General features: G+C 55.2%; 56 protein-coding genes (2 of these 56 only partly in view). 7 read left to right on the forward strand and 49 right to left on the reverse strand.

Going from position 1 to position 57,671, the window contains the following annotated elements:
- The 5 genes in view from CKW30_RS22365 to CKW30_RS22385 are tightly spaced (at most 24 nt apart) and all read right to left on the reverse strand, a layout consistent with a single transcriptional unit that may run on beyond the window.
- A protein-coding gene (locus CKW30_RS22365; RefSeq protein ID WP_095181952.1) for a hypothetical protein crosses the window boundary here: on the reverse strand, nt 1-18 show its start. It extends 612 nt beyond the left edge of the window; the window shows 18 of its 630 coding nt (coding positions 1-18); the start codon lies at nt 16-18; its stop codon lies beyond the left edge, outside the window.
- A gap of 24 nt (nt 19-42) precedes the next feature.
- The gene (locus CKW30_RS22370) at nt 43-1,779 is read right to left on the reverse strand and encodes a DUF262 domain-containing protein (protein WP_095181953.1); all 1,737 of its coding nucleotides are present in this window, start codon (nt 1,777-1,779) and stop codon (nt 43-45) included.
- Between the two features lie 9 nt (nt 1,780-1,788).
- Nucleotides 1,789-5,457, reverse strand: coding sequence for a BREX system P-loop protein BrxC (gene brxC, locus CKW30_RS22375; RefSeq protein ID WP_095181954.1), 3,669 nt, complete (start codon nt 5,455-5,457; stop codon nt 1,789-1,791).
- 14 nt (nt 5,458-5,471) lie between these two features.
- Nucleotides 5,472-6,050 (reverse strand): DUF1788 domain-containing protein, encoded by a 579-nt coding sequence (locus CKW30_RS22380; RefSeq protein ID WP_095181955.1) that lies wholly within the window; start codon nt 6,048-6,050, stop codon nt 5,472-5,474.
- Nucleotides 6,041-6,637, reverse strand: a complete 597-nt coding sequence (locus CKW30_RS22385; protein ID WP_095181956.1) for a DUF1819 family protein — start codon at nt 6,635-6,637, stop codon at nt 6,041-6,043. The genes CKW30_RS22380 and CKW30_RS22385 overlap by 10 nt, the downstream gene beginning before the upstream one ends.
- 1,210 nt (nt 6,638-7,847) lie before the next feature.
- Between CKW30_RS22385 and CKW30_RS22395 the strand changes: the two genes are divergently transcribed.
- The 5 genes from CKW30_RS22395 (at nt 7,848) to CKW30_RS22415 (ending at nt 16,564) form a co-directional block, all read left to right on the forward strand.
- The gene (locus CKW30_RS22395) at nt 7,848-8,363 is read left to right on the forward strand and encodes an Hcp family type VI secretion system effector (RefSeq protein ID WP_034154636.1); all 516 of its coding nucleotides are present in this window, start codon (nt 7,848-7,850) and stop codon (nt 8,361-8,363) included.
- Nucleotides 8,364-8,497: 134 nt separating this feature from the next.
- Nucleotides 8,498-10,540 (forward strand): type VI secretion system tip protein TssI/VgrG, encoded by a 2,043-nt coding sequence (gene tssI / locus CKW30_RS22400; RefSeq protein WP_095181958.1) that lies wholly within the window; start codon nt 8,498-8,500, stop codon nt 10,538-10,540.
- A complete protein-coding gene (locus CKW30_RS22405; RefSeq protein WP_095181959.1) occupies nt 10,530-11,270 on the forward strand; it encodes a DUF4123 domain-containing protein in 741 nt (246 codons plus the stop codon). Before tssI ends, CKW30_RS22405 begins: the two co-directional genes overlap by 11 nt.
- Complete coding sequence (locus CKW30_RS22410; RefSeq protein WP_371857567.1) at nt 11,267-16,120, forward strand: RHS repeat-associated core domain-containing protein; 4,854 nt, start codon at nt 11,267-11,269, stop codon at nt 16,118-16,120. The genes CKW30_RS22405 and CKW30_RS22410 overlap by 4 nt, the downstream gene beginning before the upstream one ends.
- A gap of 15 nt (nt 16,121-16,135) precedes the next feature.
- Nucleotides 16,136-16,564 carry an SMI1/KNR4 family protein gene (locus CKW30_RS22415; protein WP_095181960.1) on the forward strand — a complete coding sequence of 143 codons (429 nt, stop codon included), beginning with the start codon at nt 16,136-16,138 and terminating at the stop codon, nt 16,562-16,564.
- A 162-nt stretch (nt 16,565-16,726) separates the two neighbouring features.
- Here CKW30_RS22415 and CKW30_RS22420 read toward each other — a convergent pair whose 3' ends face one another.
- Both CKW30_RS22420 and CKW30_RS27090 read right to left on the reverse strand, forming a co-directional pair.
- On the reverse strand, nt 16,727-17,638 hold the full coding sequence (locus tag CKW30_RS22420) for a DUF5677 domain-containing protein (RefSeq protein ID WP_095181961.1): 912 nt from the start codon (nt 17,636-17,638) through the stop codon (nt 16,727-16,729).
- A gap of 797 nt (nt 17,639-18,435) precedes the next feature.
- Nucleotides 18,436-18,876, reverse strand: a complete 441-nt coding sequence (locus CKW30_RS27090) for a hypothetical protein (RefSeq protein ID WP_143498012.1) — start codon at nt 18,874-18,876, stop codon at nt 18,436-18,438.
- An 84-nt stretch (nt 18,877-18,960) separates the two neighbouring features.
- Between CKW30_RS27090 and CKW30_RS22425 the strand changes: the two genes are divergently transcribed.
- Nucleotides 18,961-19,227 carry a helix-turn-helix domain-containing protein gene (locus CKW30_RS22425; RefSeq protein ID WP_094989985.1) on the forward strand — a complete coding sequence of 89 codons (267 nt, stop codon included), beginning with the start codon at nt 18,961-18,963 and terminating at the stop codon, nt 19,225-19,227.
- 42 nt (nt 19,228-19,269) lie between these two features.
- On the opposite strand, the gene CKW30_RS22430 is transcribed toward CKW30_RS22425, so the two are convergent.
- The 6 genes from CKW30_RS22430 to CKW30_RS22455 form a co-directional block, all read right to left on the reverse strand.
- Nucleotides 19,270-19,662: a hypothetical protein gene (locus tag CKW30_RS22430; RefSeq protein WP_095181962.1), complete on the reverse strand. Its 393-nt coding sequence runs from the start codon at nt 19,660-19,662 to the stop codon at nt 19,270-19,272.
- A complete protein-coding gene (locus tag CKW30_RS22435; protein WP_095181963.1) occupies nt 19,655-21,664 on the reverse strand; it encodes an integrase in 2,010 nt (669 codons plus the stop codon). The genes CKW30_RS22430 and CKW30_RS22435 overlap by 8 nt, the downstream gene beginning before the upstream one ends.
- Nucleotides 21,657-23,183 carry a site-specific integrase gene (locus tag CKW30_RS22440; protein WP_095181964.1) on the reverse strand — a complete coding sequence of 509 codons (1,527 nt, stop codon included), beginning with the start codon at nt 23,181-23,183 and terminating at the stop codon, nt 21,657-21,659. The genes CKW30_RS22435 and CKW30_RS22440 overlap by 8 nt, the downstream gene beginning before the upstream one ends.
- On the reverse strand, nt 23,180-24,397 hold the full coding sequence (locus CKW30_RS22445; RefSeq protein WP_095181965.1) for a site-specific integrase: 1,218 nt from the start codon (nt 24,395-24,397) through the stop codon (nt 23,180-23,182). The genes CKW30_RS22440 and CKW30_RS22445 overlap by 4 nt, the downstream gene beginning before the upstream one ends.
- Before the next feature lie 143 nt (nt 24,398-24,540).
- Nucleotides 24,541-25,062, reverse strand: a complete 522-nt coding sequence (locus CKW30_RS22450; RefSeq protein ID WP_041477666.1) for a single-stranded DNA-binding protein — start codon at nt 25,060-25,062, stop codon at nt 24,541-24,543.
- Nucleotides 25,063-25,071: 9 nt separating this feature from the next.
- Nucleotides 25,072-26,469 (reverse strand): MFS transporter, encoded by a 1,398-nt coding sequence (locus tag CKW30_RS22455; RefSeq protein WP_041477665.1) that lies wholly within the window; start codon nt 26,467-26,469, stop codon nt 25,072-25,074.
- Between the two features lie 191 nt (nt 26,470-26,660).
- On the opposite strand from CKW30_RS22455, the gene uvrA reads away from it, so the two are divergent.
- Nucleotides 26,661-29,495 (forward strand): excinuclease ABC subunit UvrA, encoded by a 2,835-nt coding sequence (gene uvrA, locus CKW30_RS22460; protein ID WP_095181966.1) that lies wholly within the window; start codon nt 26,661-26,663, stop codon nt 29,493-29,495.
- 65 nt (nt 29,496-29,560) lie between these two features.
- Here the strand turns inward: uvrA and bfr are convergent, their stop codons facing one another.
- The 36 genes from bfr to rpoB form a co-directional block, all read right to left on the reverse strand.
- Nucleotides 29,561-30,028, reverse strand: coding sequence for a bacterioferritin (bfr, locus tag CKW30_RS22465; protein ID WP_016772947.1), 468 nt, complete (start codon nt 30,026-30,028; stop codon nt 29,561-29,563).
- 149 nt (nt 30,029-30,177) lie between these two features.
- The gene (locus CKW30_RS22470) at nt 30,178-31,632 is read right to left on the reverse strand and encodes a catalase (RefSeq protein WP_095181967.1); all 1,455 of its coding nucleotides are present in this window, start codon (nt 31,630-31,632) and stop codon (nt 30,178-30,180) included.
- Between the two features lie 239 nt (nt 31,633-31,871).
- The gene (rplQ, locus tag CKW30_RS22475) at nt 31,872-32,258 is read right to left on the reverse strand and encodes a 50S ribosomal protein L17 (protein ID WP_003176402.1); all 387 of its coding nucleotides are present in this window, start codon (nt 32,256-32,258) and stop codon (nt 31,872-31,874) included.
- Nucleotides 32,259-32,300: 42 nt separating this feature from the next.
- Complete coding sequence (gene rpoA / locus CKW30_RS22480) at nt 32,301-33,302, reverse strand: DNA-directed RNA polymerase subunit alpha (RefSeq protein WP_016772946.1); 1,002 nt, start codon at nt 33,300-33,302, stop codon at nt 32,301-32,303.
- 22 nt (nt 33,303-33,324) lie between these two features.
- Entirely contained in the window at nt 33,325-33,945 is a 621-nt protein-coding gene (gene rpsD, locus CKW30_RS22485) for a 30S ribosomal protein S4 (RefSeq protein ID WP_003176404.1), read from the reverse strand.
- Nucleotides 33,946-33,963: 18 nt separating this feature from the next.
- A complete protein-coding gene (gene rpsK, locus CKW30_RS22490; protein WP_002555466.1) occupies nt 33,964-34,353 on the reverse strand; it encodes a 30S ribosomal protein S11 in 390 nt (129 codons plus the stop codon).
- A 30-nt stretch (nt 34,354-34,383) separates the two neighbouring features.
- On the reverse strand, nt 34,384-34,740 hold the full coding sequence (gene rpsM / locus CKW30_RS22495) for a 30S ribosomal protein S13 (protein ID WP_003186020.1): 357 nt from the start codon (nt 34,738-34,740) through the stop codon (nt 34,384-34,386).
- A 130-nt stretch (nt 34,741-34,870) separates the two neighbouring features.
- Nucleotides 34,871-34,987: a 50S ribosomal protein L36 gene (gene rpmJ / locus CKW30_RS22500; protein ID WP_002555468.1), complete on the reverse strand. Its 117-nt coding sequence runs from the start codon at nt 34,985-34,987 to the stop codon at nt 34,871-34,873.
- 27 nt (nt 34,988-35,014) lie between these two features.
- A complete protein-coding gene (gene secY, locus CKW30_RS22505) occupies nt 35,015-36,343 on the reverse strand; it encodes a preprotein translocase subunit SecY (RefSeq protein WP_016772945.1) in 1,329 nt (442 codons plus the stop codon).
- The gene (rplO, locus tag CKW30_RS22510; RefSeq protein ID WP_003228720.1) at nt 36,344-36,781 is read right to left on the reverse strand and encodes a 50S ribosomal protein L15; all 438 of its coding nucleotides are present in this window, start codon (nt 36,779-36,781) and stop codon (nt 36,344-36,346) included.
- 3 nt (nt 36,782-36,784) lie between these two features.
- Nucleotides 36,785-36,961: a 50S ribosomal protein L30 gene (gene rpmD, locus CKW30_RS22515; RefSeq protein WP_003176408.1), complete on the reverse strand. Its 177-nt coding sequence runs from the start codon at nt 36,959-36,961 to the stop codon at nt 36,785-36,787.
- 2 nt (nt 36,962-36,963) lie between these two features.
- Nucleotides 36,964-37,464 (reverse strand): 30S ribosomal protein S5, encoded by a 501-nt coding sequence (rpsE, locus tag CKW30_RS22520; protein ID WP_007955637.1) that lies wholly within the window; start codon nt 37,462-37,464, stop codon nt 36,964-36,966.
- Nucleotides 37,465-37,467: 3 nt separating this feature from the next.
- Nucleotides 37,468-37,818, reverse strand: coding sequence for a 50S ribosomal protein L18 (gene rplR / locus CKW30_RS22525; RefSeq protein WP_003186037.1), 351 nt, complete (start codon nt 37,816-37,818; stop codon nt 37,468-37,470).
- A gap of 10 nt (nt 37,819-37,828) precedes the next feature.
- A complete protein-coding gene (gene rplF, locus CKW30_RS22530; protein WP_003228722.1) occupies nt 37,829-38,362 on the reverse strand; it encodes a 50S ribosomal protein L6 in 534 nt (177 codons plus the stop codon).
- Between the two features lie 12 nt (nt 38,363-38,374).
- On the reverse strand, nt 38,375-38,767 hold the full coding sequence (gene rpsH / locus CKW30_RS22535) for a 30S ribosomal protein S8 (protein WP_016772944.1): 393 nt from the start codon (nt 38,765-38,767) through the stop codon (nt 38,375-38,377).
- A gap of 208 nt (nt 38,768-38,975) precedes the next feature.
- On the reverse strand, nt 38,976-39,281 hold the full coding sequence (gene rpsN, locus CKW30_RS22540; RefSeq protein ID WP_003186042.1) for a 30S ribosomal protein S14: 306 nt from the start codon (nt 39,279-39,281) through the stop codon (nt 38,976-38,978).
- A gap of 13 nt (nt 39,282-39,294) precedes the next feature.
- Nucleotides 39,295-39,834, reverse strand: a complete 540-nt coding sequence (gene rplE / locus CKW30_RS22545) for a 50S ribosomal protein L5 (RefSeq protein ID WP_003210069.1) — start codon at nt 39,832-39,834, stop codon at nt 39,295-39,297.
- Nucleotides 39,835-39,854: 20 nt separating this feature from the next.
- Nucleotides 39,855-40,169, reverse strand: coding sequence for a 50S ribosomal protein L24 (gene rplX / locus CKW30_RS22550; RefSeq protein ID WP_003186046.1), 315 nt, complete (start codon nt 40,167-40,169; stop codon nt 39,855-39,857).
- A gap of 11 nt (nt 40,170-40,180) precedes the next feature.
- Nucleotides 40,181-40,549 (reverse strand): 50S ribosomal protein L14, encoded by a 369-nt coding sequence (gene rplN / locus CKW30_RS22555; RefSeq protein WP_002555479.1) that lies wholly within the window; start codon nt 40,547-40,549, stop codon nt 40,181-40,183.
- Nucleotides 40,550-40,572: 23 nt separating this feature from the next.
- Nucleotides 40,573-40,839 (reverse strand): 30S ribosomal protein S17, encoded by a 267-nt coding sequence (gene rpsQ / locus CKW30_RS22560; protein ID WP_003194644.1) that lies wholly within the window; start codon nt 40,837-40,839, stop codon nt 40,573-40,575.
- 2 nt (nt 40,840-40,841) lie between these two features.
- Nucleotides 40,842-41,033: a 50S ribosomal protein L29 gene (rpmC, locus tag CKW30_RS22565; RefSeq protein WP_002555481.1), complete on the reverse strand. Its 192-nt coding sequence runs from the start codon at nt 41,031-41,033 to the stop codon at nt 40,842-40,844.
- Nucleotides 41,033-41,446, reverse strand: a complete 414-nt coding sequence (gene rplP / locus CKW30_RS22570; protein ID WP_003228729.1) for a 50S ribosomal protein L16 — start codon at nt 41,444-41,446, stop codon at nt 41,033-41,035. The genes rpmC and rplP overlap by 1 nt, the downstream gene beginning before the upstream one ends.
- 12 nt (nt 41,447-41,458) lie before the next feature.
- Nucleotides 41,459-42,145: a 30S ribosomal protein S3 gene (gene rpsC, locus CKW30_RS22575; RefSeq protein ID WP_003176422.1), complete on the reverse strand. Its 687-nt coding sequence runs from the start codon at nt 42,143-42,145 to the stop codon at nt 41,459-41,461.
- Between the two features lie 13 nt (nt 42,146-42,158).
- The gene (gene rplV, locus CKW30_RS22580; RefSeq protein ID WP_003103908.1) at nt 42,159-42,491 is read right to left on the reverse strand and encodes a 50S ribosomal protein L22; all 333 of its coding nucleotides are present in this window, start codon (nt 42,489-42,491) and stop codon (nt 42,159-42,161) included.
- A gap of 11 nt (nt 42,492-42,502) precedes the next feature.
- Nucleotides 42,503-42,778 carry a 30S ribosomal protein S19 gene (gene rpsS, locus CKW30_RS22585; RefSeq protein ID WP_011336172.1) on the reverse strand — a complete coding sequence of 92 codons (276 nt, stop codon included), beginning with the start codon at nt 42,776-42,778 and terminating at the stop codon, nt 42,503-42,505.
- Nucleotides 42,779-42,794: 16 nt separating this feature from the next.
- Nucleotides 42,795-43,619, reverse strand: coding sequence for a 50S ribosomal protein L2 (rplB, locus tag CKW30_RS22590; protein WP_016772943.1), 825 nt, complete (start codon nt 43,617-43,619; stop codon nt 42,795-42,797).
- Between the two features lie 14 nt (nt 43,620-43,633).
- A complete protein-coding gene (rplW, locus tag CKW30_RS22595; protein WP_002555488.1) occupies nt 43,634-43,933 on the reverse strand; it encodes a 50S ribosomal protein L23 in 300 nt (99 codons plus the stop codon).
- Entirely contained in the window at nt 43,930-44,532 is a 603-nt protein-coding gene (rplD, locus tag CKW30_RS22600; protein WP_003228735.1) for a 50S ribosomal protein L4, read from the reverse strand. Before rplD ends, rplW begins: the two co-directional genes overlap by 4 nt.
- Before the next feature lie 12 nt (nt 44,533-44,544).
- Entirely contained in the window at nt 44,545-45,180 is a 636-nt protein-coding gene (gene rplC / locus CKW30_RS22605) for a 50S ribosomal protein L3 (RefSeq protein WP_003228738.1), read from the reverse strand.
- An 80-nt stretch (nt 45,181-45,260) separates the two neighbouring features.
- On the reverse strand, nt 45,261-45,572 hold the full coding sequence (gene rpsJ / locus CKW30_RS22610; protein WP_003186070.1) for a 30S ribosomal protein S10: 312 nt from the start codon (nt 45,570-45,572) through the stop codon (nt 45,261-45,263).
- A gap of 154 nt (nt 45,573-45,726) precedes the next feature.
- Complete coding sequence (gene tuf / locus CKW30_RS22615) at nt 45,727-46,920, reverse strand: elongation factor Tu (protein WP_064361246.1); 1,194 nt, start codon at nt 46,918-46,920, stop codon at nt 45,727-45,729.
- Between the two features lie 31 nt (nt 46,921-46,951).
- Nucleotides 46,952-49,057 (reverse strand): elongation factor G, encoded by a 2,106-nt coding sequence (gene fusA, locus CKW30_RS22620; RefSeq protein WP_016772942.1) that lies wholly within the window; start codon nt 49,055-49,057, stop codon nt 46,952-46,954.
- 30 nt (nt 49,058-49,087) lie between these two features.
- The gene (gene rpsG / locus CKW30_RS22625) at nt 49,088-49,561 is read right to left on the reverse strand and encodes a 30S ribosomal protein S7 (RefSeq protein WP_016772941.1); all 474 of its coding nucleotides are present in this window, start codon (nt 49,559-49,561) and stop codon (nt 49,088-49,090) included.
- Between the two features lie 107 nt (nt 49,562-49,668).
- Complete coding sequence (gene rpsL / locus CKW30_RS22630) at nt 49,669-50,040, reverse strand: 30S ribosomal protein S12 (RefSeq protein WP_003186084.1); 372 nt, start codon at nt 50,038-50,040, stop codon at nt 49,669-49,671.
- A 216-nt stretch (nt 50,041-50,256) separates the two neighbouring features.
- Complete coding sequence (gene rpoC / locus CKW30_RS22635; RefSeq protein WP_016772940.1) at nt 50,257-54,456, reverse strand: DNA-directed RNA polymerase subunit beta'; 4,200 nt, start codon at nt 54,454-54,456, stop codon at nt 50,257-50,259.
- A gap of 64 nt (nt 54,457-54,520) precedes the next feature.
- Nucleotides 54,521-57,671 carry the 3' portion of a DNA-directed RNA polymerase subunit beta gene (rpoB, locus tag CKW30_RS22640; protein WP_016772939.1) on the reverse strand. The gene runs 923 nt beyond the window's last position, so only the last 3,151 of its 4,074 coding nucleotides appear in the window; its start codon lies beyond the right edge, outside the window; the stop codon is at nt 54,521-54,523.

Raw genomic sequence — 57,671 nt, forward strand, 5'->3', positions numbered from 1 at the left:
CGGCTCTTCCATGCCCATGGCATTTCTCCTCGGCAAATATGGCTACTGAAGGGCTGAAACGATTCGGGCCCTGAGCGCTTTGCGGCGCTGTTCATAAAACGCCGGGAACTCCGTCAGCGTTTCTGGGAGATCGGTGATTTCCAGACCAGCCAGATACTGCTGGCGCGCGAGCGCATCTGGCTTGAACTGGGCGTACCAGTCATGTGGCATCTTCTGGCGTTTTTGGTTGTTGATGCTGCCTTCGAGCAACTGGAGGTTTGCCAGACGGTTAGCCATATCCGTCACCTCTGCGACCAACTCCTCCGGGATACCTGCTTTTCGCAGTTGAGGCTTGCTGAAGCGAGCCTGCGGGTAGATATGGTCTACATGGAAGTGCCTGGACAGGTCGAAGCCTGGGAAGATCAGCGAGAGCAAGGCAAAAGTTCGCTTGTCGCCATAGGGAAGCTCGACCAACTCGTCCAGCTCCTCCTCCGTGAAGGAAAGTGTCTTACCGCGCGCGGACATCACGCTTTCGATCTGAGATACAGGGAAACCCGTCTGCGCATGGGGACGAATTTGCTCACGCAAAGCAGTTAGCAGGGTGTCCAGACCACTGCCCCAGATCCCCGAAGCCTTGAGCAGACTGCGAATCAGCCACTTACGCACATTTTCACGATCTGGAGCGTACTCCACGCGGGACAAATAGCCCTCCCCAGGTTGGCGGGCGAACAGGTAGTAAGCGATTGGCAGCAGGGCACTGTCGGCACGTAGGTTCTGGCTGTTGAAACCAAAGCAGGCCAGCAACCGAACCGACAGCAGCAATGCCTCGCGTATGCGCGACCAGTTTTCCTCCAGCAGTGCCATGTTCGCCTTGTTGAAGTTTTCCACCTTGAAGCCGACGCTGCCAATGTCCGACAACATCAAACCGGCTTTGAGCACTAGGTCTTTACTGAAGTTGAACTGGTCGCCCTCTTTGTTCATCTGGTCGACGAGCTGATGAATCTCCTGCCGCGCATCAAGCTTCGACCACTGCGCCACGGCAATGGACAGCAATAGATCCGAGTAGGAAAGCGGTGTGCCGCCACTGTTCATACGAATGAAGATATTCAGGACACGGCCAAGATCCTGCTCGGCTTCTTCGTAGTAGCTAATCAGCTCTTTGTGGTGAACGGTGCGGTAGAGATGGCGGAGGACTTTCTTCGCTTGCCGGCGCTGTTCACCACTGAGATCAAGCTCGTCCAAGCTGTCGATCAGATCATCCTCGCTCTCAAGCAGAACGCGACTAACGCGAAGCCACAGTTGGCCTTCTACCGTTAGCTCCGTAGCGGTCTCAGTGAGAAACTCAAAACGGTACTTGGAGCCGGTTTCCACATCAGGCTCGCCCAGCAGATCCAGGTAAAGATGACGGGTCGGGAAGGCATCATTGCTCGACCACCATTTGCCTGGCAGCTTCCAGGCGTAGGAGCCACGCAGGCCAATGTTAAGCGCCGTCATACGCTGCTGGCCGTCGAGCACGGCGACGAGATCCCGCTCGGGGAGGGCTTTCAGCAGAGCGCAGTGATAGTTGTCGCGCTCATGGTAGTCACGGACAAAATCATAAAACTGGTACTCCTGGCGCTTCTCCGGTGCGATACGCCAGAACAGGAAAGTGCCGAAGGGGTAGCCCTGCATGAGGCTGTCGAACAACCGGCAGATCTGCTCTGGCCACCAAACGAATTCACGCTGAATCGCCGGCAGGATGTACTCCTGCGAAGCGACCTTGTCCAACAGCTGCTTGATCGTACCGCCCGGTTTGTACATGGCTGTTCCTTAGCGAATTTCAACGCGTTGATTGTCAGCGATTGCCTGCTCAAGCTCATTACGCAGTTTGGCCAGGAAGCTGTCGATATCGGCCTGGGTCTCGATATAACCGGAGCCAGCAAGCAGCTGAGCATCCACTACCCTGCGTTTTTTGACCGGTGCTGCCGGAGCTACAACTGCCGCAGGCGTATTAACAATCGGAGTATTGGACTCTGCTACTGGCAGACCAGGGTTACCGCTACCAGATGCCACGGGCGTTGGTGCCGGTGCGCTGACTGCTGCTTTAGCTTTGGCGGCGGCCTGTTCGGCCAACAGGTGCAGATGATCGATAGCGGCATCGGCCAGGTCGCGGGCCTCATCCAACATGTCATTGATATGAGCCAGACTGCGCTGTTTGGTAATACGCTGCCGGAGGTTTTGCAGGGCGAGCAGGCTCTTGTTGCGCTGATCCGTGCTTGCTTGCAGGTCATCCAGTTCGGCGCTGACCTTGGCCAATTGCTTGTCCAACCAAACATCTGCGCGCTCATGGGCCTCCCTGAGGAAGCCGTCGTTGATCAGGGTGATCGTTTGGATCAGCCCTTCACCTTCGCGAATGAGATTGAACGGTGCTTTGGCACTGAGGATTTCGTCGATGCGAGCCAGCGCACGAGCGGCGTTTTCATCCTTCTCCAGCTTGGGTCGGTTGGGCTGGAAGTCCCGCTGAGCCGCACTTAGTTTGTCCCAGGCGGATTTCTGGCTGCTGTAGAAGTTATCCAGATCGCCGTGACTGTCAGAGAGGTCGAGCAGTGCACTCCGTTCCTTGAGGAACAGCTGAATGGCATCAAAGCTATCCGGGGCTGCCTTGAGTTTGCCAATCAACTTAAGGCCCTGGTCGATGTCATCCAAACCCGGGTACTGACCGGTCTGTGCCAATGCGCGCCACTGTTTGAACTCACTCTCCCAGGTAGCCAGACTGATTTGCAGAAGGCTGTAGAGACTGTCCTCGCCATCCGGGGCGATCTTTTGAAACATCTCTTTGAATTGCTGACGGGCTTTTTGCAGCTCGCCAGAGCCCACTTGTTGGCGCTTCTGAATTTCAGTGGTGCGCCAACGGGCCGGGGTGGATATTTCATTCCAGACTTGATGCGGAGTCAGCGGGCCACCGTTGCCGATCAGGCTGACTTCGCCTTTGAGCAGCAACCGTACGATCAACAATACGGTTTCCCATTCCGGCCAACCATAGGGGCGACGACCGTAGTGGGTCTCCGCGAGGTCATGCAGGACGATGCGACGCGACTGCGAAGCGAGCAATTCAATGTGCTGGCTAACCTCTTTCAGTGCTCGAGGATTGGCTTCACCGGTGCTCTCCAGACCAAGGCCCGGCGTTTGCGGCGTGGCTAGCATGACCTGAATTTCTTTCTGTGGGTCGCTACTCAGGTGCTGGATGTAGCCCAGCTTGCTGAAGGTGTTACGCACCAGGTAGTCGAGCGCTTCCTCCGCCAGCATCGGTGCACTGGAAGCCTTGGCCTCCAGTTTGTTGCCTGCCACATAGACCTCGGCCTCACGCAGCAGACGATCCGCGGTGGTACTCAAACGCTGACGGCGCTGGCGGTTTTCCTCGGCACGATCCTGAAGGATGCGTTTGGTGTTGTGCGGCAGCGTACCGTCGTTTTTGCGCGTGATGTATTTGTCGGTTTGCAGGTACAGACGAAGCTCTCGGGCCAGGTCGCGCTCGTCTTCCAGGCGCAGGAGCACACTGCCCTCCCCCTGACTGGATTCAAGAATGCAGCGTTGCTCACTCCAAGTGCCACGATCATCCACCAGCGGGCTGATGACCGAGATCAGCAGGTCGCCATCAATGCGGTTGCCTAGGGGATGCAGGTCGCACTGGCGGTTGAGGCCAAAGTCTTTCCCGTTGTCGGAGAAGCGGAACTTGCGCTGGCCACGCAGCGCTTCATCAAACAGCAGCTGACCCAGCTCGCGGGCCTCATCGGCACTAGTGAGGTCGACGTCCTTGATCTCGCGACTGATGTCACGTTCTTCGTTGGTCAGAAAGAAAAAGTCATCGCCGTTACGACTGACCAGGGTTTCCTTTTCCAGACGCTGAAGACTGTCTTCAATCTGCTTGCGCAGACCTTGGCGGTCAGCGTCGATCTCATCGATAAACAGGGTGATCAGGTTATCGACATTACCCTTGATCTCATCGACGTATCGGATGAGGAACAGAGTCTTCAACACAAAGGGATCGAATTCTTGCAGGCTTGGGTTACTGGCGGCATTGTCAATGGTCGATTTGACCACGCCCTCAAGGAAGCCCTCAATAGACGGATAGAAGCGGTAAAGCGGTACCAGGACGCCGACGTTTTTATCACTGACGGCCTTGGCGGCTGATTGGAACGCATCCAGCAGCGAGCGCTCGCCTCGGGCCAAGTGGGTGCCGGTGGCACCGGCCTTGCGAATGCTTTCAAAAATACGCTGCACCAGCTGGAACTGATACGGCACAAAGGGGTAAACGGCGGCGAAATTGTCTTCGTCGGTGAACGCTTTGTATGTGCGCCCAGTGTTCGTGAAGCTGAGCTGGTTGCGCAATATGTCAGCCTTCTCGCGGTAGATCTTGCGCAGGGTATCCTTGGGCTCTGGTTCTTTATCGAGCAGGCGACGCTGGATGACTTCATCGACGTTGCCGCTGGACAGCGACAAGCGGGTTTTGAAGCGTCCCTGAATCTTGGAGAAGTCGTTAGCCTTGGAGGCGCGGACTTCACCCAACACAGCGTCGATGTCTTCCTGCGAAGTAACCAGAACCCATGCGCGACCACCGCAGATCGTCCCCAGGTTTTCGGTGATAGTTTGCAGGCTGAGCATTAGGTGGGTGTCCTGGCCAATGAACTGGCCGACTTCGTCTACCAGAAACACTATACGCTGATCCCTGCCGCGCTTATCCAGGTACTCCTTCACCCATTTGGCGAAGCTTTCGACATTGAGGCTGAAATCTTTTTCGAAACGCTCTACCCAAGCGTCGGCATCCTTGATTTCCTGACCAAGGGTTTTCGACAGAGCCGTAGCCAACGCAGCAACCTCGAAATGATAGGCGTCGCGCTCATCTTCCCAAGTGGAGCCTGAAGCATCAGCGAATGCCTGCTTGAACTCGGCAAACTTGCCCAGGTCGTCCAGGTGACGCTCCATGTGAGCGATATGCGGGTGATCGCCGCAGAAGCCCAGGCGCTCGTTGAAGATCTTCAGGAAAACACGAAGGATGGCGTCACGGCCGTCACCGCTGTCAGCCTTGCTGTCAATGTTGAACAGCAGCACATCCGTTTCGGCGGCGATGGCGCGCTTGATATCGGCGGCAAGCATCGGGTCGGCGATTTTGCGCTCAAAAAAATCGATGGCCTGGCGCGTAACACCGTCCTTGTTGACCTGTTTGTTTTCCAGCAGGTAGGAAAGGATCTTCAAGAAGTGCGATTTACCCGAACCGAAGAAACCAGAGATCCACACCCCTGTTCGCCCCGACGCATCCTGGGGTTTGTCCAGGGCCGCCAGGTAGCGTTCAAAAAAACTTCGTAGATGCTGATCCAACTCGCGGGTAATGACGTACTCATCCAGCTCTTGCCAGACAGACTCAGCGTCATCCTGGTCAGCCTTGATCACGCCGTTGATCGAGCGGTGAATAGAGCGGGTAAACAGACTCTTGATTTGCACGGTGGACATCCTGTTCAGCTCACCAGTCGGAAAGCGCGGTAATAGGGTTTCTCGCCTAGCTGACCGAACAGCTTTAGCGATTGGCCGTCATAGAGGCCAGGATAGAAAACCACCAACGGGGTCTGCCCCATAAACGGCTGGAGGTTATTAAGAAGGTTGTGGGTGCGAATCAGCGGGTATGCACTGCCGACACCGTTGATGACCAGCAGGCCATATTCACTTGGCGGATAGCGATCAACCAGTTCTTTGGCGACCTTGCCTGCATCAAGTGGTGCCTTGAGGGCCTTGAGCATGTAGTCGTCACCTTTCTTAGCTTGCATCTCGATGGATTGATCCAATTTGTTGCGGTCTTTCAACATGTCGAGCATCAGCTCGAACAGATTGATAAAGGCAGCCTTGAGTTCAGGGCGGCGCTTGATAATCGCCCCTTGGAGAAACCGGACGTGCTCGCGCACCTTCACTTCATCCTGAGGCAGATAATCGAAGGCATAGAACGGCACCTCGTTGCCCAAGCCTTGGCCACCGAGAAAGTCATCAGAGGTAACCTTATCCAGGATTTTATTGAGGCGTTCGTCGAGGTCGTTCACGGGCATACCTGAAGGCAATCGAGCACGTACTGCTCATTGTGTTGACGTAAATAATGAAGAACTGCGGGCTCAATGTGCTGACTACGTAGGCGAAGATTGCGGGTGTTTTCGATGAAACCGGCCTCCGCCAGCATACGCATGGCATTTTGCCTTAACTTAACCCGAGTGGAGTCGCTGAGGGTAGGCATATTCGGTTGCGCACGCAGGCTGTCTTCGATGTAGGCGTCCCAGTGGCGCGCTTCTAAGTGGGTGGCGAAACGGCGGAACTGATCGCGTACGACCGTACGCAGGAAGTCCCCGAATAACGGCGAGAACTTGACCGTGACGGCGAGAGAGGCGTGGGTGGCGACGGGGACGCTACCATCCCGTACAAGCGACCACAAATCAGAGTTCATGGTTTGCAGACGTAAACGGGCCAGATTGGCATAGGTGTCGGCAGTCCTGGCCGTACGCTTTTGCAGCACATTCAATTCGTGTATCTGCCTACCCCACTCCTGAACGTCTACACCCTGCAGCAACAGCGCGGCAACGATTCGGGTCTCAGGCACGATCAGAGAGCACTGCGTGAAGTTGGCTTGGTATGGACTACTCATGGATGACTCTGGTTTTCAAACGTGTAAATCGACCTATTTTGAGAGTCTGACCCGGCTAGCGCCAGCGCTGAGTAACCAAAGGTCTATTTAATTTTCGTCAACCACAGAGAACAGATTTATTGTTACTTCCCAGCATCGTGCTTATAACCCTCATGACCTTTTTGAATTGCACCTGATTTCGAAGACACCGTCATGCATCGCTGCTCGACCGGCTGATATTGGCTGCTAGAGTTGACGCTAGCGATAAGCTGTTTTTTGGCCGATAGCTGCTGTCTAGGTACGACTAATACGGGTCTACCTCAGCGGGTCCCGGACGGTTAGGTTGAAATTGAACGAACAGTTGCTGCTGCCAGCTGCGATATACGTCCGCGTACTTCCCTGCTTCAACGGCCATTACGAGTATCAGGTGAAGGATGAGGAGTAGCCTTGCCTACACAATTGTCACATGCCACCAGCGAAGCGCTGGAGCAGTGTAGATCTGCAGGTGCCATCACCGCGAGCCGAAACGGTGGGAACCAGCAAGAAGCGGACATCGACCGTCTACGAATTCAGCGGCAAGTCATAACTCGGTTGCTAATGAGTTTTTCTGATCATCCGTACACGCATAAAAGGTCATTGATCAGTTGTAGTTCCTGTTGAGTGTACGGCGTCTCTCGACATCTGCGAATCGCCTCAAGGACCCCTCTAATGGGTAGTTGCCGCGCAGGATCTTGAATGCATGCAATCAGCAGATCAGAATCAGGATCTCTTCCCTTTAAGTATTTTTCGACTAGCTCAGTGAGTGAAAGGCGAGCTTGTAGATCGCTTAGCATTGATACTTCTCCGCTCCTGTGCTCCCTACAACCACTTGGATGAAAATTGGGAGTCCATGGAATTGTATTTACTCACTCGGCAAATGCTATCAATGAGCCATACTGCGCAAGAAGTTGCGCAGTTGGTCGTAATATTCCAGGGCCAAGATCCCCCGTAGCCCAAGCGGGTCAAGGCCTGCAGCCAAGTGCGCAAGAAGTTGCGCAGTACTGCGCAACTTCTTGCGCACTTTCTCCCGACTTTCCCGCTGAAAATCGCCCCGAATGATCACCAACTACCGTGGCGCCCCCGCCATCCGGGGACTTCGCAAAACCTGGCACGCTCCTTGATAACAGTCAGGCACCCACCGGGCGATTTCGCCTCCCGGGCACCTTAAATTTATCCGCAAGGAGAGCACCCCATGGCAACACCAGCGTACATGTCGGTTACCGGCGAAAAACAAGGCCTGATCACTGCAGGCGCATTCACCGCTGACTCCGTTGGCAATACCTACCAGGAAGGCCACGAAGACCAGGTCATGGTTCAGGCTTTCAGCCACGACGTGATCATCCCGCGTGACCCGCAATCCGGTCAGCCAACCGGTCAGCGCGTACACAAGCCAGTTGTGATCACCAAGGTCTACGACAAGGCTTCGCCACTGCTGCAAGCCGCTCTGACTTCCGGCGAGCGCATGAGCGAAATCGTTATCCAGTGGTACCGCACTTCGGCTCAAGGCACCCAAGAGCACTACTACACCACCAAACTGGAAGACGCGATCATCGTCGCCATCAACAACAAAATGCACAACTGCCAGGATCCAGGCAACGCGCACTTCACCCACCTGGAAGAAGTGCAGTTCACCTACCGCAAAATCACTTGGACCCACGAAGTATCCGGTACTTCGGGTTCCGATGACTGGCGTGCTCCAGTCGTTTAATTACGGCTGACCGTTACACGCATCGGCCAGCTCTGCTGGTCGATGTTGTTTACGCCCCTCCAGAATTTCGCGTACGTTGAGCCGCTTTTTTGCGGTCGTCGACGAGCGCCGCTGTACAGCACGAGGAACAAGGGATGTTCGCGCCGGCCAATGAAACCCACTTTGCCCTGACCATCGAAGGGCTTTCCGCCGACTTTCAGGTGTTTACCCTCACCGGCCGGGAAGCCATCAGCCAGCCTTTTGTTTTCGAGGTGGAGCTGGTCAGTGAGCAGCCGTCGCTGGACCTCGAAACCCTGCTGCACAAACCGGCCTTTCTGCAGCTGTCGCCTGACGGCAGCGGCATTCATGGCCAGATCTATCGCGCCGCGCAAGGCGATTCCGGCAAGCGCTTGACCCGTTATTCGGTGACCTTGCGTCCGCAACTGGCGTATCTCGCGCACCGCATCAACCAGCGTATCTTCCAGAACCTCAGCGTGCTGAAAATCATCGGCATGGTGCTGGAAGAGCACGGCATTCAAGGCAACGCCTACGAATTCAAGACTGGTTCGATCTATCCCGAACGCATCTACTGCGTGCAATACGACGAGTCGGATCTGCACTTCATCCAGCGCCTGTGCGAAGAGGAAGGTATTCACTTCCACTTCCAGCACAGCGCCAACGCGCACAAGCTCGTTTTCGGCGATGACCAGACGGTGTTTCCAAAAATCGCCCCCGTGCCCTATCAGCAAGACTCCGGCATGGTCGCCAGCAACCCGGTGATCAAGCGTTTCGACCTGCGCCTGGAAACCCGCACCAGCCGCACCACCCGCCGCGACTACGACTTCGAAAAACCGCGAATCACCCTCGAAAGCGAAAAGCGCGGCGACGCCGTGCCCGACCTCGAAGACTACGACTACCCGGGTCGCTTCATCGATCGCGAACGCGGCAAACACCTGGCCAACCGTGCCCTCGAACGCCACCGCAGCGACTTCCAGTTGGCCGAAGGCAAGAGCGATCAGCCGTTGCTGGTCAGTGGTCATTTCCTCGCACTGACGCAACACCCGAAAGCCAAGTGGAACGACCTCTGGTTGCTCACCGAAGTCCTCCACGAAGGCAAACAGCCGCAGGTGCTCGAAGAGTCGGTGACCAGCGACACCACGGCGCTGAAAGACGATTTCCACCAGGGCTACCGCAACCGCTTCCAGGCCACGCCATGGGACGTACCCAACCGCCCGCCGCTGCGCCACCCGAAACCGCGCATCCTCGGCAGCCAGAGCGCCGTGGTCACCGGCCCGAAAGGCGAAGAGATCCATTGCGACCAGTACGGCCGGGTCAAAGTGCAATTCCACTGGGACCGCGAAGGCCAGGCCGACGACAAGACCAGCTGCTGGCTGCGCGTCTCCAGCGCCTGGGCCGGCGCCCAGTACGGCGGCATCGCCATCCCGCGCATCGGCATGGAAGTGCTGGTCACCTTCCTTGAAGGCGACCCCGATCAACCGCTGATCAGCGGCTGCCTGTACCACAAGGAAAACACCGTCCCCTATCCACTGCCGGCGAACAAGACCCGCAGCACCTTCAAGACCCTGAGTTCGATGGGTGGTGGCGGCTACAACGAACTGCGCATCGAAGACAAAAAAGGCCAGGAACAAATCTACCTGCACGCCCAGCGCGACTGGGACGAAAACATCGAGCACGACCAGAAAATCCGCGTCGGCAACGAACGCCACGACACCGTCGAAAAGAACAGCTACACCGAGTTCAAGGCCGAAGAACACCACACCGTCTACGCCGACCGCAAAGTCGAAACCCGCGCCAACGACCACCTCACCGTCGGCGTGAACCAGCACATCAAGATCGGCACCGGTCAGTTCATCGACGCCGGCCAGGAAATCCACCTGAGCAGCGGCATGAAAGTGGTGATGGAAGCCGGCGCCGAACTCACGCTGGTCGGCGGCGGCAGCTTCATCAAGATCGACGCCGGCGGCGTGACCATGAGCGGCCCGGTGATCAACATGAACTCCGGCGGCAGTCCCGGCAGCGGCACCGGCGCCGCCCCGCTGGTGCCCGGCATTCTCAAACAGGCCGACGCCGACAAGGCCGGCCAGGTCCTGACCCCGGCCCAGATCAACACCCTCAAACGCAACGCACCATTCTGCGAAGAATGCGAAAAATGCAAGGCAGGTGCCTGTGCCATCTGATCGACTGACACCCAAGGATTGGCTGGCACAACAGCCGCTGCAGACTGGCGAACGTTTGTACCTGATCATCAGCGCGGCAAGCGACAGCGACGCCCTGAAAAACCTGTACCTGACCGAACCCACCGCCCAGCTCCTGCCGATCTGGGGCGGCACGCCCTACTCCACCTGGCAACCGGTGATGCCCTACGTTACCGAGCTCAAGCCCAACTCGGCGTTCCTGCCATGGATCACCGAAACCGACGCCCTCGACTGGGGCTGGCTGGCGGTGTCACGCGCAGAACCAAACGATGTGTTCGAGCATTTGCGCAGCCTGACGCAGGTGAAGATGCCGGATGGCACCGAGGTGTTTTTCAGGTTTTGGGATGGGCGGCATATCTACCCGATTCTGCATGGACTGGGGGACAAGGCTGGGGAAGTGATGCCGATGTTTGAGCGGTATCTGATTAATGGGCAGAGCTTGGAGGTTGGGCCGAGGGCGATGCCGAAGGTAAAGGATTGGCCGTGGTGGGAGGTGCCGAAGGACCTGCTCAAACAGCTCGCAGAGGATGACCTAAGCACCGTCGTCGACAACCTGATGCAGTGGTTGCGTGAAGACTGCCCTGATCTGTATTTCGCCTTTCCTGAAAACAACCTGCGCCGCAAAGTCGAACGCTTCGTCCGACATCAACCGAATACAGAAGATATGGCAGAGCGCCTCGCCGCCCAGCTGACAAAGGAAGTCAACGCATGATTAGCAGCCCACTGGGAACCTTGGTTCTTCAGGTACTGGACGCCAAAGCACCCGACGTCAACCTGATCCTCAAAGACTTCAATAATTGCCTGAGTGACTACAAAAATTGGGCAGATGGTTTCTGGACAGGCTGGGCTATGGACGTCGACCAGAAATTCAAGGTTGGCAATGAGGTCAGCGTTACGCAGCGTAGAACCAGGACAGGGGCAGTTGAGACCTTTGCCGTGTGTCCAAAGGACGGCAAGTTTACGCTAATCCATGCATTCGAGACCGCACGCTACGTGCCCATCGGCAATACCCCGGTGCGCATCGAACAGGTCGAAAAAGCAATGATTGGCTACTCCGTGGTGGGAGCCCCGATCAATAAAAAAATTGGCCCCAGTGGTATCGAGACCATCGATAACTGCATCCCAGGAAAACAATATCGCATCACCTTTTTTCCAGATGTCTCCGAAAGTGACGTCAAAGCCCTATATGGTTCTTACAAGGGCGTGATCAGCGATCTAAACGGCTGGTTGAAAAGCGAATGGACGAGCAAATTTCAAGCGCAATGGAGCACCTACTCCGCGGCAGATCGTTCGGGTCGGGCGATGATTCTGCTGAAAGAAGCGCTTGATAGCTTCGAGCAGGCGCTACTCGGTTTATGGGATGACTTGAAAAACCTAGTAGGTCTTCTGGCCGATCCGATAGGGAATGCCAAAAAGCTTCGCGACTACTTATCAGATCTTGAACTCGAAAAGCTCTACGCGACCTCCAAAGACGCAATTGCCTCTGCCTTGTTGATACTCAACGACGAACCGCTGATGTTCATCTACATCTCGGCAATTGTGGCCTGGGTCGGCATGCTGCCGCCGCAGGTCATCGTCAACGTGATCGCAAGCATAGGCGTCGAGTTCCTGATCAACGTAGTGATAGGTATCTGTCTTACGGGCGGAGCCGGCCTTGCCGTGCGGTTGGGGACCAAGGCCCTGAGCAAAATGAAGCCTGGGGGAGCACTCAAATACCTTGAGGGTTTGGCCGAACAGTTGATGTCGGCTAGCAGCAAACATAGCCTTCCGGCCCATACAGAGCTTTCCAAGCCTGTAATGCTCAAGGCCAAGGATGTTCCACTGGACGCAGGCAAGAAGGCACCTCTTTCCATCGGTGTTACTGACACTGGTGGTGGCCCTGTGCCTCTGCCCAAGACCGCTGATACCCCCACGCTTAAGGAGCCGAACGCGTCGGTATTTGCTCGGAAGAAAACAGAACCGCAAAGCCTGCTGGTCAAAAACGAACCGGTTAATGACGCACCTAAGCAGTCCACAAACCCGGCTAATCAAGCGGCACAGTGCAAATCCAAAACCCGTTGCGAGGGCGACCCCATTTCGATGGTCACCGGCGAGGAACTACTAACCCTCACTGATGGAAAATTGGACGGCCTGCTACCGCTGGAATGGATACGTCTTTACCGCACCAGCGCGGTAGAGATCGACAACCGTCTAGGCTTCGGCTGGAGCCATCCGCTGTCACATAGTTTACAAATCAGCGATGACGTCGTGCTATGGACTGACAACGAAAACCGTCGGACCGAGTTCCCGCTACCTAACGAACAGCGTCCGTCCATCACCAATAGTCTTTCCGAGGCGGCGATTTTCATTGGGGATGCGCCGGGCGAATTGATCTTGGCTCAGGCCGGACAGGACACACGTTTTTATCATTTCCGCGCCGGGCGCCTGACCACTATTAGCGATGCTTACGACAACCAATTGCACATCAGCTATGACCTGGTTGATCGCATCCAGCGCATCGATAACGGAGCGGGACGTTCTTTGCTCCTGCGCTATGAAGATCGCCATATTGTCGCCGTGGACTACCAACAATTAGGTCAGGAATACAACGAGCGAGGCGAACGCCAAGACCCGTGGCAGACGGTCAAGACACTAGTTAGGTATAAGTACAACGAGCGTAATCAACTGATAAGCGCCACCAATGCCGTTGGGGAAGTCGAGCATTATCACTATGACGAGCAGCATGTAATCCAACAGCGCCAACTGGCCGGCGGTGCAAGCTTTCACTGGGAGTGGGAGCGCGAAGGCAAGTGGGCCCGTTGTACTCGTCAGTGGTCCAATATTGCGCAGCTCGATGCGCGTTATGTTTGGGACGATGAAGGCACAGTTACTGTCGCTAACGCAGACGGCAGCGAGCAGATTTACGTCCACGATAAAAACGCTCGACTGGTCAGCCAGACCGGTCCGGATGGTGCAGAAACACAAAGAGCCTATGATGAAAAAGGTCAGCTAATCGCTGAAAAGGACCCTCTTGGCGCCATCACAGAATATCGATACAACGAAGCCGGACGCCTGTTCGCAATCATTCCCCCTGAAGACCAACCGACCACTTACGAGTATCACAACGGTTTCATACGAGTAGTCCGTCGGGGCAAGGCCACTTGGAAATACCAGCGGAACCTCCAGGGCGACATCACCCAGCAGACCGACCCCGACGGCAATGAGACGTGCTACCGCTACGACCGCCGAGGCCGCTTGCTGGAAATTACCCACCCCGATGGTAGCCGCCATCAGCTCGACTGGAACGGCCTTGGGCAATTGCTTGAAGAACGTCTGCCCGATGGAGGCCAGCGCAAATACCGCTATGACTCATCCGGCCGATTGATCACCCGCCAAGACGAGAGCGGCGCCATCACCCAGTATCAATGGGACGCAGCTCAGCGCTTGGCGCAGATCACTTTACCAGGTGGCACGACACGCACTTTCAGTTACAACGCCTACGGCAAAGTCACCGCCGAACGCGACGAGCTGGGGCGTATCACTCGCTACGAATACGCCGACAACCTGCACTTGGTCAGCCGCCGCATCAATCCGGACGGCAGCCAACTTCGCTACCGCTACGACAACTCGCAACTCAACCTCACCGAGATTGAGAACGAGCGCGGCGAACGCTATCAGCTCGACTACTACTCAAATGGCCTGATCCAGCAAGAAATCGGCTTCGACGGTCGCCGCACTGCCTACGAGTACGACCTCAAAGGCCAGTTGCTGAAGAAAACTGAGTTCGGCGACGACGGCAGCGAACTGGTCACCGAATACCAACGCGACGCTTCCGGTCGCCTCCTGGTCAAAACCCTGCCCGACAGCGAAGAGATTCACTACAGTTACGACGCACTGGGTCGCTTGGTAAATATTGATGATGGTCATTGGCCGCTGGCATACGAATACGATGTACAGGACCGCCTGATCACTGAACATCAAGGCTGGGGCACCACACGTTACGAATATGACAGCGTCGGCCAATTGAGCCACTGTCGCATGCCCGATGGCAGCACGCTCGACTACCGTCATTTGTCCGGTGGGCGCCTGAGCAGCATCGACCTCAACGGTTCTCGCCTGACCAGCCACCAATTCAGCGCCGGTCGCGAACAACAACGCCAACAAGGACTGTTGCTCAGCCAATACCAGTACGACGAACAAGGTCGTTTGCAAGCACACAGCGTCAGTCAGCGTGATAAGAACCTGTTCCAGCGTCGCTATAAATACGACGCCATTGGCAACCTTTCCGCCGTCGACGACAGCCGCAAAGGCAATCGCAGCTATCACTACGACCCGCTTGATCGTCTGATCAGCGTGCGCGGCGCCACACCGGAAAGTTTTGCCCACGACCCGGCGGGTAACTTGCTTGGCCAAACCAACGAAGGCACCGCCAACCTCGCCAACGTCAAAGGCAACCGCCTGTTGATGCAGGGTGACCGCCATTACGACTACGACGCCTACGGCAATCTAATTCGCGAACGCCGCGGCGCCGCTCAGAAAATCGTCACCGAGTACCGCTATGACTGCCAGCATCGCCTGATCGGCGTCACCTTGCCAGGCGGAAGCAAAGCTAGCTACAAGTACGACGCCTTTGGCCGCCGTGTCGAAAAAACGGTCGATGGCCATACAACCGAGTTCTTGTGGCAAGGCGAACGTCTGATCGCAGAAAGCGCAGAAAGCCGGTATCGCAGCTATATCTATGAGCCTGGCAGTTTCCGCCCTCTGGCAATGCTCGATGGCGAAGGCCCCCTCAAGGCAACGCCGTTCTATTACCAACTAGACCACCTCGGTACCCCTCAAGAACTCACCGACTACAGCGGCGATATAATGTGGTCGGCGAAGTACCGCGCCTATGGCAACCTCGCGGCATTGGATGTCAGTGAAATCGACAACCCGCTGCGGTTCCAAGGTCAGTACTTCGATGCGGAGACGGGCCTCCATTACAACCGCCATCGTTACTACAACCCGGGAACTGGGCGGTTTCTGACGCCGGATCCGATCAAACTCGCAGGAGGGTTGAACAACTACCAGTACGTGCCTAACCCCACCGTGTGGGTGGATCCGTTGGGACTGGAGTGCCTAGAGGCGGATGGAGGCAAGGCAGAAACTGGCGGAGCAGTGGATCCGGTTGCAGCAAACCGTAATGAAGCACTAAGCGGTATGGCGACGCCATTGGATCCCCACGCATACAGCGTTTTATACGAGACCAAAATTGGCCCGGATGTGCTAGCCGTTCCGAACCGCGCAGAACATTTTAAGGTTGCGAACGAAAGCCTCTTAAAGTCAGCCGATACTGATGCAGATTTTAATAAAATAATGGAAACCATGGTGCCAGGATTCAGACGTGTAAAGGGCACCAAAATACCTACCAAAGGCATTAGCCCTGGCAAGGAAGTAACATGGCACCACGTACCGGGAACGGATACACTCCAGCTGGTATGGCGCTATCAACATGAACAGTCGAAAGGCCCTCAATGGAATGCTCTTTGGCAGAAAATGTTCCACCCCGGAAATAAAGGGGGCTTTGCAGATGGAAAGAAATAATTACGGAGGGTTGATATGAAGTTTGATTGGAGTGCTTTTGGGATTGAACAGGGATCCCCAGTGGATACCAATACTATTTCCCAAGTAGAAAAACTACTAAGCGTAAGTTTTCCAAAGTCATACTTGGACTTGGTCACATATTCCGATGAGGCCTCTCCGGAGATATCTTCTTTTCCATATGGTAACGAAGGAACTTGCATAAGCGAATTCTTTTCTTTCTCGCCTGATGTGGCCCCGTACACCATCTCATGGTACTCAGGGGCGGGAAAACCCCCAGGGCTTCCCAAACAAATGATCCCTATAGCAAGGGATGCGGGTGGTTATCTGATTTGCCTAAATTTCAACACACCCTCGGTTGCTGTTGAAATATTTGATCCGAACTCAAGTAAAACCAACTTCGTTGCTAACAATTTTGATGATTTTGTGAATTTGTGGAGTGAGTAAAACAACTAGTGTTGCCGCTGAAGCGATTTTGACCCAGGCTGCCTGAATTCATTGATCTATCCAAACATTCAGCGAACGATGTGTTTACGCGGGGTTTCACAGGCCGAATATAGGTCAGTCAAAATCAGCAACCTGGGTCAAAATCGTATCAGCGCCAACAACCTAGCTTCCTTTGGCTGTCTGCTGCTTATCTCGCAATTGGCTCATCCCCGGCGCCAGTCGATCAATACAGTTCTTGGTAACCGCCTCGTGCTCAGCGAGCATGACTTGAATTTCTTCACCGATAGCGACGAATCGATCAGACGCGGTCTTATCCTCAGCTCGTTCAGCGATATGCGATGCGGCGACGCAATAAAACATGACTGAGTGAGTGGCTAAGTAAAAAGCGAAGGAGATCTTCTCTGCCTTCTGCTCCTCAAAGCATTCTGCCTTTTCTGCATCACTTAGCGGGGATTTCTCCACAAGAAAGCGATTGAAGATATCATTGCTAAAGCTGTGGATGGAGTCTGATGCCGGCGTGAACAGCACGTGGTAAAAATGCTCATAGCCTGCATCCCGGAATCGCGCGGCAGCGTCCGGCCATCCCTTAACCCCTTTTGTGTCCAAGTCGCCGAACAACGCCCTGAACACATCGAGCGATTCATCGAACTCCCTTGATCGTTCTATAGATTCGGCGTCACTGGTTTGCAAAGCGTGCCGGAGCCAATTCCGAGCGCCCTTTTTAGCTCGCTCGAAGTAGTTGAGTAGGATCGATTTCGGACGATTCGAGGTACGGTCATTTTTGTAGAAAATCAGGTTTATGGCGTTTTCCAGCGACGTCCTTGACAACGACTCCGCAGCTGAGTAGCTACCAATTTTCAGACACTGCAGGATCGCATGGTTAACGTCCTCAATGATTTCAGCGGTGGTGTAGCAGCAAATCTTCGTGGCGAAAACAAAATCGCCTGGCCCATTCAGACTGACGCTGTGTAAAACGCTTTCGATTTCACGCTGTAGTTGCTCAAGTCTATGGAGGTGACGCATGTGTGCTAGGTGTGGCTTCAGCAGATGTTCTCTACGATCAAATTGCTCCACAGCTTTCAACTCCTAGTTTTCGTCAAATGACCGGAGCTTACGCCTCTCTTATCAGAGATGGCTATTCTGAAGAATCGATGCGCCCGGTAATTACATTGGATACCTAAGATCTAGTTAAAACCCAGGACAGTCATAAATACTCGCAATACGAAATCCGTTTGAGCAAGCAAAACTGCTCCAACAAATGCCGGGGCATTGGTTCACCGCCGAATTTGAGTAATCGTTCGCAGGTCGACTCCTCCAACGAGCCTAATCAACAACCCCGCCAGAGCGTTGTCTGCAGTCCGTCATGAATCACTTGCTTTACCATTCACCTGCCAATTTCTTCAGAAATCACCTACAAGCACATACCCTCGATCAGCAAAAAGGGGGCAGTGTCTTCAAGGTCACGATGGGCAAGCGAAGGGCTCAAGAGTCAATACCCCGTCGAAGCACGGAATAGGCGGAATTCGCAAAAGTGAAGAGCCAGAAACGGCGAATCCCGCTCTAGGCGGGATTCTCAGCCGTCGATTGCATGCGTTCGACGGGGCAGGACGCTGTTACCTGGCACTGGGCCATCTGACTTTCATCAGAAGCGGGGTGCGATCCGAAGATCCCTGTAATCACCCTATGATTCACGCGTAGGCGCATAACAACAATAGTCAATGCGTAATCACTATGTCAATCATGCTTTCACATCTAGGGTCACCTAGACCCACCGCAGACCATCCGCCAGCGATACAAACGCAACTGCAACTACAAAGCCCCCGAAGCAAAAATCAACTCACTAGCCCTCACAATACCACCAAACTTAACAGTTAATCATCAGTTGCACCTTCAAATACTAAAACCTCACTTAACTCTACACGATCTGAAATGCAGCCAACTCCGCTAGAAATGTAGCACCCTCCCCCTAAAACCCTATATACATAGTAGCAATCACCAGACACAAATTTACCCTTGGAGATGCTTAACAATGGTTCCATCAACCAAGACCCGCTTTTATTAAAGTATCCCGGACTGACTAATTGTACCTCTTCAACTTTTACAAACTCAGCCCGAGACAAAACCAAGCCTTCAAGACTAAAAACGTCAGACAGCATCAGCATATCTCGATATTTGCCGTCTTCAGTTATTTTAGCCAACGTCACATAGAACCAGGGCTGATGAAGTCCATGTTCAATAAATCGCCACAGGTGACAATGTGATCCGAAAGCCTCGCCAATCTGAATTTCAGCATCTGCGTAGGTACGAAACATAACATCACTCCATTTTATACTCTATCGAGTATAGCACTTTCATTCCTGTGAAGGCCTTATCGTTCCTTTTGCGAGTAATGCACATTGGAACTGAAATACGCATTTGGGCAGGCTCTGCGAGAGCTCAGAATGAGCAAGGATCTGTCGCAGGAAAGCATAGGTGCAAGTCAGAGCTACGTGAGCGACGTTGAGCGCGGCCTGAAAACCCCCTCTATCGAGAAGCTGGATGAATTCGCCTCGACCATTGGCATTCATCCCGTGACGATTCTTGCAAAAAGCTACCTTGTTAAAGATAGATCCCTGTCTGCGGAAGACCTGATGGCACTGGTGCGCAAAGAGCTCGGCATGTGATAGGTGCCCCGCACAAAGATAGAAAACGCAGCGCTCACGCCGTCATCTCTCAATATAGGGTAATGGCGCATCAAGCTTGTCTTTCGACAAACCATGCTTATACGCATTGTATTGCCATCGGATAAACTGCTCGAGCAATCTTGAGCTCTCAGCGCGAAGTCGATCATTTTCATTTTCGAGACGCTTGATTCGTTGCTCGGCAATACTCAAGCTTGCTGGCCTTTTCCCAGCAACAAAGCCTGTTTTTTGCTTCTCTTTTTTATGCGAGAACGCCGTTTTAACCTGGCCATGCGAGCTGAGTGTCTGTCGAGTCGGTCGCCCACCAATGAGAGGTGCGACGGCATCGCACAGCGCGTCCCAACTCAACTTCCCTTCCCACACATCGATGATATTGACCAGGATTTCGATGTCCCTGCGGGTCAAATGCCTAGCCATCATTCCTCCTAAGCAGCGCTCGCATATCATCAAGCGAAGGCAGTCCTGACGTGACTGTCGGAACGTTACCTGAGGTCTTAGATCGGGCATCCAGTTCACGCTTAAGCGGGCTGAACTCCTGATCATCGCTCAAGCAAATCACTGATCCTATCGGCGTTTCCAGCGATTCGAGTATCTCGATGAGCTGAGTGACCCGCTCCAAGGTTTTATGTTGATGTTGACTCCATCGATCTGCGCCGTACAAGCCGTCCTCACTTGCCCCTCGCGCCTTTTCTAGCTGCTGGAAAATTCCATCGCGTTGCTGCTTCAAGCGCTCTAATCTTTCATCGTCTCCCTTGATACAAACCTGTTCGGTGCAGTTCAAGCAATCGCGGTGCTTCTGGCATGGCAACATGGAGAAGTCATGGACGCAGAACCCATACTCGGTTACGTGAGCAATCCCGTCACCTATGGCATTCAGGTCAGTAAGCGTCACCGGCGTGTTCGCTTTAATTTTAGCGAGAACGCCCCCTACTCCAGCCTGCCTAGCCAGATCAACATACTCATCGTCACTCATGTGATTGTAGGTAGCGTTTTGATGGATATTCGCGCGACCAGACCACTTGGCGAGATCTAGCTGACCGAGGTCTCCCCTCTGAGCAATCGTGTTCAAAAAGTGTCGCAACTGATGCGAAGTCATGGAAATTTCGTTGCCATCCGGATTGGCGTAGCCATGGCGACGCCAGATATTGCTCTCTTGTCCTGGAATGTAATTCAGGTCGGTCGTGAATGTGCTTTTACCCGGCGACCAAAGCAGTAAAGGACTGGTCACACGATCGAGGTGAAACTGGTGACGGCGGAAGCAGCAAAGTGCTTGCGAATACCTGATATGCCGCTCCTTGTTCTTCCAAGGCCAGTCTTCCGGTAGCTTGCTATGAGCAAATGTGTTCAGGAATGCCAAGGTCAACCGTTCTCCCTTCGCCTTGAGCTCCTGATAAGGCTTGTAACCTTTGAAATAAGGATCGACATTCAGATGCTGTAGGGATAAACCGAGCGCCATGGCAGCCTGTTCATCCGATAGCGGCTCCAGCTCGCCAACATTTGGGCAACCAACATGCCGATAAAACTTATCGGGATGTGTTTCATACCAGGCAGCTAACCTTCGGCCGTCTTCAGACATCTCAGCCAGACGACGCACAGCTTCGACTGCTATATCCTTTGTGACGGTCGAAACCCACTTGATATCAGCGCCATAACCTTTACCAGCGTAGAAGCGCAGACCAAGGCGCTCGACACCTTTGCTGTCGACCTCTATGTGCAAGCAGTTAAGCGGTAAATCTTGAACTTCGCTAATACGTGATGGAGCGCACATCAATAAGGCGAATATCGAAGTCGTGAAGCGATCTCGAGGAGCCTGAAGGTCGTTTGCGAACATCTCACCCATATACTCGAGCAAGTGCTGCTCGGGCATTTTTTCAGCTCGTTTCTTTTTCCCCTCAACATCTGTTCTGTCTATTTCCTTTGGCTTAGAGATCGGATTTTTCCATTTAATTGGCCACGAAATAATTTTACTTTCGTTTAGAAAATTTACGAGGTGAACTAAGCTACTGCCCGCTTGATATGCCGTCGACTTGTATTCTCGGGCAACCTCGGCGGCCACATCCATAACTTGAATGTCTGTTAACGTGATATCCGCTCGCCCTTTGACTTGCAAAAGCGCCTTCTCGATACAACGAATAGCTTTAAACTCATATTTAAGTTTGTTAGGTTTATGCCCCTGCTGGTACCGCACATAAGCCTTGGCAAAAGGAACAATTTCGGAATTTAGTAGCTGGCTTTCAGTAAATCCTCGGGCCGGTGCCCCTATAACGGTGAAATTACCCACCCCTGGCCAGCTGTCGCGCTCCCACTCGAGATCAGCGCCGAATACTGTAAGCCTGTCACGACACATCTCAATAAAATCACTGAGATTATTTTTGGCATCGATTACATGCTTCGGTTTGAACAGGAGAATTTCAGCCACGAGTGACCTCCTTTTTCATCGAAATACAGCGGCTAACCACATCGCTTACAGCAAGAATCAATCGGTCGTTTACGGAAGCGATTTTCCTGTTTTCCGTCCGCTCCATGACCTTGTCGCGCTCATTGATCAAGCCCTCCAGGACAGCTTCATGTGGACCGTCCAACCACGGCTGGAAGTGACTGCAGGTGTAACAAGCAATGGGGGCAAGGGCGCCGCAAAAACCATAGCTACCGCAGGTGCCAAGGTTTACAGCACCATTGGAAATTCTGCTGTTTGGGTCATCTCCGCGCTTCGCGTCTCTCTCAGACACGACAAGCACGCCTTGAAACGCTTGGGCGATGGGCGCCAGTTGTAACGCAACCGCTTTATCAATTCGTTCGACAATCTCAGGAATGTTCCGGACGTACACACCAGCATTCTGAATATCGGAATGATCGAGTGCTTCAGCAATGACAAACTCACCCTTCCCTTCACGAGCGAGGTTAGTCCCGAGGGTGTAACGGAAACGAATCGGATTCAGGTGAACGGGAAAACCTGTTCGCTCGCTAATAACCGCTATCGTTTTCTCAACCCGGTCCATGGCGGTCTTTACAAAATGGGATGGTGCATGCAAACGATCTCCTTTGAGCTGATCCCTTAGCTCAGCGAGAGTGCCAACATTCTTCATAACCGGAAATAGCGGAAGCTCAGGGATCAACTCAAAAGGAAAGCCCTCCCCGAATCTATCCGAGAATGCTGTACTAACCACAAATGCCTGCTGCTTCAAAAGTAGCCACAAGTCTTCGACTATTGAGAATTTACTGAACTCCGTGCGCCAAGACTGACTCCGCTGCTTAGCTCGTGGAAAGTTTATATAGTATTTTTCGCCGTTTTGGTGAGAGTGTGAAAGCAAGTCTTTCAGCTTCAACGCGGTAATTTGCACTCTTCGGCGCCCGGTCATAGCCAAGGTCATTGCGTAACATGTATCAGTGAGAGATAGGACACTCTCGCTGTAGGCGGCCACAACAGCCGCAATGACACTCTCCATTTCGATATCAGTTAGTGGACCACTGTCCGGGCACATAGATTGCACCGCATATCCCTTCTCATTCCCCTTAAACGTCCAATTATTCAGCAAAACCAATGAGTCATTAGGAATACCTGAATATCCAAGATCAGCCCACTTCTTGATAAACCCTCGTAAACTGCCCAAATACCATTCTGTTTTCACATCCAACGTGGAACGATAGGAAATTAAAGACTCACTGCCGAACGGTGCATGGGTAATCGTAGACTCTAGATAGTGCTTACAACGAGAGTAGATATTAACCGCATGAGATGCAGACCCCGTCTTGGCATAGAAAGCGAGCACGTGACGGAAGGACAGGTACAAATTGGTGGGAAGCATATCTGCTAATAACGATACGGGAATGACAATATCTTTATTCAACCTCCAACGCTTATCGACAAACCGAACATGATATCCATCACGAGAGTAAAACTCTTCGGTAGCATTCACCTGCGTCGCAAGCTTGTTCATTCAGTCGCTCCACTTTTGACGTTACTGAAATGCTTACTTTGGAGTTCAAGCACAGCCTTATTGGCCTGCTCCCTTATACGCCTTCGATTGTAGGTGGCAGCTGTCCCAGAGGTCTCGCTCCAGCCCATGAGGTATGAGCGAATCTTTTCTTCTCGCTCAGGCGTCACACCCTGAATCTCGCAGGTTTTCGAGAATGAATAGTTCCAATGATGCCGTAGCGAATGAGCGTGAATACCGCTATAGCCTTCGAGAATATGCTTCAGCTGCCCCATGAATTTACCAAACCCAGCGTTCGATAACGGTAGCCCCTGCGAACTTCCCGATTTATGCGTTACGAAGAGATAACCGTGCTTCTTGGCGCCAGGCACCTTATTCCTGTGACTGAGTACATAGCTATAAATCTGATCTGCAAGTTCAGGTATCAACGGGATGACCCGCTCCCGAGTCTTTGCGACTGGCTGATAGGCCCTCGCATCCTCCTTTGAGTCGGGGCGCCTGACCACCTTCATCGTGTTCATTCCAAAGTCGAGGTCTTCAACTTTGAGATTTAACAGCTCGCCACGACGTAACCCGGTGATACGGAGAATGGAGAACATCAACGCGTTACGTACCTGGACGGCATATTCTCGTACCGGGTTGTTTTCTGCCCCAGGCCTCAACGTAATTTCGAGCCTATCAAGCGCCGAGTCATCCAGATATTTGTCTTCTCGACTAATGTTGGATTTATTCGACGTCTTCGGTCGGTTGGACTTGATCTGCGACACCATTCGCCCGACACCATCACGACTCGAAGTAGAGGACGATAGATTTTGGTCTGCGAGAAAACCCAGATAGTCTGCAATCACCGACATCCGTGCGTACTGATTGCCTTTACTTACGGTTCGCACCCTGCGGGAAATTGAAACGACACTCCCCCCATCCTCATCGGCCAAGGGCTTCTGCATGAAATCACGCAGCGAATGGATTTCGTGACTCAGCAGCAGCTCACCACACGAAAAACGCGATTCGACATCAATGCTGTAATAGTTCTGCCACGCGTAGAGGGCTTTGAGAGCATTGAGCGCATTTTGGATTGTATTTACCGCTAGTGAGCGCCCGCGCAAGTGCACGGTGACGTACAGCGCGGGATAGAACAGAGGCATCCCATCCTCGTCGACGAGGACAATGAAACGCTCTCCATCTGTAGATTTAATTCTCCTTAAGGACAGCCCCATACCAGCCTCCTATTCTTTACGTTTTTACAGGGTAGTACCTCAGAGAAATTTGCTGAGAATATTTTTAACACCTACAAAAACGCGAAACCCCCGCATCGCGGGGGTCTCAGGTCCAAACCTTACAGAATAGTCTTAGGTAGGAATTAGAACGGAATATCGTCATCGAAGCTGTCGAAATCCGGAGCCGGTTGCGGTGCGGCCTGCTGCGGTGCTTGCGGAGCCGAACGCTGCTGTGGAGCCGACTGCTGCGGGCGCGGTGCCTGCTGACGTGGCGCCTGCTGCTGGTAGTTGTTGCCGCCGCCTTGCTGGTCGCCCTGTTGTGGACGGCCGCCGAGCAGTTGCATGGTGCCTTGCATGTCGACCACGATTTCAGTGGTGTAACGCTTGATGCCGTCCTTTTCCCACTCGCGGGTCTGCAGCTTGCCTTCGATGTAGACCTGCGAACCCTTGCGCAGGTATTCACCGGCGATCTCGGCAACCTTGCCGAACATCGATACGCGGTGCCATTCGGTTTTCTCGACCTTCTGACCGGTCTGCTTGTCGGTCCATTGTTCGCTGGTGGCCAGACTCAGGTTGGTCACGGCATTACCGTTAGGCAGGTAGCGAACTTCGGGATCCTGGCCGCAAGTGCCGACCAATATGACTTTGTTAACCCCACGGGCCATAACGTTCTCCTAAGCGTCGCACGCAGCCCCGGCCGGGTTGTTGACCAGGCGTTCGAGGGTGGTGCGATCCACTAATTCTTTGTCCAGTTTGATGTAAACAGCCGCCTCTTCGGCGACTATCACTGCATCTGTTACCCCTACCAGGGCCTTGAGGCGCTCGACCAGACCCGCTTCGCGGATCGCTTCGGGCGACAACGGCAAGCGCAGGCTCGTCACGTAGGGAGGTTCGCGCATGGTAACAGCAAAGGCCAGCCAAAGTGCAGCCAGCGCGGCGCATCCGAGGAACACAACCGACAGACCGCCATGCTGGAACAACCAGCCGCCGAGTATCCCGCCGAGTGCAGAACCGAGGAACTGGCTGGTGGAGTACACGCCCATGGCCGTGCCCTTGCCGCCTGCCGGTGAAACCTTGCTGATCAGCGACGGCAACGATGCCTCGAGCAGATTGAACGCGGTGAAAAACACCACCGTACCGATCACCAGAGCACGCAGGCTGTCGCCGAACTGCCAGAAGAATAGTTCAGTCAGCATCAATGTCATGACGGCGCCGAGCAAAACTCGTTTCATTTTGCGTTTCTTCTCGCCGTAGATAATGAACGGGATCATGGCGAAGAACGAAATCAGCAGCGCGGTGAGGTAGACCCACCAGTGCTGTTCCTTGGGCAAACCGGCTTTTTCCACCAGTGCCAGCGGCAAGGCGACGAAGCTCGACATCAACATGGCATGTAACACAAAGATGCCCAGATCCAGGCGCAGCAGGTCCGGGTGCTTGAGCGTCGGCATCAGTGCCTGCCGGGCGACGCCGGACTCACGGTGCTGCAACGGCCCGGTGGATTGCGGCACCATGAACATGATGATCAGGATGCCGACCAGCGCCATGGCGCCAGTGGCGAGGAACAGCCCGGACAGCCCGAACGCACTGGTCAGTAACGGCCCGACCACCATGGCCACGGCGAACGACAGGCCGATGGTCATGCCGATCATCGCCATGGCTTTGGTGCGATGCTGCTCGCGGGTCAGGTCGGAAAGCAGCGCCATCACCGCTGCGGAAATCGCCCCGGCGCCCTGCAGGATTCGCCCGGCGATCACGCCCCAGATCGAATCGGCCTGGGAAGCCAGAACACTGCCGAGAGCGAAGACGATCAGGCCGAGGTAGATCACCGGCCGGCGACCGATGCGGTCGGAAATGATCCCGAACGGAATCTGGAAAATTGCCTGGGTCAGACCGTAAGCGCCAATCGCCAGTCCGATCAGGGCCGGGGTCGCTCCCGCCAGATCCATGCCATAGGTCGCCAGCACCGGCAACACCATGAACATGCCAAGCATACGGAAGGCGAACACCAGGGCCAGACCGCTCGCCGCGCGGGTCTCGCTGCCACTCATGCGTTCGCTGTGGGGATCGTGCATGGAAAAACCTCGTGTGAACCGGCGGCGATTCTACCAGTCCCATCGGAAGACGGGGTATATCGCGACGCTATGACGCGTATAGATGAAACTCTCTTCATGAACGGCAAAACGCCCTTCGTTTGATAGTGTGCATCCATCCAGTATTTGCCCGTATACTCCTACGTTTTCGACGCCCGCCAAGCGAGGCCACTTTGGACAAGATCCTGATACGTGGGGCCCGTACCCACAACCTGAAGAACATCGACCTGACCCTGCCACGGGACAAACTGATCGTCATCACCGGCCTGTCCGGATCCGGCAAGTCGTCCCTGGCGTTCGACACGCTGTATGCCGAAGGTCAGCGCCGCTATGTCGAATCGCTGTCGGCCTACGCCCGGCAGTTCCTGTCGATGATGGAAAAACCCGACGTCGACACCATCGAAGGCCTGTCGCCGGCGATCTCCATCGAACAGAAGTCGACCTCGCACAACCCGCGTTCGACGGTCGGCACCATCACCGAAATCTACGACTACCTGCGCTTGCTCTATGCCCGCGTGGGCACGCCGCGCTGCCCGGATCACGACATTCCGCTGGAGGCGCAGACCGTCAGCCAGATGGTCGATCTGGTGCTGGCGCAGCCGGAAGGCAGCAAACTGATGTTGCTGGCACCGGTGATCCGCGAACGCAAAGGCGAACACCTGTCGGTCTTCGAAGAATTGCGTGCGCAGGGTTTCGTCCGCGCTCGGGTCAACGGACGGATTTGCGAGCTCGACGAGCTGCCGAAGCTGGATAAACAGAAGAAGCATTCGATCGATGTGATCGTTGACCGCTTCAAGGTCCGCGCCGATCTGCAGCAACGTCTGGCCGAGTCTTTCGAGACTGCGCTGAAACTCGCCGACGGCATTGCCCTGGTCGCGCCGATGGACGACGAGCCCGGCGAAGAAATGATCTTCTCCGCACGCTTCGCCTGCCCGATCTGCGGCCATGCGATCAGCGAGCTGGAACCCAAGCTGTTTTCCTTCAACAACCCGGCCGGCGCCTGCCCGACCTGTGATGGCCTGGGTGTGAAGCAGTTCTTCGACATCAAGCGTCTGGTCAATGGCGAGCTGACCCTGGCCGAGGGCGCGATCCGTGGCTGGGACCGGCGCAACGTCTATTACTTCCAGATGCTTGGCTCGCTCGCCTCGCACTACAAATTCAGTCTGGACAAGCCCTTCAACGAGCTGAGCGCCGAGCAGCAGAAGTTCATCCTGCATGGCAGCGGCTCGCAGAACGTCGACTTCAAATACCTGAACGACCGTGGCGACATCGTCAAACGCTCGCACCCGTTCGAAGGCATCGTGCCGAATCTTGAGCGCCGCTATCGCGAAACCGAATCGGCGAGCGTGCGCGAAGAGCTGGCCAAGTTCCTCAGCCATCAGGCCTGCCCGGATTGCCGTGGCACGCGTCTGCGCCGCGAAGCCCGGCACGTCTGGGTCGGCGAGAAAACCCTGCCGGCAGTGACCAATCTGCCGATCGGCGATGCCTGTGAATACTTCGGTGCGCTGAAGATGACAGGGCGACGCGGCGAGATCGCCGACAAGATCCTCAAGGAAATCCGCGAGCGTCTGCAATTTCTGGTCAACGTCGGCCTCGACTATCTGTCGCTGGATCGCAGTGCCGACACATTGTCCGGTGGCGAGGCGCAACGGATTCGTCTGGCAAGCCAGATTGGCGCGGGCCTGGTCGGCGTTCTGTATATCCTCGATGAACCATCCATTGGCTTGCATCAGCGCGACAACGACCGGCTGCTCGGTACGCTCAAGCATTTGCGCGATATCGGCAACACGGTAATCGTGGTCGAGCATGATGAAGACGCGATTCGTCTGGCTGACTATGTCGTCGATATCGGCCCGGGCGCCGGTGTGCACGGCGGGCAGATCGTTGCCGAGGGCACGCCGGACGAAGTCATGGCACACCCTGATTCGCTGACCGGCAAATACCTGTCCGGCCGGGTGAAGATCGAAGTGCCGGCCAAACGCACCCCACGCAACAAGAAGCTCAACCTGTCGCTCAAGGGTGCGCGCGGCAACAATCTGCGCAATGTCGATCTGGACATCCCGATCGGCTTGCTGACTTGCGTGACTGGCGTATCCGGTTCGGGCAAATCGACACTGATCAACAACACGCTGTTCCCGCTGAGCGCCACGGCGCTCAATGGTGCGACCACGCTGGAAGCGGCTGCGCATGACAGCATCAAAGGTCTGGAACATCTCGACAAAGTCGTCGACATCGACCAGAGCCCGATCGGTCGTACGCCGCGCTCCAACCCCGCGACCTATACCGGGCTGTTCACGCCGATCCGCGAACTGTTTGCCGGCGTGCCCGAGTCGCGCTCCCGGGGTTACGGCCCGGGGCGTTTCTCGTTCAACGTCAAGGGCGGTCGCTGCGAAGCGTGCCAGGGCGACGGCCTGATCAAGGTGGAAATGCACTTTCTGCCGGACATCTACGTGCCCTGCGATGTGTGCAAGAGCAAGCGCTACAACCGCGAAACCCTTGAAATCAAGTACAAGGGCAAGAGCATCCACGAGACCCTCGAAATGACCATCGAGGAAGCTCGGGAGTTCTTCGATGCAGTGCCGGCACTGGCGCGCAAGCTGCAAACGCTGATGGATGTCGGCCTGTCCTACATCAAGCTCGGGCAGTCGGCGACGACCCTGTCCGGCGGTGAAGCACAGCGGGTCAAGTTGTCGCGCGAGCTGTCCAAACGCGATACCGGCAAGACCCTGTACATCCTCGACGAGCCAACCACCGGTCTGCACTTCGCCGATATCCAGCAGTTACTCGATGTTCTGCATCGTCTGCGCGATCACGGCAACACTGTGGTGGTGATCGAGCACAACCTCGATGTGATCAAGACCGCTGACTGGCTGGTGGACCTAGGTCCTGAAGGCGGTTCCAAGGGCGGGCAGATCATTGCCACCGGTACGCCGGAGGAAGTCGCCGAGATGAAGCAATCTCACACCGCCCATTACCTCAAGCCACTGCTGATCCGCGATCGGGCTTAACTGCCAGGCATGAAAAAGCCCCTGTCACCGTTGAGGTGCCAGGGGCTTTTTTGTAGCTGGTGCAATCAGGACGCGTGGGATTGCAGGTAGTTCTCGAGACCGATCAGCTTGATCAGGCCCAACTGCTTTTCCAGCCAGTAGGTGTGATCTTCTTCGGTGTCGTTGAGCTGAACCCGCAGAATTTCGCGACTGACGTAGTCCTTGTGTTGCTCGCAAAGTTCGATGCCTTTGCACAGCGCAGCGCGGACTTTGTATTCGAGGCGCAGATCAGCTTCGAGCATCGTAGGCACCGTGGTGCCGACGTCCAGATCATCCGGACGCATGCGCGGCGTGCCTTCGAGCATCAGAATCCGCCGCATCAATGCATCGGCGTGGCCGGCCTCTTCTTCCATCTCGTGGTTGATGCGCTCGTAGAGCTTGGTAAACCCCCAGTCCTCATACATCCGCGAATGAACGAAATATTGGTCACGCGCGGCCAGTTCGCCGGTCAGCAACGTATTGAGGTAATCGATTACATCTGGGTGGCCTTGCATCGCCCTACATCTCCCTTCCTGAAAGTCTGTAGTTTGAACCAACCTGACTGGAAGGTCACTCACCGCGCGCAATAAAAGCGAAGATATTCTGAGAAAAGCAGGCCAAATAACGCAAAAACCGCCCAAATGAGGGCGGTTCTGCTTCTCGTTTAGACTTCGTTAAGCTGTAGGCTAAGCAGCTTTGCGATTGCTTCTCCATACGCTGGATCGGCTTTGTAGAAATGCTGCAACTGGCGATCGACGACGTCGCTGGAAACACCCGCCATTGCGCCGGCAATGTTGCTGACCAGCAGCGCTTTTTGCTCTTCGCTCATCAAGCGGAACAAGGCACCGGCATGGCTGTAGTAGTCGGTGTCTTCGCGGTGATCATAGCGATCAGCGGCACCGCTCAAGGCCAGCGCTGGCTCAGCGTAATGTGGCGCTTGTTTCGGCGACTCAACGTAGCTGTTCGGTTCATAGTTCGGCGCCGCGCCGCCATTGCTGCCGAACGCCATGGAGCCGTCACGCTGATAAGTATTCACCGGGCTGCGCGGAGCGTTCACCGGCAATTGCTGGTGGTTGGTGCCCACACGGTAGCGGTGCGCGTCAGCGTAGGCGAATACGCGACCCTGCAGCATACGGTCCGGCGACAGACCCACGCCTGGCACCATGTTGCTCGGGCCAAACGCAGCCTGTTCAACTTCAGCGAAGTAGTTCAGCGGGTTGCGGTTCAACTCCAGCTCACCAACTTCGATCAACGGAAACTCCTTCTGCGACCAGGTCTTGGTCACGTCGAATGGGTTCTCGTAATGAGCCGCCGCTTGCGCTTCGGTCATGATCTGAATGCACACGCGCCATTTCGGGAATTCACCGCGCTCGATGGCCTCGAACAGGTCACGCTGCGCATAGTCCGGGTCGGTACCGGCCAAACGGGCGGCCTCGGCTGGTGCCAGGTTCTTGATGCCTTGCTGAGTCTTATAGTGCCACTTCACCCAGTGACGCTCGCCCTTGGCGTTGATCAGGCTGTAAGTGTGACTGCCGAAGCCATGCATATGGCGATAGCCGTCAGGGATGCCACGATCAGAAAACAGGATAGTGACCTGGTGCAGCGCCTCAGGCGAATGCGACCAGAAATCCCACATCATCTGCGCGCTTTTCAAGTTGCTTTGCGGCAGACGCTTTTGCGTGTGGATAAAGTCCGGAAACTTCAGCGGATCACGGATGAAGAACACTGGCGTGTTGTTGCCAACGATGTCCCAGTTGCCTTCCTCGGTGTAGAACTTCAAGGCGAAGCCGCGCGGATCGCGCTCAGTGTCGGCCGAACCACGCTCGCCACCTACGGTAGAAAAGCGCAGAAAGGTTGGCGTTTGCTTGCCTACCGATTCAAACAGCTTGGCACTGGTGTATTCCGTGATGTCACGGGTGACGGTGAACGTACCGTAAGCGCCCGAACCTTTAGCGTGGACACGGCGCTCTGGAATGTTTTCACGGTTGAAGTGCGCGAGTTTTTCGATGAGATGGAAATCGTCGAGAAGCAGCGGACCGCGTGGGCCGGCGGAACGGGAATTCTGGTTATCAGCGACTGGCGCGCCACTGGCGGTTGTAAGCGTCTTGGTCTGGCTCATGCGGTCTTCTTCCTCTGTCAGTCTTGAACTGCCGGCTAATGGGCTTGGAGGGAAGTATTGATCATCGACGTTACAGCTACAAATTCATTAACCTGCAAGCATCGATAGATAATTACTAATTATGTTTTCCCGGCACATAGTGGCAGTTCAACCATGTCAGAAACTTGTATGGACGGCGCATTTCTTACAGACACAAAAAACCGGGCACTAGGCCCGGTTCTTTGTTTCAGACTGACGTCTTACTCGGCGGATACAGCTTCGCCAGCAGTAGCACGATCAACCAACTCGACGTACGCCATAGGCGCGTTGTCGCCAGCGCGGAAACCGCACTTGAGGATGCGCAGGTAGCCACCCTCACGGGTAGCGTAACGCTTGCCCAGGTCGTTGAAGAGCTTACCAACGATAGCTTTCGAACGAGTACGGTCGAAAGCCAGACGGCGGTTAGCCAGGCTGTCTGTCTTGGCCAGAGTGATCAGCGGCTCGGCAACGCGGCGCAGTTCTTTGGCTTTTGGCAGAGTAGTTTTGATCAGCTCGTGCTCGAACAGCGACACCGCCATGTTTTGGAACATGGCCTTGCGGTGCGAGCTGGTGCGGCTCAGGTGACGACCACTTTTACGATGACGCATGGTTCATTCCTTACCAAACACTACGTTCGGTGATTACGACGATCAGGCAGTCGCCTTGTCGTCCTTCTTAAGACTTGCAGGCGGCCAGTTGTCGAGGCGCATGCCGAGGGACAGACCGCGGGAGGCCAGAACGTCCTTGATTTCAGTCAAGGATTTCTTGCCCAGGTTCGGAGTCTTCAACAGCTCTACTTCGGTACGCTGAATCAGGTCGCCGATGTAGTAGATGTTTTCCGCCTTAAGGCAGTTAGCCGAACGTACAGTCAGTTCCAGATCGTCAACCGGGCGAAGCAGGATCGGATCGATCTCGTCTTCCTGCTCGACAACCAGCGGCTCACTTTCACCTTTGAGGTCGACGAACGCAGCCAGCTGCTGTTGCAGGATGGTTGCAGCGCGACGGATAGCCTCTTCAGGATCCAGGGTACCGTTGGTTTCCAGATCAATAACCAGCTTGTCCAGGTTGGTACGCTGTTCGACACGGGCGTTTTCCACCACGTAAGCGATACGGCGAACCGGGCTGAACGAAGAGTCGAGCTGCAAGCGACCGATGCTGCGGCTTTCGTCTTCATCGCTCTGACGCGAGTCGGCTGGTTCATAACCACGACCACGAGCTACGGTGAGCTTCATGTTCAGGGCGCCGTTAGACGCCAGGTTAGCGATTACGTGATCGGGATTAACGATCTCGACATCATGATCCAGCTGAATATCGGCAGCGGTAACCACCCCCGAACCCTTCTTCGACAAGGTCAGCGTAACTTCGTCACGACCGTGCAGCTTGATGGCCAGACCTTTAAGGTTCAACAGGATTTCAATTACGTCTTCCTGTACACCTTCGATGGCGCTGTACTCGTGGAGCACACCGTCAATCTCGGCCTCGACTACTGCGCAGCCGGGCATTGAGGACAACAGGATGCGGCGCAGCGCGTTGCCCAGGGTGTGGCCAAAACCACGCTCGAGAGGCTCGAGAGTGATCTTGGCGCGGGTTGGACTGACAACCTGCACATCAATGTGGCGGGGTGTCAGGAACTCATTTACCGAAATCTGCATGGATGCACCTATTTTCTAGCCCTTACTTGGAGTAGAGCTCGACAATCAGGCTTTCGTTGATGTCGGCGGACAGATCACTGCGAGCAGGAACGTTCTTGAAAACGCCCGACTTCTTCTCAGTGTCTACTTCTACCCATTCTACGCGGCCACGTTGGGCACACAGATCGAGAGCTTGGACAATGCGAAGCTGGTTTTTTGCTTTCTCGCGAACTGCAACCACGTCACCAGCACGAACCTGATACGACGGAACGTTTACGGTCTGACCGTTAACGCTGATCGACTTGTGCGATACCAGTTGACGGGATTCGGCACGAGTCGAACCAAAGCCCATACGGTATACAACGTTGTCCAGACGGCATTCGAGCAGTTGCAGCAGGTTTTCACCGGTTGCACCTTTCTTGCCAGCAGCTTCTTTGTAGTAGCCGCTGAACTGACGCTCGAGAACGCCGTAGATACGACGGACCTTCTGCTTTTCACGCAGTTGGGTGCCGTAGTCGGACTGGCGACCGCGGCGCTGGCCGTGGATACCAGGTGCTGCTTCAATGTTGCACTTCGATTCGATCGCGCGCACGCCGCTCTTCAGGAAGAGATCGGTGCCTTCGCGACGAGCGAGTTTGCATTTTGGACCAATGTAACGAGCCATTCTTTACAATCTCCTGGATTACACGCGGCGCTTCTTCGGCGGACGGCACCCGTTGTGCGGGATTGGCGTCACGTCGGTGATGCTGGCGATCTTGTAGCCACAGCCGTTCAAAGCGCGGACTGCGGATTCACGACCTGGACCTGGACCCTTGACGTTGACGTCGAGGTTTTTCAGGCCGTATTCCAGCGCAGCTTGACCAGCACGTTCAGCAGCTACTTGAGCAGCGAACGGGGTGGACTTGCGGGAACCGCGGAAACCCGAACCACCGGAGGTAGCCCAGGAAAGAGCGTTACCTTGACGGTCGGTAATGGTCACGATGGTGTTGTTAAAAGATGCATGGATGTGGGCGATCCCATCAACCACTGTCTTTTTAACTTTTTTACGAGGACGAGCAGCAGGTTTTGCCATGATTAAATTCCTGTCGATTCGCTGGGGCGATTACTTGCGGATCGGCTTACGCGGACCTTTACGGGTACGCGCGTTGGTCTTGGTACGCTGACCGCGTACTGGCAGACCACGACGATGACGCAGACCGCGATAGCAACCGAGGTCCATCAAGCGCTTGATTTTCATGTTGATTTCGCGACGCAGGTCACCTTCAGTGGTGAACTTCGCCACTTCGCCACGCAGCTGTTCAATTTGCTCGTCGCTCAGATCTTTGATCTTTGCTGCTGGGTTTACCCCAGTCACTGCACAGATCTTCTGCGCAGTAGTGCGACCAACACCATAGATGTAGGTCAGCGAGATAACAGTATGCTTGTTATCTGGAATGTTAACGCCTGCAATACGGGCCATTCAGTGGGACTCCAATTGACAGCTACCTACGCCCCGGAAGCCAAGAAATAGGGCGCGAGATAATATCGCTGTAATAACAAATAATCAACCCGGTAGCGCACTAGCTACCGGGCTTGAAGCACAATCACACTCAGCCTTGGCGCTGTTTGTGACGCGGTTCCGCGCTGCAAATTACTCGAACAACACCTTCGCGGCGAATAATCTTGCAGTTACGGCACAGCTTTTTCACCGATGCACGAACTTTCATCACCAACTCCTCGAACCTTATGGGTACTCAGCGCAACATGCCGCTGCCGTAACCCTTCAGGTTGGCTTTCTTCATCAGGGATTCGTACTGGTGCGAAACGAGGTGCGATTGTACTTGGGACATGAAGTCCATCACAACCACGACCACGATCAGCAACGAGGTCCCGCCAAGGTAGAACGGAACGTTTGCTGCAACCACCAGGAATTGGGGCAACAGGCACACGGCCGTCATGTAAAGAGCACCGAACAGGGTCAAGCGGGTCAGAACGCCATCAATATAGCGCGCAGACTGCTCACCTGGACGAATGCCCGGAATAAAGGCACCGGACTTCTTCAGGTTTTCCGCTACGTCTTTCGGATTGAACATCAACGCCGTATAGAAGAAGCAGAAGAAAATAATCCCTGCACTAAACAGCAGAATATTCAACGGCTGACCAGGAGCGATCGACTGCGAGATGTCCTGCAACCAGCCCATACCTTCAGACTGACCGAACCAGGCACCCAACGAAGCCGGGAACAGCAAAATGCTGCTCGCGAAAATAGCCGGAATAACACCGGCCATGTTCACCTTCAGCGGCAAGTGGCTTGTCTGCGCAGCAAAAACCTTGCGGCCCTGCTGACGCTTGGCGTAATGAACAGCGATACGACGCTGACCACGCTCAATGAACACCACGAAACCGATAATCGCTACTGCCAGCAAACCGATGGCAACCAGGGCGAAGATGTTGATATCACCCTGACGCGCAGACTCGAAAGACTGCCCGATTGCTCTCGGAAGACCGGCGACGATACCCGAAAAAATCAACATCGAGATACCGTTGCCAACACCACGCTCAGTAATCTGCTCACCCAGCCACATCATGAACATCGCACCAGCCACAAATGTGGTTACCGCGACGAAATGGAAGCCAAAGTCACCAGTGAACGCGACGCCCTGCCCCGCCAGACCAATGGACATGCCAATAGCCTGGACCAGAGCGAGAGCGACGGTGAGGTAGCGGGTGTACTGGCTAATCTTGCGACGGCCAGCTTCACCTTCCTTCTTCAACTGCTCCAGCTGCGGGCTGACGGCGGTCATCAGTTGCATGATGATCGATGCCGAAATGTACGGCATGATCCCCAGTGCAAAGATGCTCATCCGTTCCAGCGCGCCGCCGGAGAACATGTTGAACAAGCTAAGAATGGTCCCCTCATTCTGTCGAAACAGGTCTGCGAGTCGGTCCGGGTTGATACCTGGAACCGGGATGTGTGCGCCTATTCGGTAGACGATAATCGCCAGGAACAGAAAACGCAGACGAGCCCAGAGTTCAGACATACCGCCTTTGCCGAGCGCAGAGAGAGCACCTTGCTTAGCCATTTATTCCTCGAACTTGCCGCCAGCTGCTTCGATAGCCGCACGCGCACCTTTGGTGGCGCCGATTCCCTTGCCGATAGTGACAGCGCGAGTCACTTCACCGGACAGCATGATTTTCACACGCTGTACGTTGACGTTGATCACGTTGGCATCTTTCAGGGACTGCACAGTAACGATGTCGCCTTCCACTTTAGCCAGCTCGGACAAACGCACTTCTGCGCGATCCATGGCTTTCAGGGAAACGAAACCGAACTTAGGCAGACGACGATGCAGCGGCTGTTGACCGCCTTCAAAGCCTGGAGCGATGGTGCCACCGGAGCGGGAGGTCTGACCTTTGTGGCCACGGCCACCAGTCTTGCCCAAACCACTACCGATACCACGGCCCGGACGATGCTTTTCGCGACGGGAACCCGGCGCTGGACTCAGATCATTGAGTTTCATCGATTAACCCTCGACACGCAGCATGTAGTAAGCCTTGTTGATCATCCCGCGATTCTCGGGAGTATCCTGGACTTCTACAGTGTGACCGATGCGACGCAGACCCAGACCCTTAACGCACAGTTTGTGGTTAGGGATGCGGCCGGTCATGCTTTTGATCAGCGTAACTTTAACGGTAGCCATGATTACTTGATCTCCTCAACACGCAGGCCACGCTTGGCAGCGATGGACTCAGGAGACTGCATAGCCTTCAGACCCTTGAAAGTGGCGTGAACCACGTTTACCGGGTTAGTCGAGCCGTAGCACTTGGCCAGAACGTTCTGAACGCCAGCAACTTCGAGGACAGCACGCATAGCGCCGCCAGCGATGATACCGGTACCTTCAGAAGCAGGCTGCATGTACACCTTCGAAGCGCCGTGAGCGGACTTCATTGCGTACTGCAGAGTGGTGCCGTTCAGGTCAACTTGAATCATGTTACGGCGAGCAGCTTCCATTGCCTTCTGGATCGCAGCAGGCACTTCACGCGACTTGCCACGGCCGAAGCCAACACGCCCTTTACCATCACCAACCACGGTCAACGCGGTGAAAGTGAAGATACGGCCGCCTTTAACGGTTTTGGCTACGCGGTTAACTTGAACCAGCTTCTCGATGTAGCCTTCGTCGCGCTTTTGGTCGTTATTTGACATAACTTAGAACTCCAGCCCAGCTTCACGAGCAGCATCAGCCAGCGCTTTAACGCGGCCATGGTACTTGAAGCCAGAGCGGTCGAAAGCCACTTGCGATACGCCAGCGGCCTTAGCACGCGTAGCGACCAGCTGGCCAACCTTTGTGGCCGCGTCGATGTTGCCAGTGGCACCATCACGCAGTTCTTTATCCAAAGTCGAGGCACTTGCCAGGACTTTGTTGCCGTCGGCCGAGATGACCTGGGCGTAGATGTGCTGCGACGAGCGGAACACGCAGAGACGCACGACTTCGAGTTCGTGCATTTTCAGGCGTGCTTTGCGAGCGCGACGCAGTCGAGTAACTTTTTTGTCGGTCATTTGCTATGCCCTACTTCTTCTTGGCTTCTTTACGACGGACGACTTCGTCCGCGTAGCGCACACCTTTGCCTTTGTACGGCTCTGGTGGACGGAAGTCGCGGATCTCGGCGGCCACTTGACCTACCAGCTGCTTGTCGATGCCCTTGATCAGGATATCGGTCTGGCTAGGAGTCTCAGCGGTGATGCCTTCCGGCAGTTCGTAATCCACTGGGTGCGAGAAGCCAAGAGCCAGGTTCAGAACCTGACCTTTTGCTTGCGCTTTGTAACCAACACCAACCAGCTGGAGCTTGCGCTCAAAGCCTTGGCTTACGCCCTGGACCATGTTGTTTACCAACGCACGCGTGGTACCGGCCATTGCGCGAGTTTGTTGATCGCCATTGCGAGCAGCGAAACGCAGCTCACCAGCTTCTTCAACGATCTCAACGGACGAATGGATGTTCAGTTCAAGAGTGCCCTTGGCACCCTTCACCGAAAGCTGTTGGCCTGCGAATTTGACTTCGACACCGGCTGGCAGCTTAACGGGGTTCTTAGCGACGCGAGACATGCTTATCCCCCCTTAGAACACAGTGCAAAGAACTTCGCCGCCGACACCGGCAGCGCGCGCAGCACGATCAGTCATCACACCTTTGTTGGTGGAGACGATAGACACGCCAAGACCGCCACGAACTTTCGGCAGATCTTCAACGGACTTGTACTGACGCAGGCCTGGACGACTAACGCGCTTCACTTCTTCGATAACCGGACGGCCTTCGAAGTACTTCAGCGAGATGGACAGCGACGGCTTGGCGTCGGTGGTGATCTGAAAATCCGCGATGTAACCTTCGTCCTTCAGGACTTTTGCTACAGCAGCCTTCAACGTGGAAGACGGCATGCTTACGACAGACTTTTCAGCCATCTGGGCATTACGGATTCGAGTTAGCATGTCCGCTAACGGGTCCTGCATACTCATGGGCTAGACGCTCCTAATACAAAAAAATTAGCCTTGCGGCTACTACTTGTCGCCGAGAACTTCCGGGCAGAAAAACACGGGCTCAGGCGAGCCGGTCATTCTAGACACACCCCAGAAATGAATCAAGCCCCAAAAGGGGCTTGATTCAGATTCAAGGCCACCGATGGTCAGGTTCTTGCGAACCCGAACATCGAGACTTTGACAACAATTACCAGCTGGCTTTAACCAGACCTGGCACGTCACCACGCATTGCAGCTTGACGCAGCATGTTACGGCCGAGGCCGAACTTGCGGTACACGCCGTGCGGACGACCAGTCAGGCGGCAACGGTTACGCATGCGCGAAGCGCTTGCGTCACGTGGTTGCTTCTGCAGAGCTACGGTAGCTTCCCAACGCGCTTCTGGACTTGCGTTCAAATCGACGATGATAGCTTTCAGCGCTGCACGCTTGGTGGCGTACTTGGCAACGGTGAGCTGACGCTTCAGCTCACGGTTCTTCATGCTCTTCTTGGCCATTTTCCTACTCCAATCAGTTGCGGAACGGGAATTTGAAAGCACGCAGCAGAGCGCGGCCTTCATCATCGTTCTTGGCAGTGGTGGTCAGGGTAATGTCCAGACCGCGGAGAGCATCGATCTTGTCGTAGTCGATTTCTGGGAAGATGATCTGCTCTTTCACGCCCATGCTGTAGTTGCCGCGACCATCGAAGGACTTGGCATTCAGGCCGCGGAAGTCGCGAACCCGAGGCAGGGAGATCGACAGCAGACGATCCAGGAACTCGTACATACGCTCACGGCGCAGGGTCACTTTGACGCCGATCGGCCATCCTTCGCGGACTTTAAAGCCAGCGATGGATTTACGAGCGTAGGTCACAACGACTTTCTGGCCGGTGATCTTTTCCAGGTCAGCAACAGCGTGCTCGATGACTTTTTTGTCGCCGATCGCTTCGCCCAGACCCATGTTCAGGGTGATTTTGGTAACGCGCGGAACTTCCATCACGTTCGAAAGCTTAAGTTCTTCCTTAAGTTTCGGAGCGATTTCCTTCCGGTAAATCTCTTTTAGTCGTGCCATGGTCTTCTACCTAGCAGTGTTCAAGCATCAACCGCTTTTTGGGTCGACTTGAAGACACGAATTTTCTTACCGTCTTCTACTTTGAAACCAACGCGGTCAGCCTTGTTGGTTTCGCCGTTGAAGATGGCGACGTTGGAAGCGTGCAGTGGCGCTTCTTTCTCGACGATACCGCCCTGTACGCCCGACATCGGGTTAGGCTTGGTATGACGCTTGACCAGGTTCAGACCACCAACAACCAGACGGTTGTCAGCAAGAACCTTCAGCACCTTACCGCGCTTACCTTTGTCTTTGCCGGCGATCACGATGATCTCGTCGTCACGACGAATCTTTTGCATGTCGGATCTCCTTACAGCACTTCTGGGGCGAGCGAGACGATCTTCATGAACTTCTCAGTACGAAGTTCACGGGTCACTGGCCCAAAGATACGGGTGCCGATCGGCTCTTGCTTGTTGTTCAGAAGAACAGCAGCGTTGCCATCAAAGCGGATAATGGAGCCATCAGCACGACGTACGCCGTGACGAGTGCGGACTACAACAGCAGTCATCACTTGGCCTTTTTTCACTTTACCGCGAGGAATTGCTTCCTTCACGGTAACTTTGATGATGTCACCGATACCAGCGTAACGACGATGGGAGCCACCCAGCACCTTGATGCACATAACACGGCGAGCGCCGCTGTTATCGGCCACATCGAGCATGGATTGAGTCTGAATCATATAATTTCTCCGACCCCTAGCCCTTAGACTTCCACAGCGCGTTCGAGAACATCAACCAGCGCCCAAGACTTGGTCTTGGCCATCGGACGAGTTTCACGAATAGTGACTTTGTCGCCGATGTGGCACTGATTGGTTTCGTCGTGCGCGTGCAGCTTAGTCGAACGCTTAACGTATTTACCGTAGATCGGGTGCTTTACGCGACGCTCGATCAGAACGGTGATGGTTTTGTCCATCTTGTCGCTGACAACACGGCCAGTCAGCGTACGGACAGTTTTTTCGGCTTCAGCCATGATCACTTACCTGCCTGCTGGTTGAGCACAGTCTTCACGCGAGCGATGTCACGCTTAACTTGCGAGAGCAGATGAGACTGCCCCAACTGGCCAGTTGCTTTCTGCATGCGCAGATTGAACTGGTCGCGCAGCAAGCCGAGCAGTTGCTCGTTCAGCTGCTGTGCGGATTTTTCACGAAGTTCATTCGCTTTCATCACATCACCGTCCGTTTAACAAAGGAGGTGGCGAGCGGCAGCTTTGCAGCAGCCAGGGCGAAAGCCTCACGCGCCAGCTCTTCAGAAACACCCTCGATTTCATACAGGACTTTGCCTGGCTGAATCTGGGCAACCCAGTACTCCACGTTACCCTTACCTTTACCCATACGAACCTCGAGAGGCTTCTTGGAAATCGGCTTGTCCGGGAATACACGGATCCAGATCTTGCCGCCACGTTTTACGTGACGGGTCAGAGCACGACGCGCTGACTCGATCTGACGAGCGGTGAGACGACCACGAGCAACAGACTTCAGCGCGAACTCGCCGAAGCTGACTTTGCTACCGCGCAGTGCCAGACCACGGTTGTGGCCGGTCATCTGCTTGCGGAACTTCGTACGCTTTGGTTGCAACATTTGGCGTACCCCTTACTTAGCAGCTTTTTTACGAGGCGCTGGTGCTTGTGGTTTCAGTTCTTCTTGGCGACCACCAATAACTTCGCCTTTGAAGATCCAAACCTTTACACCGATCACACCGTAAGTGGTGTGAGCTTCGTAGTTGGCATAGTCGATGTCGGCACGCAGGGTGTGCAGTGGCACACGACCTTCGCGATACCATTCAGTACGTGCGATTTCAGCACCGCCGAGACGACCGCTCACTTGGATTTTGATGCCTTTGGCACCAATGCGCATGGCGTTCTGTACAGCGCGCTTCATAGCGCGACGGAACATTACACGACGCTCCAGCTGCTGAGCTACGCTCTGCGCAACCAGCATACCGTCGAGCTCCGGCTTGCGGATCTCTTCGATATTGATGTGCACAGGCACACCCATTTGCTTGGTCAGGTCCTGACGCAGTTTCTCAACATCTTCACCTTTCTTCCCGATAACGATACCTGGACGAGCGGTGTGGATGGTGATGCGTGCAGTTTGGGCCGGACGATGGATATCGATACGGCTTACGGACGCGCTTTTTAGTTTGTCTTGGAGATACTCACGCACTTTCAGATCTGCGAACAAATAGTCCGCATAAGTCCGACCGTCTGCGTACCAGACGGAGGTGTGCTCCTTGACGATTCCCAGGCGAATGCCAATGGGATGTACTTTCTGACCCATCTCTTCGACTCCGTTACTTGTCAGCAACCTTGACAGTGATATGGCAAGACCGCTTGACGATGCGATCAGCACGGCCTTTGGCACGTGGCATGATGCGCTTCAGCGAACGCCCTTCGTTGACGAAAACGGTGCTGACCTTGAGGTCATCAACGTCTGCGCCTTCGTTATGCTCGGCGTTGGCTACGGCCGACTCCAGCACTTTCTTCATGATCTCGGCGGCTTTCTTACTGCTGAAAGCCAACAGGTTGAGCGCTTCGCCCACCTTCTTCCCGCGGATCTGGTCGGCGACCAAGCGGGCTTTCTGGGCGGAGATTCGAGCGCCCGACAACTTAGCGGCTACTTCCATTTCCTTACCCCTTAACGCTTGGCTTTCTTGTCAGCCACGTGCCCGCGATAGTTGCGGGTACCGGCGAACTCGCCCAGTTTGTGGCCGACCATGTCTTCGTTAACGAGAACTGGGACGTGCTGACGACCGTTGTGTACTGCGATGGTCAGACCGACCATTTGTGGCAGGATCATCGAACGACGCGACCAGGTTTTAATTGGTTTGCGATCGTTCTTTTCCGCCGCCACTTCGATCTTCTTCAGTAGGTGAAGATCAATAAAAGGACCTTTTTTCAGAGAACGTGGCACTGTCGTATCCCTCTATTTACTTGCGACGACGGACGATCATTTTGTCGGTACGCTTATTACCACGAGTCTTCGCGCCCTTAGTCGGGAAGCCCCATGGCGATACCGGATGACGACCACCAGAGGTACGACCTTCACCACCACCATGTGGGTGGTCAACCGGGTTCATGGCAACACCACGAACGGTTGGGCGAACGCCACGCCAGCGTTTGGCACCAGCTTTACCCAGCGAACGCAGGCTGTGCTCGGAGTTCGAGACTTCACCCAGGGTCGCACGGCATTCAGCCAGGACTTTACGCATTTCACCGGAACGCAGACGCAGGGTCACGTAGACACCTTCACGAGCGATCAGCTGAGCCGAAGCACCAGCGGAACGAGCGATCTGTGCACCTTTACCTGGCTTCAATTCGATGCCGTGTACGGTAGAACCGACTGGAATGTTGCGCAGTTGCAGAGCGTTGCCTGGCTTGATTGGAGCCAGAGCGCCTGCGATCAGCTGGTCGCCAGCACTCACGCCTTTAGGGGCGATGATGTAGCGACGCTCGCCGTCTGCGTAGCACAGCAGTGCGATGTGAGCAGTACGGTTTGGATCGTATTCGATACGCTCGACAGTGGCGACGATGCCATCTTTGTCGTTGCGACGGAAATCGACCATACGGTAATGCTGCTTATGACCACCACCGATGTGACGAGTGGTAATACGGCCATTGTTGTTACGACCACCAGACTTCGATTTTTTCTCGAGCAGCGGTGCGTGAGGAGCGCCTTTATGCAGCTCCTGGTTGACCACCTTGACCACAAAACGGCGGCCAGGGGAAGTCGGTTTGCATTTAACGATTGCCATGATGCACCCCTTCCTTACTCAGCACTGCTGCTGAAATCGAGATCTTGGCCTGGCTGAAGGGAGATAACTGCCTTCTTCCAGTCATTACGCTTGCCCAGACCGCGAGCAGTGCGCTTGCTCTTACCCAGAACGTTCAGGGTAGTGACGCGCTCTACTTTCACGCTGAACAGGCTTTCGACGGCCTTCTTGATTTCCAGCTTGGTTGCATCGGTAGCAACCTTGAAAACGAACTGGCCTTTCTTGTCTGCCAGAACCGTAGCCTTCTCGGAAACGTGCGGGCCAAGCAGAACTTTAAATACGCGTTCCTGGTTCATCCCAGCAGCTCCTCGAATTTCTTCACGGCCGACACGGTGATCAACACCTTGTCGTATGCGATCAGACTAACTGGATCGGAACCTTGCACGTCACGTACATCTACGTGCGGCAGGTTGCGAGCAGCCAGGTACAGGTTCTGATCAACAGCGTCCGACACGATCAGAACGTCGGTCAGGCTCATGTTGTTCAGTTTGCCCAGCAGATCTTTGGTTTTCGGAGTTTCAACAGCGAAATCCTGAACCACGACCAGACGATCAGTACGCACCAGCTCAGCAAGGATGGAACGCATTGCTGCGCGATACATCTTCTTGTTCAGCTTCTGGGAGTGATCCTGTGGACGAGCTGCGAAAGTGGTACCGCCGCCACGCCAGATTGGGCTACGGATAGTACCGGCACGAGCACGGCCAGTACCTTTCTGACGCCATGGGCGCTTGCCGCCACCACGAACGTCGGAACGGGTCTTCTGCTGCTTGCTACCTTGACGGCCGCCGGCCATGTAGGCCACGACTGCTTGGTGAACCAGCGTCTCGTTGAATTCGCCGCCAAATGTCAGTTCGGAAACTTCGATCGCTTGAGCGTCATTTACATTTAATTGCATGTCAGCTTCCCCTTAACCGCGAGCCTTGGCTGCTGGACGTACAACCAGGTTGCCGCCAGTAGCGCCAGGAACAGCACCCTTGACCAACAACAGATTGCGTTCAGCGTCCACGCGCACTACTTCCAGGGACTGCACGGTCACGCGCTCAGCGCCCATATGACCGGACATTTTTTTGCCCTTGAATACACGACCAGGAGTCTGGCACTGGCCGATAGAGCCTGGGACGCGGTGGGATACGGAGTTACCGTGGGTGTTATCTTGCCCGCGGAAATTCCAACGCTTGATCGTACCCTGGAAGCCTTTACCCTTGGACTGACCGGTTACATCAACCAGTTGACCAGCGGCGAAGATTTCAGCGTTGATCAGATCGCCAGCCTGGTACTCGCCTTCTTCAAGGCGGAATTCCATGGTGGTGCGACCAGCGGCAACGTTCGCTTTAGCGAAGTGGCCAGCCTGAGCTGCTGTTACACGCGAAGCGCGACGCTCGCCGACAGTGACTTGCACTGCACGATAGCCATCGGTCTCTTCAGTTTTGAACTGGGTGACGCGATTCGGCTCGATCTCAATGACCGTGACCGGAATGGAGACACCTTCTTCGGTGAAAATACGGGTCATACCGCATTTACGACCGACTACACCAATAGTCATGTTGTAAACCTCATGAGTGTACGGGGCTTTCACCCGCTATGGCCGCCCATTTCAGAGCGTTACACGACCAAGACCGAGTCTTAGCCGAGGCTGATCTGCACTTCCACACCGGCCGCAAGATCAAGCTTCATCAGCGCGTCAACGGTTTTATCCGTTGGCTGGACGATGTCCAGAACACGCTTATGAGTGCGGATCTCGTACTGGTCACGCGCGTCTTTGTTGACGTGCGGGGAAACCAGAACGGTGAACCGCTCTTTACGGGTAGGCAGTGGAATTGGACCACGCACTTGAGCACCAGTACGTTTCGCGGTTTCCACGATTTCCTGGGTTGATTGGTCGATCAGGCGATGGTCAAAAGCCTTCAACCTGATACGGATTTGCTGATTTTGCATTGGATTTCAGACTCCGGCTGCTATTCCCACCGGGCGCAATACGCCCGTTAAAAGGAGGCGCAATTCTATAGACGCCCCCGATAGGTGTCAACCCAATAAAAAAGCCCCCGCTGAGCGGGGGCTTTTTCAATCCATCAAGCTGACTTTGAAAGTCTTACTCGATGATTTTGGCTACGACGCCAGCGCCGACGGTACGACCGCCTTCACGGATAGCGAAACGCAGACCATCTTCCATCGCGATGGTTTTGATCAGGGTAACAGTCATCTGAATGTTGTCACCTGGCATTACCATTTCAACGCCTTCTGGCAGCTCGCAGTTACCAGTCACGTCAGTAGTACGGAAGTAGAACTGTGGACGGTAGCCTTTGAAGAACGGAGTGTGACGACCGCCTTCTTCCTTGCTCAGAACGTAAACTTCTGCGGTGAACTTGGTGTGCGGCTTGACCGAACCTGGCTTGACCAGAACCTGGCCACGCTCAACGTCGTCACGCTTGGTACCACGCAGCAGAACGCCGCAGTTCTCGCCAGCACGACCTTCGTCGAGCAGCTTGCGGAACATTTCAACACCGGTGCAAGTAGTAACGGTGGTATCACGCAGACCAACGATTTCCAGCGGGTCCTGAACGCGAACGATACCGCGCTCGATACGACCAGTCACAACAGTACCGCGACCCGAGATCGAGAATACGTCTTCGATTGGCATCAGGAATGGCTTGTCGATCATACGAACTGGTTCTGGGATGTAGGCATCCAGAGTTTCGACCAGTTTCTTGACGGCAGTGGTGCCCATCTCGTTGTCGTCTTTGCCTTCCAGCGCCATACGAGCCGAACCGATGATGATCGGAGTGTCGTCGCCCGGGAAGTCGTAAGTCGACAGCAGGTCACGAACTTCCATCTCAACCAGTTCCAGCAGCTCAGCGTCGTCTACCAGGTCAGCCTTGTTCAGGAAGACCACGATGTACGGAACGCCAACCTGACGGGACAGCAGGATGTGCTCACGGGTTTGCGGCATCGGACCATCAGCGGCCGAGCAAACCAGGATAGCGCCGTCCATCTGAGCAGCACCGGTGATCATGTTCTTCACGTAGTCAGCGTGACCTGGGCAGTCAACGTGAGCGTAGTGACGGATCTTCGAGTTGTACTCAACGTGCGCGGTGTTGATGGTGATACCGCGAGCTTTTTCTTCTGGTGCGCTGTCGATCTTGTCGAAGTCAACGATTGCAGAACCGAAAACTTCAGAGCAAACGCGAGTCAGAGCAGCAGTCAGAGTGGTTTTACCGTGGTCAACGTGACCGATGGTGCCAACGTTGACGTGCGGTAGGGAACGATCAAATTTTTCTTTAGCCACGACAATTAACTCCTAGCCTAAAGGGGCTGAATCAGCCTTGTTTTTTGGTTACGGATTCGACGATGTGCGACGGAGCCGTATCATATTTTTTGAATTCCATAGAGTAGCTTGCGCGACCCTGGGACATGGAACGAACGTCGGTCGCATAACCGAACATCTCACCCAGTGGAACCTCGGCACGGATAACCTTGCCGGACACTGTGTCTTCCATACCCTGGATCATGCCGCGACGACGGTTAAGGTCGCCCATCACATCACCCATATAGTCTTCAGGCGTAACAACCTCTACCGCCATGATCGGCTCGAGCAACTCACCACCACCCTTCTGGGCCAGTTGCTTGGTCGCCATGGAAGCAGCCACTTTAAACGCCATCTCGTTGGAGTCGACGTCGTGGTAAGAACCATCGAACACGGTAGCCTTCAGGCCGATCAGCGGATAGCCGGCAACAACGCCGTTCTTCATCTGCTCTTCGATACCCTTCTGGATAGCCGGGATGTATTCCTTAGGAACCACACCACCTACAACTTCGTTCACGAATTGCAGACCTTCCTGACCTTCGTCAGCAGGAGCAAAACGGATCCAGCAGTGACCGAACTGGCCGCGACCACCGGACTGACGAACGAACTTGCCTTCGATTTCACAGTTCTTCGTGATGCGCTCACGATACGAAACCTGAGGCTTGCCGATGTTGGCTTCGACGTTGAACTCACGGCGCATCCGGTCAACCAGGATGTCCAGGTGCAGCTCGCCCATGCCGGAGATGATCGTCTGACCAGTCTCTTCATCAGTTTTAACGCGGAAAGACGGGTCTTCCTGAGCAAGTTTGCCCAGAGCGATACCCATTTTTTCCTGGTCATCCTTGGTCTTAGGCTCTACAGCAACCGAAATAACCGGCTCCGGGAAGTCCATGCGAACCAAGATGATTGGCTTGTCAGCGTTGCAGAGGGTTTCACCAGTGGTGACGTCCTTCATGCCGATCAGGGCCGCGATGTCACCAGCGCGTACTTCCTTGATCTCTTCACGGGCGTTTGCGTGCATTTGCACCATACGACCCACGCGCTCTTTCTTGCCTTTGACCGAGTTGATCACGCCGTCGCCGGAGTTCAACACGCCCGAGTAAACGCGGACGAAGGTCAGAGTACCCACGAATGGGTCGGTAGCGATCTTGAACGCCAGAGCCGCGAAAGGCTCGTTGTCGTCTGCATGACGCTCCATCTCTTCTTCCTCGTTATCAGGGTTGGAACCCTTGATAGCAGGAATGTCGGTCGGAGCAGGCAGGTAGTCGATAACGGCGTCGAGAACCAGGGGAACGCCCTTGTTCTTGAACGAAGAACCGCAAACGGCCAGAACGATTTCGCCGGCGATAGTACGCTGACGCAAAGCAGCCTTGATCTCTTCGATCGACAGCTCTTCGCCTTCCAGGTACTTGTTCATCAGCTCTTCGTTGGCTTCGGCGGCAGCTTCAACCATGTTGTTGCGCCACTCTTCCGCCAGCTCTTGCAGCTCGGCAGGAATGTCCTTGCGAACAGGAACCATACCTTTGTCGGAGTCGTTCCAGTAGACAGCTTGCATGTTGATCAGATCGATCTGACCCTGGAAGTTGTCTTCGGAACCGATGGCCAACTGGATCGGCACCGGAGTGTGACCCAGACGCTGCTTGATCTGACCGATCACGCGCAGGAAGTTGGCGCCGGCACGGTCCATCTTGTTTACGTAAACAAGACGTGGAACGCCGTATTTGTTGGCTTGACGCCATACGGTTTCCGACTGCGGCTCAACACCCGAAGTACCGCAGAACACAACGACAGCGCCGTCGAGTACGCGCAGGGAACGCTCAACTTCAATGGTGAAATCAACGTGGCCCGGGGTATCGATTACGTTGAAACGGTGCTCGTGAGAGTACTGCTTCTCGGAACCTTTCCAGAAGGCGGTAATGGCAGCAGAAGTAATGGTAATACCACGCTCCTGCTCCTGAACCATCCAGTCTGTGGTCGCGGCGCCATCATGCACCTCGCCCATTTTGTGACTTTTGCCGGTGTAAAACAGTACGCGCTCGGTGGTGGTGGTTTTACCAGCATCCACGTGAGCGACGATACCGATGTTACGGTAGCGGCTAATCGGAGTAGTACGAGCCATAAAGCCCTCGCAAAATTAGTGAAGCTAAAATTAGAAGCGGTAGTGCGAGAAAGCTTTGTTAGCTTCGGCCATACGGTGCACGTCTTCACGCTTCTTAACAGCAGCACCTTTACCTTCAGCAGCATCCAGCAGTTCGCCAGCCAAACGCAGAGCCATAGACTTCTCGCCGCGCTTACGGGCGAAGTCTACCAACCAGCGCATTGCCAGAGCGTTACGACGGGAAGGACGAACCTCGACCGGAACCTGGTAAGTAGCACCACCAACGCGGCGCGACTTCACTTCGACCAGCGGAGCGATGGCGTCGAGTGCTTTTTCGAAGAGTTCCAGGGGATCGGTGCCAGCCTTACGGGCCGCAACGGTTTCCAGGGCACCATAAACGATACGCTCGGCAACGGCTTTCTTGCCGCTTTCCATAACGTGGTTCATGAATTTGGCGAGGATCTGGCTTCCGTATTTCGGATCGTCCAGAATCTCACGCTTTGCTGCTACGCGACGTCTTGGCATGATAAGCCCTCAAGCGGTCTTCAGGTTAGCTCGGGACAGATCCAGAGGATGCGTGCCCGACCTTACTCTTATCGACTCAATAAAATAAAAATCTGCAAAACGGCCGATTACTTCGGACGCTTGGTACCGTACTTCGAACGACCCTGGTTACGGCCTTTAACGCCGGAAGTATCCAAGGAGCCGCGAACGGTGTGGTAACGAACACCTGGCAAGTCTTTTACACGACCGCCGCGGATCAGTACCACGCTGTGCTCTTGCAGGTTGTGGCCTTCACCACCGATGTACGAGGAAACCTCGAAACCGTTGGTCAGACGCACACGGCATACTTTACGCAGTGCCGAGTTAGGTTTTTTCGGCGTGGTGGTGTACACACGGGTGCACACGCCACGACGTTGCGGGCAGTTCTGCAGCGCAGGCACGTCGGATTTCTCGACGATACGCTTACGCGGCTGACGTACCAGCTGGTTGATAGTTGCCATCTACTAGCTCCACTGTTGTCTTGCGACGCTATTGTCTTGCAAGAAAAGCAAAATGGCAGGAACGAATTCCCGCCAAATTTAGGGGATCAAGAGTCTAAAGAGGATCTTGATTCCAGTCAAGGCAAGGCCCCGACCTCCCCGCCCATCGAACCTTGACTTAATGTCTCGATTCGACGAACGGAGCGATCAGGGCCTCACTCTCGTTTATCGCAGAACTCAGTTACCGCTCGAGTTCAGCGCTTCGGTCAGTGCAGCTTCCACTTCACTGGCGCTTACGCGCAACGGCTTGTCGGCATCACGGCGACGCTTGCGCTCGCTGTGATAGGCAAGACCGGTACCGGCCGGGATCAGACGACCCACGACTACGTTTTCTTTCAGGCCGCGCAGGTAATCGCGCTTGCCGGTGACTGCCGCTTCGGTCAGTACGCGGGTGGTTTCCTGGAAGGAAGCCGCCGAGATGAACGATTCGGTGGACAACGACGCCTTGGTGATACCCAGCAGAACGCGAGTGAACTTGGAGACAAACTTGTCTTCCGCGCTCAGACGCTCGTTCTCGACCAGAACGTGAGTCAGTTCCATCTGGTCGCCCTTGATGAAGCTGGAATCGCCGGACTCGGAGATCTCAACTTTACGCAGCATCTGACGCAGGATGGTCTCGATGTGCTTGTCGTTGATCTTCACGCCTTGCAGACGATAAACGTCCTGGATCTCGTTGACGATGTACTTGGCCAGCGCGCTTACACCCAGCAGACGCAGGATGTCGTGCGGATCGCTTGGACCGTCGGAGATAACTTCGCCGCGGTTTACCTGTTCGCCTTCGAAGACGTTCAGGTGACGCCACTTCGGAATCAGCTCTTCGTACGGATCGCTACCGTCGTTCGGGGTAATGACCAGACGGCGCTTGCCCTTGGTCTCTTTACCGAACGCGATGGTGCCGCTGACTTCAGCCAGAATCGACGCTTCTTTCGGACGACGCGCTTCAAACAGGTCGGCAACACGCGGCAGACCACCGGTGATGTCGCGGGTCTTCGAAGTTTCCTGCGGGATACGAGCGATAACATCACCGATCGCAATCTTCGCACCGTCAGCCACACCGACCAGGGCGTTGGCTGGCAGGAAGTACTGAGCGATAACGTCAGTGCCTGGTAGCAACAGATCCTTGCCGTTGTCGTCGACCATCTTCACTGCAGGACGAATTTCTTTGCCCGCTGCAGGACGATCTTTCGCGTCGAGTACTTCAATGTTGGTCATACCGGTCAATTCGTCAGTCTGACGCTTGATCGTGATGCCTTCTTCCATGCCCACGTAGGTCACGGTACCTTTCATTTCGGTAACGATCGGGTGAGTGTGCGGATCCCACTTGGCCACGATTGCGCCAGCGTCGACCTTGTCACCTTCTTTAACCGAAATCACAGCACCGTACGGCAGCTTGTAACGCTCGCGCTCACGACCGAAATCGTCAGCGATTGCCAGCTCACCGGAACGGGACACAGCAACCAGGTGACCATCCACTCGCTCAACGTGCTTCAGGTTGTGCAGACGGACGGTACCGCCATTCTTCACCTGAACGCTGTCGGCCGCGGAAGTACGGCTTGCCGCACCACCGATGTGGAACGTACGCATGGTCAGCTGGGTACCCGGCTCACCGATGGACTGGGCAGCGATAACGCCGACCGCTTCACCGATGTTCACCTGGTGACCACGAGCCAGATCACGGCCGTAGCACTTGGCGCAAATGCCATAGCGGGTTTCGCAGCTGATCGGCGAACGCACGATCACTTCGTCGATGCTGTTCAGCTCGATGAATTCGACCCACTTCTCGTCTACCAGAGTACCGGCAGGAACGATGACGTCCTCGGTGCCTGGCTTGAATACGTCACGGGCAATGACACGACCCAATACGCGCTCACCCAACGGCTCTACAACGTCACCGCCTTCAATGTGCGGAGTCATCAGCAGACCGTGTTCGGTACCGCAATCGATCTCGGTTACAACCAGATCCTGCGCCACGTCTACCAGACGACGAGTCAGGTAACCGGAGTTCGCAGTTTTCAACGCGGTATCCGCCAGACCTTTACGAGCACCGTGAGTCGAGATGAAGTACTGAAGTACGCTCAAACCTTCACGGAAGTTCGCAGTAATCGGCGTTTCAATGATGGAACCGTCCGGCTTGGCCATCAGACCACGCATACCGGCCAGCTGACGAATCTGTGCTGCGGAACCCCGCGCACCCGAGTCGGCCATCATGTACATCGAGTTGAAAGACTCTTGGTCGACTTCGTCGCCGTGACGGTCGATGACTTTCTCTTTCGAGAGGTTGGCCATCATCGCCTTGGAAACTTCGTCGTTCGCTTTCGACCAGAGGTCGATCACTTTGTTGTACTTCTCGCCCTGGGTTACCAGGCCGGAGGCGTACTGGCTCTCGATCTCTTTCACTTCGTCGGTGGCTGCACCGATGATGCGGGCTTTTTCATCCGGGATAACGAAGTCGTTAACACCGATCGAAACGCCGGAGATGGTCGAGTAAGCGAAACCGGTGTACATCAACTGGTCAGCGAAGATCACGGTCTCTTTCAGACCAACCACACGGTAGCACTGGTTGATCAGCTTGGAGATCGCCTTTTTCTTCATCGGCAGGTTGACGACGTCGAACGACAGACCTTTCGGCACAACCTGGAACAGCAGCGCACGGCCGACAGTGGTGTCGACGATACGGGTACCGCTCACGCTGTTGCCGTCACGGTCGTTGACGGTTTCGTTGATACGAACCTTGACCTTGGCGTGCAGTGCAGCTTCGCCGGCACGGAACACACGGTCGACTTCCTGCAGATCCGCGAACACACGACCTTCGCCCTTGGCGTTGATCGCTTCACGAGTCATGTAGTACAGACCCAATACAACGTCCTGCGACGGAACGATGATTGGCTCACCGTTGGCTGGCGACAGAATGTTGTTGGTCGACATCATCAACGCACGCGCTTCGAGCTGGGCTTCCAGTGTCAGCGGTACGTGCACGGCCATTTGGTCGCCGTCGAAGTCGGCGTTGTACGCGGCGCAGACCAGCGGGTGCAGCTGGATAGCCTTACCTTCGATCAGTACCGGTTCAAACGCCTGGATACCCAGACGGTGAAGGGTCGGTGCACGGTTGAGAAGAACCGGGTGTTCGCGAATCACTTCAGCGAGAACGTCCCAAACCTCTGGCAGTTCGCGCTCGACCATTTTCTTGGCCGCTTTGATGGTGGTCGCCAGACCACGCATTTCCAGCTTGCCAAAAATGAACGGCTTGAACAGCTCGAGAGCCATCTTCTTCGGCAGACCGCACTGGTGCAGACGCAGGGTCGGGCCTACGGTAATTACCGAACGACCGGAGTAGTCAACACGCTTACCGAGCAAGTTCTGACGGAAACGACCCTGCTTACCCTTGATCATGTCAGCCAGGGATTTCAGAGGACGCTTGTTGGAACCGGTGATAGCGCGACCACGACGACCGTTGTCGAGCAATGCATCGACCGCTTCCTGCAACATGCGCTTTTCGTTGCGCACGATGATGTCCGGAGCGGACAGATCCAGCAGGCGCTTCAAACGGTTGTTACGGTTGATCACTCGACGATACAGATCGTTGAGGTCGGAGGTCGCGAAACGACCGCCATCCAGCGGGACCAGTGGACGCAGATCTGGCGGCAGAACCGGCAGAACGGTCAGCACCATCCACTCTGGCAGGTTGCCGGAACCCTGGAAGGCTTCCATCAATTTCAGACGCTTGGACAGCTTCTTGATCTTGGTTTCCGAGTTGGTTTGCGGAATCTCTTCGCGCAGACGGCCAATCTCGTGCTCCAGGTCGATAGCGTGCAGCAGTTCACGGACAGCTTCGGCACCCATGCGGGCGTCGAAATCGTCTCCGAACTCTTCAAGCGCTTCGAAGTACTGTTCGTCGTTCAGCAGCTGACCTTTTTCAAGGGTGGTCATGCCTGGATCGATAACGACATAGCTCTCGAAGTAGAGAACGCGCTCGATATCACGCAGGGTCATGTCCATCAGCAGGCCGATACGGGACGGCAGCGACTTCAGGAACCAGATGTGGGCAACCGGCGAAGCCAGCTCGATGTGCGCCATGCGCTCACGACGAACCTTGGCCAGTGCAACTTCAACGCCGCACTTCTCGCAGATCACACCACGGTGCTTCAAGCGCTTGTACTTACCGCACAGGCACTCGTAATCCTTTACCGGGCCAAAGATCTTGGCGCAGAACAGGCCGTCACGCTCAGGTTTGAACGTACGGTAGTTGATGGTTTCCGGCTTTTTAACTTCACCGAACGACCACGAACGGATCATCTCCGGCGAGGCCAATCCGATACGGATGGCGTCGAACTCTTCGACTTGACCCTGGTTTTTCAGCAAATTCAGTAGGTCTTTCAAGGCCTTTCCTCCTGGCGGAGCAGAGAGCGGGCAATCCTGCCCCGCTCTCGATTCGCGTCACGTGTTATTCGGTTTCCAGATCGATATCGATGCCGAGGGAACGAATTTCCTTGATCAACACGTTGAAGGACTCGGGCATGCCCGGCTCCATACGGTGATCGCCATCCACGATGTTCTTGTACATCTTGGTACGGCCGTTCACATCGTCCGACTTCACTGTGAGCATTTCTTGCAGAGTGTAAGCAGCACCGTATGCTTCCAGTGCCCAGACCTCCATCTCCCCGAAACGCTGACCACCGAACTGCGCCTTACCACCCAGCGGCTGCTGGGTAACCAGGCTGTAAGAACCGGTAGAACGCGCGTGCATCTTGTCGTCTACCAAGTGGTTCAGCTTCAGCATGTACATGTAGCCAACGGTAACTGGACGCTCGAACTTGTTGCCGGTACGGCCGTCGGTCAGCTGCATCTGGCCGCTTTCCGGCAGGTCTGCCAGTTTCAGCATGGCCTTGATTTCGCTTTCCTTGGCGCCGTCGAACACTGGAGTGGCCATTGGAACGCCGCCACGCAGGTTGTTCGCCAGATCGAGGATTTCCTGATCGGAGAAGCTGTCCAGATCTTCGTTACGACCGCCGATCTGGTTGTAGATCTCGTCCAGGAAAGTGCGCAGTTCAGCGACTTTACGCTGCTCTTCGACCATCCGGTTGATCTTCTCGCCCAGACCTTTGGCCGCGAGGCCCAGGTGGGTTTCGAGAATCTGACCAACGTTCATACGCGAAGGTACGCCCAGCGGGTTGAGGACTACGTCGACCGGGGTGCCATTGGCATCGTGCGGCATGTCTTCAACCGGCATGATCACGGAGACCACACCCTTGTTACCGTGACGACCGGCCATCTTGTCGCCCGGCTGGATGCGGCGACGGATTGCCAGGTAAACCTTGACGATTTTCAGCACGCCTGGAGCCAGGTCATCGCCCTGCTGCAGTTTGCGCTTCTTGTCTTCGAACTTGTCGTCCAGCAGACGGCGACGATCAACGATGTAGGCCTGAGCCTTCTCGAGCTGCTCGTTCAGCGCATCTTCAGCCATGCGCAGTTTGAACCACTGGCCGTGCTCAAGACCGTCGAGTACTTCGTCGGTGATGTCCTGACCTTTCTTCAGGCCGGCGCCGCCTTCGGCCTTGTGGCCTACCAGTGCGGAACGCAGACGTTCGAAAGTCGCGCCTTCAACGATGCGGAACTCTTCGTTCAGATCCTTGCGGATCTCGTCCAGCTGGGACTTCTCGATCGACAGTGCACGAGCATCACGCTCAACGCCGTCGCGGGTGAAGACCTGTACGTCGATGACAGTACCTTTGGTGCCGGTTGGCACGCGCAGGGAGGTGTCTTTAACGTCGCTGGCTTTTTCACCGAAGATTGCACGCAGCAGTTTTTCTTCCGGAGTCAGTTGGGTCTCGCCTTTCGGAGTGACCTTACCCACCAGGATGTCGCCTGCGCCTACTTCAGCACCTACGTAAACGATACCGGCTTCGTCCAGCTTGTTCAGTGCAGCTTCACCCACGTTCGGGATGTCCGCAGTGATTTCCTCTGGGCCAAGCTTGGTGTCACGGGCCACACAGGTCAGTTCCTGAATGTGGATCGTGGTGAAACGGTCTTCCTGAACAACACGCTCGGACAGGCAGATGGAGTCTTCGAAGTTGAAGCCGTTCCATGCCATGAACGCGATGCGCATGTTCTGACCCAGTGCCAGCTCACCCATGTCGGTGGACGGGCCGTCGGCCATGATGTCGCTACGCTGAACGCGATCACCTTTACGTACCAGCGGACGCTGGTTGATGCAGGTGTTCTGGTTCGAGCGGGTGTATTTGGTCAGGTTGTAGATGTCGACACCGGCTTCACCGGTTTCAACTTCGTCATCGGCAACACGAACCACGATACGGCTGGCGTCGACGGAGTCGATCACGCCACCACGACGAGCCACGACGCAAACGCCGGAGTCACGGGCTACGTTACGCTCCATGCCGGTACCTACCAGCGGCTTGTCAGCGCGCAGAGTCGGTACAGCCTGACGCTGCATGTTCGAACCCATCAACGCACGGTTGGCGTCGTCGTGCTCGAGGAACGGAATCAGCGACGCTGCAACCGACACAACCTGCTTCGGCGAAACGTCCATCAGGGTGACGTCTTCCGGCGCCTTGACGGTGAATTCGTTCAGGTGACGTACGGCAACCAGTTCGTCGATCAGGACTTTCTGCTCGTTCATGGTCGCCGAAGCCTGCGCGATCACGTGATCGGCTTCTTCAATAGCGGACAGGAACACGATCTCGTCGGTGACCACACCCTCTTTCACCACGCGGTACGGGCTTTCCAGGAAGCCGTACTGGTTGGTGCGAGCGTACGCAGCCAGGGAGTTGATCAGGCCGATGTTCGGACCTTCCGGCGTTTCAATCGGGCAGACACGACCGTAGTGAGTCGGGTGTACGTCACGGACTTCGAAGCCTGCGCGCTCACGAGTCAGACCGCCAGGGCCGAGTGCAGAGACACGACGCTTGTGGGTGATCTCGGACAGCGGGTTGTTCTGGTCCATGAACTGCGACAGCTGGCTGGAACCGAAGAACTCTTTCACCGCGGCAGCCACTGGCTTGGCGTTGATCAGATCTTGCGGCATCAGGCCTTCGCTTTCAGCCATCGACAGACGCTCTTTGACCGCACGCTCAACACGTACCAGGCCAACGCGGAACTGGTTCTCGGCCATTTCGCCTACGCAGCGAACACGACGGTTACCCAGGTGGTCGATGTCATCGACGATGCCTTTACCGTTGCGGATGTCGACCAGAGTCTTCAGGACCGCGACGATGTCTTCCTTGCACAGCACGCCCGAACCTTCGATCTCGGTACGACCGATACGACGGTTGAACTTCATCCGGCCGACCGCAGACAGGTCATAACGCTCAGGGCTGAAGAACAGGTTGTTGAACAGGGTCTCGGCAGCGTCTTTGGTTGGCGGCTCGCCTGGACGCATCATGCGATAGATCTCGACCAGCGCTTCCAATTGGTTGCTGGTGGAGTCGATCTTCAGTGTGTCGGAGACGAACGGACCACAGTCGATGTCGTTGGTGTACAGGGTCTCGATGCGAACGACCTGGGCCTTGGCGATCTTTGCCAGGACTTCAGTGTTCAGCTCGGTGTTGCATTCGGCCAGGATTTCGCCGGTAGCCGGG

It is taken from the genome of Pseudomonas sp. Irchel 3F6 (assembly GCF_900187595.1).
GTDB classification, from domain to species: domain Bacteria; phylum Pseudomonadota; class Gammaproteobacteria; order Pseudomonadales; family Pseudomonadaceae; genus Aquipseudomonas; species Aquipseudomonas siliginis.

Bases quoted from the DNA above. Each gene is read 5' to 3' on its own strand.
- CKW30_RS22370 (WP_095181953.1), bottom strand. From the start codon at position 1,779: ATGTACAAACCGGGCGGTACGATCAAGCAGCTGTTGGACAAGGTCGCT.
- CKW30_RS22380 (WP_095181955.1), bottom strand. From the start codon at position 6,050: ATGCCCGTGAACGACCTCGACGAACGCCTCAATAAAATCCTGGATAAG.
- CKW30_RS22385 (WP_095181956.1), bottom strand. From the start codon at position 6,637: ATGAGTAGTCCATACCAAGCCAACTTCACGCAGTGCTCTCTGATCGTG.
- CKW30_RS22395 (WP_034154636.1), top strand. From the start codon at position 7,848: ATGGCAACACCAGCGTACATGTCGGTTACCGGCGAAAAACAAGGCCTG.
- tssI (WP_095181958.1), top strand. From the start codon at position 8,498: ATGTTCGCGCCGGCCAATGAAACCCACTTTGCCCTGACCATCGAAGGG.
- CKW30_RS22410 (WP_371857567.1), top strand. From the start codon at position 11,267: ATGATTAGCAGCCCACTGGGAACCTTGGTTCTTCAGGTACTGGACGCC.
- CKW30_RS22415 (WP_095181960.1), top strand. From the start codon at position 16,136: ATGAAGTTTGATTGGAGTGCTTTTGGGATTGAACAGGGATCCCCAGTG.
- CKW30_RS27090 (WP_143498012.1), bottom strand. From the start codon at position 18,876: ATGTTTCGTACCTACGCAGATGCTGAAATTCAGATTGGCGAGGCTTTC.
- CKW30_RS22430 (WP_095181962.1), bottom strand. From the start codon at position 19,662: ATGGCTAGGCATTTGACCCGCAGGGACATCGAAATCCTGGTCAATATC.
- CKW30_RS22440 (WP_095181964.1), bottom strand. From the start codon at position 23,183: ATGAACAAGCTTGCGACGCAGGTGAATGCTACCGAAGAGTTTTACTCT.
- CKW30_RS22445 (WP_095181965.1), bottom strand. From the start codon at position 24,397: ATGGGGCTGTCCTTAAGGAGAATTAAATCTACAGATGGAGAGCGTTTC.
- CKW30_RS22450 (WP_041477666.1), bottom strand. From the start codon at position 25,062: ATGGCCCGTGGGGTTAACAAAGTCATATTGGTCGGCACTTGCGGCCAG.
- CKW30_RS22455 (WP_041477665.1), bottom strand. From the start codon at position 26,469: ATGCACGATCCCCACAGCGAACGCATGAGTGGCAGCGAGACCCGCGCG.
- bfr (WP_016772947.1), bottom strand. From the start codon at position 30,028: ATGCAAGGCCACCCAGATGTAATCGATTACCTCAATACGTTGCTGACC.
- CKW30_RS22470 (WP_095181967.1), bottom strand. From the start codon at position 31,632: ATGAGCCAGACCAAGACGCTTACAACCGCCAGTGGCGCGCCAGTCGCT.
- rplQ (WP_003176402.1), bottom strand. From the start codon at position 32,258: ATGCGTCATCGTAAAAGTGGTCGTCACCTGAGCCGCACCAGCTCGCAC.
- rpoA (WP_016772946.1), bottom strand. From the start codon at position 33,302: ATGCAGATTTCGGTAAATGAGTTCCTGACACCCCGCCACATTGATGTG.
- rpsD (WP_003176404.1), bottom strand. From the start codon at position 33,945: ATGGCTCGTTACATTGGTCCAAAATGCAAACTCGCTCGTCGCGAAGGC.
- rpsK (WP_002555466.1), bottom strand. From the start codon at position 34,353: ATGGCAAAACCTGCTGCTCGTCCTCGTAAAAAAGTTAAAAAGACAGTG.
- rpsM (WP_003186020.1), bottom strand. From the start codon at position 34,740: ATGGCCCGTATTGCAGGCGTTAACATTCCAGATAACAAGCATACTGTT.
- rpmJ (WP_002555468.1), bottom strand. From the start codon at position 34,987: ATGAAAGTTCGTGCATCGGTGAAAAAGCTGTGCCGTAACTGCAAGATT.
- secY (WP_016772945.1), bottom strand. From the start codon at position 36,343: ATGGCTAAGCAAGGTGCTCTCTCTGCGCTCGGCAAAGGCGGTATGTCT.
- rplO (WP_003228720.1), bottom strand. From the start codon at position 36,781: ATGAAACTCAATGATCTGAGTCCAGCGCCGGGTTCCCGTCGCGAAAAG.
- rpmD (WP_003176408.1), bottom strand. From the start codon at position 36,961: ATGGCTACCGTTAAAGTTACGCTGATCAAAAGCATGACCGGCCGCATC.
- rpsE (WP_007955637.1), bottom strand. From the start codon at position 37,464: ATGTCAAATAACGACCAAAAGCGCGACGAAGGCTACATCGAGAAGCTG.
- rplR (WP_003186037.1), bottom strand. From the start codon at position 37,818: ATGACCGACAAAAAAGTTACTCGACTGCGTCGCGCTCGCAAAGCACGC.
- rplF (WP_003228722.1), bottom strand. From the start codon at position 38,362: ATGTCTCGCGTCGCTAAGAACCCCGTTAAGCTGCCAGCCGGTGTCGAA.
- rpsH (WP_016772944.1), bottom strand. From the start codon at position 38,767: ATGAGTATGCAGGACCCGTTAGCGGACATGCTAACTCGAATCCGTAAT.
- rpsN (WP_003186042.1), bottom strand. From the start codon at position 39,281: ATGGCCAAGAAGAGCATGAAGAACCGTGAGCTGAAGCGTCAGCTCACC.
- rplE (WP_003210069.1), bottom strand. From the start codon at position 39,834: ATGGCACGACTAAAAGAGATTTACCGGAAGGAAATCGCTCCGAAACTT.
- rplX (WP_003186046.1), bottom strand. From the start codon at position 40,169: ATGCAAAAGATTCGTCGTGACGACGAGATCATCGTGATCGCCGGCAAA.
- rplN (WP_002555479.1), bottom strand. From the start codon at position 40,549: ATGATTCAGACTCAATCCATGCTCGATGTGGCCGATAACAGCGGCGCT.
- rpsQ (WP_003194644.1), bottom strand. From the start codon at position 40,839: ATGGCTGAAGCCGAAAAAACTGTCCGTACGCTGACTGGCCGTGTTGTC.
- rpmC (WP_002555481.1), bottom strand. From the start codon at position 41,033: ATGAAAGCGAATGAACTTCGTGAAAAATCCGCACAGCAGCTGAACGAG.
- rplP (WP_003228729.1), bottom strand. From the start codon at position 41,446: ATGTTGCAACCAAAGCGTACGAAGTTCCGCAAGCAGATGACCGGCCAC.
- rpsC (WP_003176422.1), bottom strand. From the start codon at position 42,145: ATGGGTCAGAAAGTACATCCCATTGGCATTCGCCTGGGAATCGTCAAG.
- rplV (WP_003103908.1), bottom strand. From the start codon at position 42,491: ATGGAAGTAGCCGCTAAGTTGTCGGGCGCTCGAATCTCCGCCCAGAAA.
- rplB (WP_016772943.1), bottom strand. From the start codon at position 43,619: ATGGCAATCGTTAAATGCAAACCGACTTCCCCTGGCCGCCGTTTTGTG.
- rplW (WP_002555488.1), bottom strand. From the start codon at position 43,933: ATGAACCAGGAACGCGTATTTAAAGTTCTGCTTGGCCCGCACGTTTCC.
- rplD (WP_003228735.1), bottom strand. From the start codon at position 44,532: ATGCAATTAAATGTAAATGACGCTCAAGCGATCGAAGTTTCCGAACTG.
- rplC (WP_003228738.1), bottom strand. From the start codon at position 45,180: ATGACTATTGGTGTAGTCGGTCGTAAATGCGGTATGACCCGTATTTTC.
- rpsJ (WP_003186070.1), bottom strand. From the start codon at position 45,572: ATGCAAAATCAGCAAATCCGTATCAGGTTGAAGGCTTTTGACCATCGC.
- fusA (WP_016772942.1), bottom strand. From the start codon at position 49,057: ATGGCTCGTACTACTCCGATTAGCCGCTACCGTAACATCGGTATCGTC.
- rpsG (WP_016772941.1), bottom strand. From the start codon at position 49,561: ATGCCAAGACGTCGCGTAGCAGCAAAGCGTGAGATTCTGGACGATCCG.
- rpsL (WP_003186084.1), bottom strand. From the start codon at position 50,040: ATGGCAACTATCAACCAGCTGGTACGTCAGCCGCGTAAGCGTATCGTC.